Annotated in this window: 41 protein-coding genes and 6 tRNA genes (1 of these 47 running past the window's edge); 22 read left to right on the forward strand and 25 right to left on the reverse strand. The window is 58.6% G+C overall.

The features are described 5' to 3' along the window. The 9 genes from VFQ24_18810 to VFQ24_18850 form a co-directional block, all read right to left on the reverse strand. A partial coding sequence (locus VFQ24_18810) for a GTP-binding protein (GenBank protein HET9180414.1) occupies nucleotides 1-369 on the reverse strand: 369 nt, incomplete at its 3' end. Between the two features lie 12 nt (nucleotides 370-381). Further along, a complete protein-coding gene (locus VFQ24_18815; protein HET9180415.1) occupies nucleotides 382-1,254 on the reverse strand; it encodes a hypothetical protein in 873 nt (290 codons plus the stop codon). Between the two features lie 4 nt (nucleotides 1,255-1,258). Then, entirely contained in the window at nucleotides 1,259-1,648 is a 390-nt protein-coding gene (locus VFQ24_18820) for a hypothetical protein (protein ID HET9180416.1), read from the reverse strand. A gap of 26 nt (nucleotides 1,649-1,674) precedes the next feature. Further along, a tRNA-Thr gene (locus tag VFQ24_18825) sits at nucleotides 1,675-1,750 on the reverse strand. A gap of 80 nt (nucleotides 1,751-1,830) precedes the next feature. Further along, nucleotides 1,831-1,905 (reverse strand) — tRNA-Gly (locus VFQ24_18830). A 74-nt stretch (nucleotides 1,906-1,979) separates the two neighbouring features. Beyond that, nucleotides 1,980-2,068: transfer RNA gene (locus VFQ24_18835), tRNA-Tyr, on the reverse strand. Nucleotides 2,069-2,279: 211 nt separating this feature from the next. Continuing rightward, a tRNA-Thr gene (locus tag VFQ24_18840) sits at nucleotides 2,280-2,355 on the reverse strand. Between the two features lie 104 nt (nucleotides 2,356-2,459). After that, nucleotides 2,460-2,912 (reverse strand): vitamin K epoxide reductase family protein, encoded by a 453-nt coding sequence (locus VFQ24_18845; protein HET9180417.1) that lies wholly within the window; start codon nucleotides 2,910-2,912, stop codon nucleotides 2,460-2,462. Further along, nucleotides 2,909-3,565, reverse strand: a complete 657-nt coding sequence (locus tag VFQ24_18850; GenBank protein HET9180418.1) for a UbiX family flavin prenyltransferase — start codon at nucleotides 3,563-3,565, stop codon at nucleotides 2,909-2,911. Before VFQ24_18850 ends, VFQ24_18845 begins: the two co-directional genes overlap by 4 nt. Before the next feature lie 190 nt (nucleotides 3,566-3,755). Between VFQ24_18850 and larB the strand changes: the two genes are divergently transcribed. Next, nucleotides 3,756-4,502: a nickel pincer cofactor biosynthesis protein LarB gene (larB, locus tag VFQ24_18855; protein HET9180419.1), complete on the forward strand. Its 747-nt coding sequence runs from the start codon at nucleotides 3,756-3,758 to the stop codon at nucleotides 4,500-4,502. 267 nt (nucleotides 4,503-4,769) lie between these two features. On the opposite strand, the gene purB is transcribed toward larB, so the two are convergent. The 7 genes from purB to VFQ24_18890 form a co-directional block, all read right to left on the reverse strand. Continuing rightward, complete coding sequence (gene purB / locus VFQ24_18860; protein HET9180420.1) at nucleotides 4,770-6,065, reverse strand: adenylosuccinate lyase; 1,296 nt, start codon at nucleotides 6,063-6,065, stop codon at nucleotides 4,770-4,772. 67 nt (nucleotides 6,066-6,132) lie between these two features. Further along, nucleotides 6,133-6,531 carry a GxxExxY protein gene (locus VFQ24_18865; GenBank protein HET9180421.1) on the reverse strand — a complete coding sequence of 133 codons (399 nt, stop codon included), beginning with the start codon at nucleotides 6,529-6,531 and terminating at the stop codon, nucleotides 6,133-6,135. A gap of 73 nt (nucleotides 6,532-6,604) precedes the next feature. Beyond that, nucleotides 6,605-7,384 (reverse strand): MBL fold metallo-hydrolase, encoded by a 780-nt coding sequence (locus tag VFQ24_18870; GenBank protein ID HET9180422.1) that lies wholly within the window; start codon nucleotides 7,382-7,384, stop codon nucleotides 6,605-6,607. 115 nt (nucleotides 7,385-7,499) lie between these two features. After that, entirely contained in the window at nucleotides 7,500-7,982 is a 483-nt protein-coding gene (locus tag VFQ24_18875) for a hypothetical protein (GenBank protein ID HET9180423.1), read from the reverse strand. A gap of 2 nt (nucleotides 7,983-7,984) precedes the next feature. After that, a complete protein-coding gene (locus tag VFQ24_18880) occupies nucleotides 7,985-8,578 on the reverse strand; it encodes an RNA polymerase sigma factor (GenBank protein HET9180424.1) in 594 nt (197 codons plus the stop codon). A 13-nt stretch (nucleotides 8,579-8,591) separates the two neighbouring features. Next, complete coding sequence (locus VFQ24_18885; protein HET9180425.1) at nucleotides 8,592-9,065, reverse strand: hypothetical protein; 474 nt, start codon at nucleotides 9,063-9,065, stop codon at nucleotides 8,592-8,594. Between the two features lie 355 nt (nucleotides 9,066-9,420). After that, nucleotides 9,421-10,698, reverse strand: coding sequence for a pitrilysin family protein (locus tag VFQ24_18890; GenBank protein ID HET9180426.1), 1,278 nt, complete (start codon nucleotides 10,696-10,698; stop codon nucleotides 9,421-9,423). A 270-nt stretch (nucleotides 10,699-10,968) separates the two neighbouring features. Between VFQ24_18890 and VFQ24_18895 the strand changes: the two genes are divergently transcribed. The 3 genes from VFQ24_18895 to VFQ24_18905 all read left to right on the forward strand — a co-directional run bounded on the left by VFQ24_18895 (nucleotide 10,969) and on the right by VFQ24_18905 (nucleotide 16,429). Further along, a tRNA-Ile gene (locus VFQ24_18895) sits at nucleotides 10,969-11,045 on the forward strand. 762 nt (nucleotides 11,046-11,807) lie between these two features. Continuing rightward, nucleotides 11,808-14,057, forward strand: coding sequence for an alpha/beta fold hydrolase (locus VFQ24_18900; protein ID HET9180427.1), 2,250 nt, complete (start codon nucleotides 11,808-11,810; stop codon nucleotides 14,055-14,057). Nucleotides 14,058-14,335: 278 nt separating this feature from the next. Then, nucleotides 14,336-16,429, forward strand: a complete 2,094-nt coding sequence (locus VFQ24_18905; protein HET9180428.1) for an alpha-amylase family protein — start codon at nucleotides 14,336-14,338, stop codon at nucleotides 16,427-16,429. A 70-nt stretch (nucleotides 16,430-16,499) separates the two neighbouring features. On the opposite strand, the gene VFQ24_18910 is transcribed toward VFQ24_18905, so the two are convergent. The 3 genes from VFQ24_18910 to VFQ24_18920 all read right to left on the reverse strand — a co-directional run bounded on the left by VFQ24_18910 (nucleotide 16,500) and on the right by VFQ24_18920 (nucleotide 21,431). Then, nucleotides 16,500-18,002 (reverse strand): alpha-L-fucosidase, encoded by a 1,503-nt coding sequence (locus tag VFQ24_18910; protein HET9180429.1) that lies wholly within the window; start codon nucleotides 18,000-18,002, stop codon nucleotides 16,500-16,502. A gap of 86 nt (nucleotides 18,003-18,088) precedes the next feature. Then, nucleotides 18,089-20,341, reverse strand: coding sequence for a beta-N-acetylhexosaminidase (locus VFQ24_18915; GenBank protein HET9180430.1), 2,253 nt, complete (start codon nucleotides 20,339-20,341; stop codon nucleotides 18,089-18,091). 145 nt (nucleotides 20,342-20,486) lie between these two features. After that, nucleotides 20,487-21,431: a Gfo/Idh/MocA family oxidoreductase gene (locus VFQ24_18920; protein HET9180431.1), complete on the reverse strand. Its 945-nt coding sequence runs from the start codon at nucleotides 21,429-21,431 to the stop codon at nucleotides 20,487-20,489. A 183-nt stretch (nucleotides 21,432-21,614) separates the two neighbouring features. Between VFQ24_18920 and VFQ24_18925 the strand changes: the two genes are divergently transcribed. The 11 genes from VFQ24_18925 to VFQ24_18975 all read left to right on the forward strand — a co-directional run bounded on the left by VFQ24_18925 (nucleotide 21,615) and on the right by VFQ24_18975 (nucleotide 42,935). Further along, on the forward strand, nucleotides 21,615-21,956 hold the full coding sequence (locus tag VFQ24_18925; protein HET9180432.1) for a PadR family transcriptional regulator: 342 nt from the start codon (nucleotides 21,615-21,617) through the stop codon (nucleotides 21,954-21,956). A gap of 363 nt (nucleotides 21,957-22,319) precedes the next feature. After that, nucleotides 22,320-24,950 (forward strand): ABC transporter permease, encoded by a 2,631-nt coding sequence (locus VFQ24_18930; GenBank protein ID HET9180433.1) that lies wholly within the window; start codon nucleotides 22,320-22,322, stop codon nucleotides 24,948-24,950. Between the two features lie 161 nt (nucleotides 24,951-25,111). After that, complete coding sequence (locus VFQ24_18935; GenBank protein ID HET9180434.1) at nucleotides 25,112-27,847, forward strand: ABC transporter permease; 2,736 nt, start codon at nucleotides 25,112-25,114, stop codon at nucleotides 27,845-27,847. A 1,096-nt stretch (nucleotides 27,848-28,943) separates the two neighbouring features. Further along, entirely contained in the window at nucleotides 28,944-29,708 is a 765-nt protein-coding gene (locus tag VFQ24_18940; GenBank protein HET9180435.1) for a dienelactone hydrolase family protein, read from the forward strand. 55 nt (nucleotides 29,709-29,763) lie between these two features. After that, entirely contained in the window at nucleotides 29,764-30,726 is a 963-nt protein-coding gene (locus VFQ24_18945) for a peptidyl-alpha-hydroxyglycine alpha-amidating lyase family protein (GenBank protein ID HET9180436.1), read from the forward strand. A gap of 120 nt (nucleotides 30,727-30,846) precedes the next feature. Next, nucleotides 30,847-30,922: transfer RNA gene (locus tag VFQ24_18950), tRNA-Ala, on the forward strand. Between the two features lie 74 nt (nucleotides 30,923-30,996). Then, nucleotides 30,997-33,054, forward strand: a complete 2,058-nt coding sequence (locus VFQ24_18955; GenBank protein HET9180437.1) for a DUF4910 domain-containing protein — start codon at nucleotides 30,997-30,999, stop codon at nucleotides 33,052-33,054. A 219-nt stretch (nucleotides 33,055-33,273) separates the two neighbouring features. Further along, a complete protein-coding gene (locus VFQ24_18960; protein ID HET9180438.1) occupies nucleotides 33,274-36,501 on the forward strand; it encodes a beta-galactosidase trimerization domain-containing protein in 3,228 nt (1,075 codons plus the stop codon). A gap of 624 nt (nucleotides 36,502-37,125) precedes the next feature. Continuing rightward, entirely contained in the window at nucleotides 37,126-40,836 is a 3,711-nt protein-coding gene (locus VFQ24_18965; GenBank protein HET9180439.1) for a TonB-dependent receptor, read from the forward strand. A gap of 201 nt (nucleotides 40,837-41,037) precedes the next feature. After that, the gene (locus VFQ24_18970) at nucleotides 41,038-41,418 is read left to right on the forward strand and encodes a hypothetical protein (protein ID HET9180440.1); all 381 of its coding nucleotides are present in this window, start codon (nucleotides 41,038-41,040) and stop codon (nucleotides 41,416-41,418) included. Further along, a complete protein-coding gene (locus VFQ24_18975) occupies nucleotides 41,415-42,935 on the forward strand; it encodes an acyl-CoA synthetase (protein HET9180441.1) in 1,521 nt (506 codons plus the stop codon). The genes VFQ24_18970 and VFQ24_18975 overlap by 4 nt, the downstream gene beginning before the upstream one ends. Here VFQ24_18975 and VFQ24_18980 read toward each other — a convergent pair. The 4 genes from VFQ24_18980 to VFQ24_18995 form a co-directional block, all read right to left on the reverse strand. Next, nucleotides 42,902-44,404 (reverse strand): sodium:solute symporter family protein, encoded by a 1,503-nt coding sequence (locus tag VFQ24_18980; protein HET9180442.1) that lies wholly within the window; start codon nucleotides 44,402-44,404, stop codon nucleotides 42,902-42,904. The genes VFQ24_18975 and VFQ24_18980 overlap by 34 nt on opposite strands. Beyond that, on the reverse strand, nucleotides 44,401-44,634 hold the full coding sequence (locus VFQ24_18985; GenBank protein ID HET9180443.1) for a DUF3311 domain-containing protein: 234 nt from the start codon (nucleotides 44,632-44,634) through the stop codon (nucleotides 44,401-44,403). The genes VFQ24_18980 and VFQ24_18985 overlap by 4 nt, the downstream gene beginning before the upstream one ends. Before the next feature lie 340 nt (nucleotides 44,635-44,974). After that, the gene (locus tag VFQ24_18990) at nucleotides 44,975-45,397 is read right to left on the reverse strand and encodes a response regulator (protein HET9180444.1); all 423 of its coding nucleotides are present in this window, start codon (nucleotides 45,395-45,397) and stop codon (nucleotides 44,975-44,977) included. Next, on the reverse strand, nucleotides 45,394-45,885 hold the full coding sequence (locus tag VFQ24_18995) for a response regulator (GenBank protein HET9180445.1): 492 nt from the start codon (nucleotides 45,883-45,885) through the stop codon (nucleotides 45,394-45,396). Before VFQ24_18995 ends, VFQ24_18990 begins: the two co-directional genes overlap by 4 nt. Before the next feature lie 111 nt (nucleotides 45,886-45,996). On the opposite strand from VFQ24_18995, the gene VFQ24_19000 reads away from it, so the two are divergent. From VFQ24_19000 to VFQ24_19015, 4 genes are all read left to right on the forward strand, one after another. After that, entirely contained in the window at nucleotides 45,997-46,227 is a 231-nt protein-coding gene (locus VFQ24_19000; GenBank protein ID HET9180446.1) for a hypothetical protein, read from the forward strand. Between the two features lie 163 nt (nucleotides 46,228-46,390). Beyond that, nucleotides 46,391-47,851 carry a M48 family metallopeptidase gene (locus tag VFQ24_19005; GenBank protein HET9180447.1) on the forward strand — a complete coding sequence of 487 codons (1,461 nt, stop codon included), beginning with the start codon at nucleotides 46,391-46,393 and terminating at the stop codon, nucleotides 47,849-47,851. 52 nt (nucleotides 47,852-47,903) lie between these two features. After that, entirely contained in the window at nucleotides 47,904-52,241 is a 4,338-nt protein-coding gene (locus VFQ24_19010; GenBank protein HET9180448.1) for a DEAD/DEAH box helicase, read from the forward strand. A gap of 173 nt (nucleotides 52,242-52,414) precedes the next feature. Next, nucleotides 52,415-52,717: an HU family DNA-binding protein gene (locus VFQ24_19015; protein HET9180449.1), complete on the forward strand. Its 303-nt coding sequence runs from the start codon at nucleotides 52,415-52,417 to the stop codon at nucleotides 52,715-52,717. A 227-nt stretch (nucleotides 52,718-52,944) separates the two neighbouring features. Here VFQ24_19015 and VFQ24_19020 read toward each other — a convergent pair whose 3' ends face one another. Together VFQ24_19020 and VFQ24_19025 are read right to left on the reverse strand one after the other, a co-directional pair. Further along, entirely contained in the window at nucleotides 52,945-54,213 is a 1,269-nt protein-coding gene (locus VFQ24_19020; protein ID HET9180450.1) for a beta-agarase, read from the reverse strand. Nucleotides 54,214-54,272: 59 nt separating this feature from the next. Further along, a complete protein-coding gene (locus VFQ24_19025) occupies nucleotides 54,273-55,268 on the reverse strand; it encodes an ROK family protein (GenBank protein HET9180451.1) in 996 nt (331 codons plus the stop codon). Nucleotides 55,269-55,430: 162 nt separating this feature from the next. Here VFQ24_19025 and VFQ24_19030 point away from each other — a divergent pair, with 162 nt between their 5' ends. The 3 genes in view from VFQ24_19030 to VFQ24_19040 are tightly spaced (at most 12 nt apart) and all read left to right on the forward strand, a layout consistent with a single transcriptional unit that may run on beyond the window. Further along, entirely contained in the window at nucleotides 55,431-56,201 is a 771-nt protein-coding gene (locus VFQ24_19030) for an SIS domain-containing protein (GenBank protein HET9180452.1), read from the forward strand. Then, complete coding sequence (locus tag VFQ24_19035; GenBank protein ID HET9180453.1) at nucleotides 56,194-57,234, forward strand: Gfo/Idh/MocA family oxidoreductase; 1,041 nt, start codon at nucleotides 56,194-56,196, stop codon at nucleotides 57,232-57,234. Before VFQ24_19030 ends, VFQ24_19035 begins: the two co-directional genes overlap by 8 nt. A gap of 12 nt (nucleotides 57,235-57,246) precedes the next feature. Beyond that, nucleotides 57,247-57,671: the 5' portion of an SDR family oxidoreductase gene (locus tag VFQ24_19040; GenBank protein HET9180454.1), read on the forward strand. Its footprint extends 331 nt past the window's final position; the window shows 425 of its 756 coding nt (coding positions 1-425); its start codon is at nucleotides 57,247-57,249; its stop codon lies off the right edge, out of view.

A 57,671-nucleotide genomic window follows, 5' to 3' on the forward strand; every position in this document is an offset into this window, starting at 1 on the left:
CAACAGCACGTGCTCCCGCGTCTGCGGCATCGGCCCGTCGGTCGCCGCCACCACCAGGATCGCTCCGTCCATCTGCGCCGCCCCGGTGATCATGTTCTTGATGTAGTCGGCGTGCCCCGGGCAGTCCACGTGCGCGTAGTGACGGTTCGCCGTCTCATACTCCACGTGCGCAATCGCAATCGTGATCCCTCGCGCCTTCTCCTCCGGCGCGTTGTCAATCGTGTCAAACGCCCGAAACTGGATCTTCGGATTGTGCTTCGACAGCACCTTCGTGATCGCCGCCGTCAGCGTCGTCTTCCCGTGATCGATATGCCCGATCGTCCCAATGTTCATGTGCGGCTTCGATCGGTCAAATTTTTCCTTCGCCATATGTGTTTCGCCTCAGTTGAACACAGCCGGAAATTGAACCTTGAGTGGAGGGAACTCCTTCTCTGCTTTGGCAACCTGATCCAAGTAATACGACTCCAGTTCTCGCTTCTCCTGCTCGAGAAGCATGCTATAAAACTCGCTGTTGCTCGTCGGGAGCCATTCGCCCCGGCTATAAGGTCCGCCCGGACCGGGAAGGTCCTCCAGCACATCGAGAAACCTACGAATTTTCCGGGTTCCTTTCCCAAAATTCACCGTTTCCACGAATCGTATGACACTTTTTTCCCTAATCTCATGACCGCTGGGATTGAAAACGTTGTCAATCGAGGTCTTTAGCGCTTCATAGGGCCGCCAACGCAAATACAGGGCCGCACCCTCGTCGATTTCCTGTCGTGGTTCGCGGATTGGGTCCCAGTAACCTGCCCCCCCAATGGATAGTCGGTGTAGGAGAAATGCGCGGACCAATTCGGCCAGGGCTTGATCACTCGTAGCCAGCGGCCGCAGGACCCGCAGTGCCGACGTGGTCACTGCCACCCACACCTCCTGATGCCGTGCCCCTGACTTGAGGCTTCCCTTGAACAGCAACCCGACCATATCCGAAGGTGCGTCAGGCGGGCTTGGAATTTCGATTCTCTGAACCTCCTCCACCTGCCAAAGGGCACGTACGGTGGGCAGAAGCGAGATGCCTTCACTTTCCAGCCGGCCTTCAACATCTTCAACTATCTTTCGCGCTTCTTCCAGAACTGAGGTATCTCGCAGGACAATCTCCGCGAGGACGCCCTCCGGCGTGGCGAACAGCTCCAATTTCTCTACCTGACCCGAGACGCCCTCCTCTTTGAGCTTCTCTCGTAAAAGTTCGCCGATTCTGTCCTCAGTTGCCAGTGCCAAGCCACTACTCCTTGCCGAATTGCTCGGCTAACTCTCGATAAACATCTTGGCCCTGCCTCAGCGCCTCAGACGCCGCGTTCCGAAACCGCTCTGGGTCTCCGCTGTAATCTCGGGTTACCGCGTCGAACTTGTAATCGGCAGTGATTCTCCACTCTCGAAGACGTTCTACTGTTTGACTCAAATCGTCGTTGTTCACCCTCTTGCGCAAGTCTTTCAGAAACTCGTCGTGGTTTCCGTATCCTTTGCCCAGCAGTGCACAACCGAGGTGAAAAACCGAGTAATACGACCTCGACAAGGCATCTCGAAGCACCTGCTCCGACAAATAGTGGTCTGCACTTCGGCGGAGCGCCCCGGCAAGCTGCAACCGCCCGTCCTGGCCCGAATGGTCCGCCATGATCACTGTTTATCCTCTGAAACACATGGAGCCGATGAGCGGAATTGAACCGCTGACCCCGTCCTTACCAAGGACGTGCTCTACCAACTGAGCTACATCGGCACAAGAGGTTGTTCCGCCCTCCACTGGCGGCCATCATCAACGTCCGACAGGGCCTTGTAGGGGCTGTGCCTCTCCGAAAATGGAGCGGGAGACGGGGATCGAACCCGCGACCAACAGCTTGGAAGGCTGTGACTCTACCACTGAGTTACTCCCGCCTTGCAACGTGCGCGACCCACTCGGTGCGCATTCTCCAGACGCTGATCGATGCGTGCTCTTAACCTCGCGAACCTGGTGGACAGGGGAGGATTCGAACCCCCGTAGCTCGCAAGGAGCGGCAGGTTTACAGCCTGCTGCCATTGACCGCTCGGCCACCTGTCCGAAGTTTTTCCCGACTACCCCCGAACTCGGGGCTTCTCATTTGCAGCAGGTTTTTACCAGGCGCAACCCCGCCCCGGATTATTTCCGTCGAGGTCCAACTGTCGCCGCCGTCAGGGTGCAACACACTAAGTATAATCCTCGTTTTCCGGCTCCTGCGCAGCTTTCGCCGGTTAGCAAAGCCTGCCAGCGCTGCAACATAACAATGCCAGCATGGAGCTGGCGAAGGGATTCGAACCCCCGACCCTCTGATTACAAATCAGATGCTCTACCAGCTGAGCTACGCCAGCGGCCACAAACCTCCAATTATAGGGATTCGGTCTCAGAATTGCAATAGGCTAAAAAAGACAGTTTTCAAGTTTCCTTTGCGGTCCCTTGCGGACCTTTTCACATTCTACCGCGCCACTACCAGCAATGCAAGCAACGCCAGATTAATGCCATGGGCCGCGTAGCACCAAGGACAGTCCGTGTACAAAATCCGGCGCAGGGCGAAAATCAGGTAAAAGCCGAGGGCGACCGTGGTGGCTCCCGAAGCGATGAGGATATCCGTAAACCTGGTGGACAAGATAATCAGTCCCACGCGAGAGCCAGAGATTGCTGAATGCCAGGTCAGTGCCCACACGAGCAGCAAAACATAGTAGACGATTCCCAGCAGGGAATTGGGGACTCCGAAAACGCTGCCGTAGGTTGTTCGGACCACGGCTACGCAGCTTGGACCCTCGCGCACGTAAAACACCGCGGGCACCCAGCACGATTTCCGGACGCGCCCATAGTAGGCAAATGTGAAATAAAGGGCATCGGCGAGCCTGGCGAGTGACAAGACGATGACAGGCCCGCCAAGGATCAAAACGTTTCTTTCCCGTCGCCCCGGTTTCCGGACTGCTCGCCTTTCCAGCGGAACTGGTCCTTCTGCTCCAATCCCAGATGGACCAGCACGCGGCAGCAGAACTGGGTTACCAGGTCGTCAATCGTGCGGGGCCGGTGATAGAAAGCCGGCATGATGGGGAAAATTCCGGCTCCGGCTTCCTGTGCCCGCAGCATGTTGGTCAGGTGCACGCGGCTAAGAGGCGTATCGCGCACGGCCAGGATCAGCGGGCGTCGTTCCTTCAGGCAAACATCCGCGGCCCGCTCGATCAGCGTCGAACTGATGCCGTGAGCGATCTGGGCCAGGCAGCCCGTGCTGCAAGGAACGACGACCATGCCGTCCACGCGATAGGAGCCGCTGGCAATCGAAGCGCCGATGTCAGAGTCCAGCAGGTATTCGGTCTTTGGGGCCGGACCATCGGCAATCGCCGCGGGAAGAGAAGCGCTTTTAGAAACGTCCAGCTCCAGTTCTTCGCGCAAAACCTTGAGTCCCGCGCCCGAGATGACCAGGTGAATTCTGCCCACGCGCCCGTCGCATTCGAGCATCTGGAGCATGCGGCGCGCAAACACCGAGCCGCTGGCGCCGGTGACGCCTAGCACCACCGTTTTAAGGCCGGGAAGCGGCAAGGAACCCATAAGACGGATTCTCCGCCAGCCCTTTACGCAAAGTCAAGGAAAGCCGGAACACCTCATTCGTTTGTTATACTCATAGCATTCGGACTGGCGCGGAAGTCTCGTGGACACGACAACCTGTTTTTCTGACCGCATGCCGCCAGGCCAATTTGAACGCGCCCTCGTCAAAGGGAGGGCTGGAAACGGTGGGGGAATGTCACCAGAAGAAATCACAGCAATGCTCGAGCAGGTGCGGAGCGGGAAACTCAGCGTGGAGGCGGCCGTTGACCGTCTGCGCAACCTTCCGTTTGAAGATATCGGGTATGCCCGCATCGATCATCACCGCTCGCTCCGGCAGGGATTCCCGGAAGTCATCTTCGCCCGCGGCAAGTCGCCTGACCACGTTGTGGGAATCGTCCAGGGCATGTTGCGCAATCGCCATAATATCCTGATCACGCGTGGCAATGAGGAGTTGTATGAGCTGATTAAGCCGCTCGACCAGCGCACACAGTTTCATGCCCTTTCCGGCGCAATTTCCATCCAGCGTGACCGCAAAATCCGCGGCAAGGGCAAGATCCTGGTGGTGAGCGCGGGCACTTCCGACATTCCCGTGGCGGAAGAAGCCCAGGTGACGGCGGAGGTGATGGGCAACCGCGTCGAGGTTATTTACGATGTTGGCGTGGCGAACATCCATCGCATTCTGAGCGAGAGCAAGCAGCTTCGCAGCGCCCGAATCATTATTGTTGTCGCGGGCATGGAGGGCGCATTGCCCAGCGTGGTGGCCGGCATGGTCGGTGTGCCGGTGATTGCCGTCCCCACCAGCATCGGTTACGGTGCCAGCTTTCGCGGCGTCGCGGCGCTGCTCGGCATGCTGAATAGTTGCGCGTCCAACATTGCCACCGTCAACATCGATAACGGCTTCGGCGCGGGTTACCTGGCAAGCGTGATTAACCGGCTGTAGTCCTTCTTCTTCGGGCGGTAATGGTTGCTTTCAACTCTTGCAGTTTAGTCCCGCGGGAGTATTCTGAGACCGGGTGCGGGTAGTACCCGGACCGAAGAGCGGGGCATCGGGCGATGAAAGTCCCGCCGCGCGGTACGTGCTTCGGCACATTAAAAGTCGCTTCCCCTTTGGGACACCCGCACCCTCGTCCACGAATGAAAATCTCGATCCTCAAACAATAGACCAACTGAACCTGGGCGGCCTGCGGCGCAGGCTGTGGGGCCGACCTTACCTTCCAAATACCTGCCTGAAAATCTGGTCTACGTGTCTGAGGTAACGATTAGCGTTGAACACCGCTGCGATTTCTTTGGCTGACAGGCGGTTGCTGATGTCGGGATCGCGCTGGACGAGCGATTTGAAATCCTCACCTGTTTTCCACACCTGCATGGCATTACGCTGCACCCAGAGGTAAGCTTCCTCTCTCGATACGCCCTTTTCGGTGAGGTCCAGCAGCAACTGGCCGGAAAAGATCAGGCCCTTGAGCAGATCGAGGTTTTCCTGCATGCGCTCGGGATAGACGAACATTTTCTCGACCAGGTTTGCGGTCTTGTTGAGCATGTAATCGACCAGGATGGTCGAGTCGGGAAGGATAACTCGCTCAACGGATGAATGGGAAATGTCGCGCTCGTGCCACAGCGCCACGTTTTCAAGCGCCGCCTGGGCGTTGGCTCGCACCACGCGCGCCAGGCCGCAGATTTGCTCGGCGGTCACCGGGTTTCGCTTGTGCGGCATGGCGGATGAGCCCTTCTGTTTGGCGGAGAAAAATTCCTCCGCCTCCCGGACTTCGGTGCGCTGCAAGCCGCGAACTTCAAGCGCAATCTTTTCGAGCGAGGCGGCGATGACGGCCAGCGTTGAAACGTAGAAGGCATGCCGGTCACGCTGGATCACCTGCGATTCGGCGGGCGAAGGCTTGAGGCCGAGCTTTGCCAGTATCTTCTTTTCAATTGCCGGACTCAGGTGCGAATAGATGCCCACCGCTCCGGAAGTCTTTCCCACGCGCATCTCGTCGGCAGCATAGGCCAGCCGTTCTCGGTTCCGCTGGCATTCGGAGTACCAGACGGCGATCTTCACTCCAAAGGTGATGGGTTCGGCGTGGATGCCGTGTGTTCGTCCCACCATGGGCGTATGCTTGAACTCGAAGGCACGTTTTTTTAGTACGGCAGCCAGCCGGTCAATGTCTTCGAGAAGCAGCCGTGAAGCGTCTTTGATCAGCAGGCCCTGGGCCGTATCGACTACGTCGTTCGACGTAAGCCCGAAGTGGAGATAGCGGGCTTCCCGGCCCACGTGCTCGGCCACGTTGGTGGTGAAGGCAATGACGTCGTGCTTCACTTCCTTCTCGATTTCCAGCACGCGCTCGACGTCCACGCGGCCTTTGCGGCGGATGGCGCGCGCGGCGCTTTTGGGAATCAGGCCGGCTTCCGCTTCGGCTTCCGCCGTGGCGATTTCCACCTCTAACCATTTTTGGAATTTGTTCTCGTCGCTCCAGATGGCGCCCATTTCCGGGCGGGTATATCGAGGAATCATTTTCTCTCCACGGAGTTAATCCACAGATTACACAGATGACACAGATTCAATCCGCAGATTTCGCAGATTACGCAGATTTCAATGACTTAGAAAAAATAAATCGGCGAAACTCCAATGATTTTGCGCCGAAATTTAATAATAAGGCCACCTCGCGGGCAGTTGCCTTCAAATAGCTAATCACCTGAGCTTCTTCAATCCCCGTGAGTTTTTGCAACGCCTTCACCTCGACAACCACTGAGCCGAAACACACGAAGTCCGCGCGATAATCCGCTGCCAGCCGGCTGCCTTTGTAGAAAACGGAAATATGGACTTCGCGCTGGAAGGGAATGCTCCGTTCGAGCAGTTCATGGTGAAATGCCTCCTGATAAACCGCCTCCAAAAATCCGCAGCCAAGCTGGCGATGGACTTCCATTGCGGCCCCAATCAGGGCATGCGTCCGAGGGTCTCTTTTATCTTCAACCGGCATAAATAGCCAGTCAGTTTACATGAAGTTTTTCCATTTGGTCTTTTTAATCTGTGCAGTCTGCGTAATCTGCGGACTAGAATTGGAAAATTCTGGAGGGTTCAGTCTGGCTGGCCAGGTGCAGTTCGGCGGGGCGGCCTTTGCCGCGTTTATCGAAGGCTTGATTGGCGGAATGCATAGCCAGGCCAGGGTGATTATTTTTATCGCTCAGGTGGGCCAGCACCAAAACCTCCGCTGTGCCGTCGTAGTCGTCGGCGAGGAATCCCGCCGTAGCGTTGTTTGAAAGGTGGCCGTGCCTGCTCATCACGCGCTGCTTGACGAACCACGGGTACGGTCCCGTCTTCAGCATGTCAAGATCGTGGTTCGATTCAAACACCAGGCAGTGGCAGCCGAGCGCATGCTGCTTGACGAGCTGCGGAATGTAACCCAGGTCAGTAATCACTCCGACCTTGACGCCTTCCGCCGTAAATGTAAAGGCAACAGGATCGACGGCATCGTGCGGGATGGAAAAGGGAGCGATCTCGAAATCGCCGATGGTGAATTTTTCGCCGGGGGAAATGGTTTCAAATGCCCTGAGGCGCGGGTCCCATTGGATGATTTCCCGCGTTGGGCCGGTGATGTAAATGGGGACTTTAAGGGCCAGCGCCAGCGACTTCAGGCCGTTAATGTGGTCGATGTGTTCATGGGAAACAAGCAGGGCGTCAAAGCCGTCGGTTCGCTCCCCGGCTGCGGCCAGGCGGCGGAAGGTTTCTTTCCTGCTGAAGCCCGCGTCCACCAGCAGGCGTGTGCGCTCCGTCGCCACCAACGTGGAATTGCCCTTGCTTCCGCTACCCAACACGCAGATTCGGACGCTCAACCAGCCTCTCCGCAACCTTCAGATCAAAGCAGGCGCCGGGCGCCGGCTTCAGCAAAGCATTGGTGGAATTATAAAGCAGCTTGGCTGGAGCGGATATCGAAATAGCGGTGCGGCCTTATTTTTCTGTCCACAGAGCGTAAAGAGCGCCAGCCATCAACAGCAGGCAGACAACGGCGCTCGAGACGATCAGGGAGGAAAGAGAAAATGAGTACACGATGGTGTCCGAGAAAACCGTGCGATGTACCATTTGTCCCGCCAGCCAGGGGAGCGCGGCGACCAGCAAGGCAATGAGCGCACCGCCGCCTATGGCCGTCGCAAACCTTTCCGCAATCATGATGGGGCGCAGGGCCTCGTTGGCAGCAGCCCGATGGGCGGCCAGCCGAGCGCGCCACCAGACGCGGCCGGCATCGGGCAACGACGCAGCGGCACAGAGGTATTGGCTGTCGATCTGGAAAAGTTTGTAGACAGAGACAATTTCGGCGCAGGAGGGGCAACCGGCGAGGTGACGGCGCAGTGGTTCCTGCATGGACTCAGGAGCCACCCCCTGGCCCAGGGCTTCGAGAATTCGGGCTTCGTTTTCGCAAACTTGGTGTTTCATAATCACGCCTTCCTGGGTTCCAGTGCCGCGCCGCCAATCAGGTCCATGAGCTTTTTTCGGGCTCGAAACAGCAGCGGGCGCACACTGGCTTCTTTCATTCCGGAAGCTTTTGCGATTTCTCTGTGGCTGGCGCCTTCAGCATAGGCCAGCCAGAGTAACTGGCGTTCCCTGGGTTTGAGCCTTGCAAGCGCGCGGCCCAAATCCGAACGCAGCGGAACATTTGCCACGTCGTGATCCTGCGAGGGCACGTCGGCGGTTTCGATGGTGGTCTCTCCGTGCCTTTGGATCGCCCGCCAGTGGTCTCGGAGCAGGTTCGTGGCGATCCGAAACAGGTAATTCTTTCGGTGCGCGTCTTCCTGCGGCGGGTCCGTGAGAGAAAGAAAGCGGCAATAACATTCCTGGAGAAGATCGTCAGCAAGCGCCGAATCGCCCGAAACTCGCGCGAGGTACGCCCACAGCGGGCGTGCCGTGCGCTCGTAGACTGTCCGGAAGCTTTCCTCGTCCATCGCGAGGGACTTATCCTCCGCTTCGGCCCTTGCGGCTTCGCCCCTGGCCAGAGCTACAGCCCGTGTCAGCATGTTATTGCCTCGGTCCACGGTATTCTCCGGGTCAGGCGACGAATTTTTGGACCGAACGCTCGCGGTCAAACAGCCCGAAGTTCTTTGACAGGCGATAGGACAGTCCGGACGAGATCAGGAACCCGATTCCCAGTGCCAGGCCGAGAGCACCCAGGATTTTGAACCCTTCTGCCACATCAGAAAAGTTGACTCCGATGATCAAGAACGCAATGCCGACGCACACCAGAATCGCTCCCGCCTGGATCGAAGCCAGGATTCGATTGTAAGGGTTGCGGTTCGGCTGTTCAATCCCGATTGAAGCCACCAGCTTCTTGCCGGAGTCGGTTTCTAGAAATGTCAAAAACTCCTGGCTGGAGCCGATTTTCTCGATCAGCTTCGAGTGGACTTCGGCCTGTATCCGTGCAACTTTCATCCTGCGAAAAGTGCTGAAGACCAGCCAGAAAACGACGACAATCCCCGGAAATATCGTCAGAATTGCGAGGATCGGAATCAGTTCATGGGGCATTTGCTCCTCCTCTATCTGGGGACCGCTGGCACAGGCTGGCGGCACGTTCGCCGCGGGCATCGCAGCCTGACCGCCGGTCACTGCCCGGGCTGTCCCCGGGCTTCATCCCTTGCTACTCTTGATACGCAAATGGCCAGATGATTGTTAACAGAAAGTTGCGGCAGGATCGGGAGCGAGGGGAGAAAAGTCCGGCTCCAGACCTCAGGAGCAAAGACAGAGATCCTCCGACCTCACGCGAAGGCGCAAAGTCGCAAGGGGTCATGGCAGATAAAAAATGGGTTTTCAATCGGCTCTTGGTTGCGCCTTAGCGCCTTTGCGAGAGCTTGATTTCGTCATGGCGGGGAAATAGAACGCCTCAGCACTCGAGCTGGTCACGGCTGAGATTGAAACCCCGGCGCGGTCCCAGCACGGTGACGGCAATCCGTTCAGTCTGGAAGAGTTCACGCGCCACCTCGACAACGTCCTCGCGAGTCACCGTGTCGATACGGGCAGACACCTCGTCCAAGGTGATGCACTGCCCGTAATACAATTCCTGGCGGGCGATATTGGCCATGCGGCTGGTGGTGGATTCAAGGCCCAGCAACAGGCTTCCCTTCAGGTAATCCTTGGCCCGTTGCAATTCGTCCGCGGGGATCGAGTTGTTCTTGAGGTTTTTGAATTCCGCGATGATAAGGTTGACCACTTTGCGGGCATTGCCCGGCGCGGTGCCGGCATAGATGCTCAGGATTCCGGCGTCCCGGTAGGCGCTCAGTCCTGAAAAGACGGCGTAAACCAGGCCATACTTCTCCCGGATGTTCTGGAACAGCCGCGAACTCATTCCGCCGCCGAGAATAGTGTTGAGGACATAGCTGGCGAACCGCTTTTCGTGGGCGTAAGGATATGCAGGCGTGCCCAGGCAGATGTGGGTTTGCTCAAGCTCCTTTTTGCGGCGATAAAGCGCGTGAGGGTGGGCCACGGGGATTGGGCCCGCCGCCGTGACGTTCCCCTGGGATAGTCGGCCAAATTGTTCTTCTGCGAGGCCTACCGCCTGGCCGTGGGTCAGGTGTCCGGCTGCGGTTATGAGCATGTTGCCGGGCACGTAATGCCGCCGGAAAAAGTCACGCAGCCGCCGCTGGTTGAATCCGCCAACCGTTGCCCGGGTACCCAGGATGGGACGTCCCAGGGAGTGGTGCGGCCAATAGCTCTTGCTGAAAATTTCATGGACCAGGTCGTCTGGCGTATCTTCCACCATTTTGATCTCTTCCTGGATCACCCTCGACTCCTTGGCAATATCGCTCGATCGAAGCAGAGGATTTTTCACCAGGTCTGCCACGATGTCGAATGCCCTGGGCAGGTGTTCATCAACCACTTTGATGGAAAAGCACGTAAACTCCTTGGTCGTAAAAGCGTCAAGATGGCCCCCAATGGCGTCAGCAGCGCGGGCGATCTCCTCGCCGGAGCGATTCAGAGTCCCCTTAAAGACCATGTGTTCAAGGAAGTGGACGATGCCGTTCTGATCTTCACGCTCATGCCGCGATCCGGTCCGCAGCCAGACCCCCATGGATACTGACCGCACGGCCGGCATGGTCTCGGTAACCACCTGTAGGCCATTGGCGAGCGTGCTCTTCTCAACGTTCGGATTCTTGGTTTTCATGTTCAGGTCCCGTCGTGTTCCTGGATTGCCGGCGCTGAAGACGGTCCGCCCTGCTTTTAATTTAACCACACGATGCCGAAAAACGCGACTTGCAGTTTCTGAAGCTCTGTGGTCTTAGATGCGCCTCGGAGGAAATTGGATGACATAATATTTCATGGCCCTCGGAACCGATCTTCCGCTTGCCAGAAAGCGGAAGCATTGCCTATACTGGTAAAACCCATTGCAGAGGACGAGTTCCGGCATGGTCTGGATCCCGCCACGCAACAGCAAGGGCCTGTAGCTCAGGTGGCTAGAGCGCACCCCTGATAAGGGTGAGGTCGGTAGTTCAACTCTACCCAGGCCCACCAGTGCAAACGGTGATGCCGTTCCAAATGTACATTCTTCGTAGCCTGTCGACCGGCCAATTTTATGTGGGCCACACCGAGAATCTGCGAAAGCGCCTCCAGGAACACAACAACGGTCGAAATCCATCGACCCGCGGTCGCGGTCCCTGGGAGTTATTCCATGCCGAAGAATTTTCAAGCCGTTCCGGCGCAGCCAGCCGCGAGCGTGAATTGAAACGCATGAAGAGCCGTACGACGATCCAGCAGTTGGCTAGAGCGTCCCGACAAGGTCGGGAAGGTCGGTAGTTCAACTCTACCCAGGCCCACCAATCAATTCAGCGATTTAAAGCACCACCGATTTTGGGCTCTCTTGTTGGCGCACGTCTTGGTGCATAGCAGCTTCGACCGTGACAGGTTGCACGCTACCATCCAGAGCGGCCCCCCTTGGCTTCCATTCGGATGTGTGAGTAGTGTTCTACATTTTCCCGCTGACGCGGCCGGAGGATGGCTGAGTGTTAATGCGGCCATCTTCACAGGCCGGAAACACCTCCTCCGCAGGCTTCGATTCAGGAAACCGGCCTGCCCACCTCACTGAAGCCGCATACCCGGGAATCCTACCAACTCACCTGCCTGGGAGTGTGTCGGTCTAATGTATCATTCGTACCGAGGCTGGAACTTTGGAACTCTTGCGTCCTCAGTTTGGGCGCCGGTCCGAGTCCAGCCTGCCGCAGCTACAGGCTTGATTTCGTTGCAGCGCGGGATAAGCAGCTAAGGAGAGCGCATACCGTGAATAGAAGAGAATTCGTCACTCGAGCGGGGGCAGGATCACTCGGACTGACAACCTTTCCCACGCATAGAGCGAGTGTGCCCGCCAAGACAGCGGCACTCGGTGGTCTGGCGGCGCCAGACATGCTCGTATCATATCTGTCAAAAGGGTTGAATAATTTCTGCGCGCAATGGGACCGGAACCGCCAGGAGATTAAAACGCTCGAAGCGCTTCGTGCGCGCAACCGGTTTGTCCGGCAGAAGTTCATCGAAATGATCGGCGGGCTTCCGGAGAAAAGCCCGCTCACTCCCATCAGGATAAGAGTTCTGAAGCGTGACGGCTACAACATCGAAGTACTGATGTTCCAGAGTCGCCTGGACTTCTGGGTTACAGCCAGCCTCTATGTTCCCTCCGGCAGGTCCGGACCCTTCCCTGGCATCATCTCACCGTGCGGGCATTACGGGATCGCACGAATGATTCCAACTTACCAGACGGCGTATTTGAGCCTTGTCAAGAATGGCTTCGTCGTGCTCGCCTACGATCCGATCGGGCAGGGCGAGCGCCGGTACTATTGGAACCCGGAGACCGGCCGCAGCGATCCGGGGTTGGGCGATCCCGTATACGAGCACTCGATGGCCGGCCAACTTCTGCTGCTGATGGGCGAAAGCTTGACGCAATACCACATCTGGGATGGCATGCGCGCCATCGATTATCTGCTCACGCGCCAGGAGGTTGACCCCGCGCGGATCGGCTGTGCGGGCCATTCGGGTGGCGGGACTTTAACCAAGTTCATCAGCGCGCTGGACGGGCGAGTCAAGTGCGCTGTGATTCACGAAGGCGGGACGGCAAATCGCTGGCCGGTAAACGTGCCCCTGTTCAGCCCGCTGGGACCTGCAGATGCTGAACAAAATATTTTTCCTGCGGCCATCTACGGGATCGACCATGTGGACGAGCAGATTGCCATTGCGCCCCGGCCGTTGCTCGCCAGCATCGAACACCGTTCAAAGGGCTTTGACGATGCCGCAGCGTCCATTAAGTCCGCCTACCGGCTGTTGGGCGTAGCCGAAAAGTTTTCTACGGTGTCTGCCGACAGCCCCCATGCCTGGACTTACAAATTAAGGCTTGCGACGGCGGACTGGTTCAGCCGATGGTTCTATGGTCGTCCTGGTCCCGACCGTGAGCCTGCGCTTGTGCCGGAAAAGCCGGAGGACCTGTACTGCACGCCAAACGGATCGATTCGTTACTCGCAACATGGTAAGACGGTCTGGTCGCTCATATTTGAAAAACAGGCCGCGCTGCCGCCTGACAGGCCGGCGCCCAGGAACAATCAAGAGGTCACATCTCACTGCGACCAAATGCGCGACCAGATCCGAAGGTTATTGCGCTACCAGAGAAATGATTATCCGCTCAACCCACGCAAGGTCGCCACGGTGCCGGAAAAAGGCTACAAAATCGACAAGTTGGAGTTCCTCTCGGAGCCGGAGATTTACCTGCCTGCCTGGGTCTACCTGCCCGAAGAAAGGCGACCGGCCGCGCCGATGATCCTTTATTTCAATGAGGAAGGCATGGCTGCCGACGGAATGGAATTTGCCGGAGAAGAATGCTCCGGAATGGAACCGGGAGTCCTCGCACAGATGGCCAGCGGCGGCCATGTGGTGATCGCGGTGGATGTGCGCGGGATTGGAGAGACTCGTCCGCTCCATGAGAGCAGCCACGGAGGCGAGTACGCTCACCTTTTCAACGCCGAAACGGCGCTGGCGTACATGGCCTGGTACATGAACAGTTCACTGCTTGGATCGCGTGTGCAGGATATCCAGCGCGCAGTGGATTATGCCTTATCTCGCCCGGAAGCTGATGCCTCTGGTGTCTGGGTCATTGGCAAGGATATGGGGGCGCTCTGGGCGCTCTACGCGGCGGCCCTTGACCCACGCATCAAATCGGTGGTTTGCCACGCGGGATTGCTTTCGTACCGCTCACTAACTACCACGGACCGCTATCTGCACGGGGCTGATGTTTTCATTCTTGATGTTCTCCACCATTTCGACCTGCCGCAGGTCGCCGCGGCTGTGGCAGATAGACGTTTGACCCTGCTCTCTTCAGTGGACGCCATGCGGCGACCCATTGACCTTGCGGCCGCCGCGGAGGCTTATCGCTGGACGAAGGACGCCTACATCGCAGCAGGCGCAAGTGACCGGTTCGAGGTCTCGACAGTCCGTCCAGATCAATCGCTGTCAGCCCAATATCTCCGGCTGCTGGGACAGAACAAATAAGCGAAGAGAAAGTGCGCTCAACAAGGGCGCCGGTCAGAAGGGGAAGCTGGCCATTTTGACCTGCGGTCGAGCGTTGTGAAGGATAATTGGGCGCCTGCAAGGAGTTCGCTCGTTTGGCTTCAAGCAACGGGACCACATCGTCCAGTCTATTTAGTCCTCAGTGAAGGGAAGATGAGTCTGAGGGGCGTGGCCAGTGCCATTGAGGACGCAAAACCAGCCCCTGCCCCTGTGCTATACTCCCCGACGTTTATAACTCCGTTTCATGCCTGGAGGAAGTGATGGACCGCAGAGATTTTATGGGCAGTGTCATGGCTGGAATGGTTGCGTCGCAGGTCGGGAACATCGGGGCAAGCGGTTTTCCCGCCAACGCGGATCCACTGAAAGGAGCGCGCTGGGTCCGAAACGGATTTATCACGGCAGGCGGGCTCCATGAGCCCTACATTTATGTTCTCCGGCGCGGGGGCGAAGAGCTCGATGCCAGGAAAATCCACGATTGGAACCAGAGTGAGGCCCTGATCCGCCAGCTCAAAGACCAGGGCGTCGAGGTCTTCCATACCCACTTCTACAAGGGGTTTGGAATGGCTGCCGAAATGCCGGAGATGCTGGAGACCAAGCGGACCGCCGAAATTGCCCATCGCTATGGGATGAAGATTGACACCTATCTCCAGTGGAACACCATGATGTACGAGACATTTTTCGCCGAGGAGCCGCGCGCCAAGGACTGGATTCAGCGGGACGCCAGCGGTTTGCCCATCCTGCTGACTTATGGCTACCAGCAATCTTTCCGCTATCGCCCGTGCTTTTCAAACCAGGAATACCTCGCGTATCTCAAGAAGCTGGTTCGCTTTGCGGTCGAGGAGGTTAAGACGGACTACATCCATTTTGATAATTTCGATCTCAACCCCGAACCCGATTCCTGTCACAGTCCGAGTTGCGTCAACGGATTCCGAACTTACTTGAGGTCCAAGTATTCGCCGGAAAAACTTCGGCAGCGATTTGGATTCGAGAATGTTGACCATATTAATCCGCCGCAGTGGAACCGGAATAATCCGCCGGAGAGGATGGCGATCGTCTTCGATCCGGCCATCCAGGAGTGGGTTGATTTCCGCTGCCAGGTGATGGCAGACGCTCTGAGGCAGATGGCCGAGTACGCAAAGTCGCTCAATCCTGAAGTGGCTATCGAAATCAATCCTCACGGCATTACAGGCGGAAACCGCGCATGGATGAATGGCATCGATCACTGCCGGCTGCTTACTTCGACGGACGCCTATGTGACGGAAGAGGAAAATTTCGCTGAATACTTTCCCGAGGATGGGCGGCTTGTTTCCAAGATCCGGAGTTACAAGCTGGCGCGGGCTTATGACAACGTTCTGGTGACCGTATCTCCCAGCGAAGTGGCCACAGCGGAAAAGCTGGCCTTCAACCAGACGATTGGCAGGGCAGGCATCGCTCCGCTTTCGGTTTGGATGCTCGATTACATCGCATTCTACAGGAAGCACCGCGACCTGTTCGTTGGAGCGCTCGATCTGGCCACCGTTGGCGTTTTGCGGTCCTATCCCTCCATTACTTATCACAACGCCAGAGCGCAATTGAGCGCCATCCTGGTTGAGCAGGCCCTAATCCAATCGCGCGTCCCGTTCCATCTGATTTTTGACGAGCCTTTGCCCGATCTCTCAAACCTGAAAGTCCTGGTTCTTCCGGATTCGGAATGTCTGTCGGATGAGCAGATCGCAAAAATTCGAAGCTGCGTTGAGAACGGAGGTGGATTGATTGCCACCGGCCAGGCGGGCCTTTACGACGAATGGCGCCGGCTGCGGGTCGAGCCGGGATTGAAAGGTTTGGCGGACGGGCAACAGCCTGCAAGCTCCTACGAAGAACATGTACGAGCAGTGAAGATCTCCTCTGGATTGCCGGTCAGGAAATTGGTGGGGAAGGGTCGGGTAGTGTACTTCCCGGGAATCCCTTTTGACGGACCGCTTCCGAAGACGGAGCCGTACTTCACCATTGACAACAAGTTCTGGAAGCGCCCGGCGAATTCGGAAGAACTTATCGGTGAGATTCGATGGGCGGCCAACTCTGAAATGCCCGTCGAGATCTCAGGGCCGGAATTCCTGGTGGCGAATCTCGTCTGGCAGCCGGACCAGCACCGCGCCATGGTGCATCTGGTGAACTATAACGCCAAAACGGCCTCCTCAATTTCCGGCATCGACATCGTCTGCCGCCTGCCCGGGGGAGAAACCGCGAAAAGCGTAAAACTTTACGAAATCGAACACAGCGCGGCAGTCGATCTTCCCTTCAAAACTCAACCGCACGCCGCATCCTTCAGCCTTCCCGAAATGAAAACCTATGCCCTGATTGTTGTGGGTTGGTAACCTGAGGCCGGCGAGCCTTCGCCTTGTGTAGAGGTACGCTTCTCAGAGGCCCGGTAGAGCGTGGCGAAGCTCACTCAGATGCTTTCCGGATCTTGAAGGCGAAAGCCTGTTTGCACGGTTTGTTGGCAGCCACTTCCGGCGGGATTTCAATTGCCAGCGAGTTGCCTTGCTGCTGCCAATCCAATGGTTTTTCTACGCCAAGCATCACGACAGGGCTTTGGGGAACTGCGCGAACTGGTTCCACCACGAAGCGGTTTCCAGGCCACTTCAGGCTTATGACATAAAGATGCCGGCCGTCTTTGCTTCGAGTAAATCGGACGTTCTCGCCTTGCTTATAAACTTTCCATGGGCGGGTCGCGTAAATCGCTTCACCGTTGACGTTGAGCCAATCGCCAACGTAGCTCAAACGCTCTATGGTTTCCTGCGGCCAGCTCCCATCGGGCATGGGACCGTAGCCGACCTGGAAATTTCCACCCTTGGCGACAATATCGATCAGGCTTTCCAGCACCCATTCTTTGGGCTTATAAACATCGTTCGGCAGATAAGAAAAAGCCTGCCCGCCGGGGTAGATCACCATCCAGTTTCCCTTGGAAAAATCGGCAGGAATTTCCCGCTCCGGCGTGTAGTAGTCTCCATAGGGCCCGATGCCGCGTTGCCGCATCAGGATATTCGGTTGCAGCTTCCGGACCATCATGGCGAGTTCGGCGATCTCCTGGGACGCCGCCTCGGGCCATGCGATATCCAGCGATAAGAGGTCAATCGGCCCATACCAGGTCATCAACTCCTGAAGTTGTTTTCGTTCCTGATTGATAAACGTTCGCCAGCGCTTGGGATCGGATTGTGGGGTGAAATTGGGGTCGTAATACATGCTGTAAGGGTCCCAGGCAAATGCCGGATCGTGCCAGTCGACGTGCGAATAGTACAAGCCCACGCCCACTCCTCGTTTTCGCGCCGCTTTGATCAGGGTCCCCACAATATCCTTTTTGTAGGGCGAATCCATCACGCTGTAGTGGATCAGGCAATCCTGAAAGTTCGGTTCATGTCTGGGAGTAAAGGAAAGGCCATGGGGCGCGCGCCTGATGGACTTCACCACTGTCTCGGTGGGCCACATGCAAAACCCCTCGTGGTGTTTTGTGGTGATGGTGAAGAACCTTGCTCCGCCGCGCTGGAACAGGTCCATCCAGGAGTCCGGGTCGAAATCGGTGGGATTGAAAAACTCGTAGAGCGTATTGTAGACATCCTGGAACTCGCGGGAGGAATGTGGCAAGCACCAGGAGGCGTCGCTGCCAATGAGGCAGTAGAGGCCCCAGTGAACGCGGATGCCGAATTTCTGGTCCTGCCACGCCTCCAGAGCCTCTGCGGGGGCATGCCGGTAAGCGGGATTGACGGTTTTGGGAAATCCGCGTTGCAGATCGCGCCAATCGAACACCGGCCCGCTGGTTGGCCGGTCGCTGGTCTGTGACTCCGGCGCGGCATCGGGCTTCTGGTACGGGCTGAAGGCCATTCCTCCGCCAAGTCCGAGCAAGACCTCCGATGCTGCAACCGATTTGCCCAGAAATTGTCGGCGCCGCATTTTCCCTCCTTTTTTACGACTGATAATGCCAGCAGGAATTTTGAGCTAACGCACAACTTGTCGGATTGCTTTCGAGGCCCGCCAGCTCAAGCCCGGGAACTTCTGGTTGCTCTCTGTTTTCCCGCAGGCCGCTTCCTGACCACGCTCACGGCCAGCAGCATGATGGCATTGCCGGCAGTGGGTAGGTCGCGAAAGTCTTTGAATCCGGAAATTCCCTCCAGCCGGATTTCCTCGACGCGCTTGCCAAAACGCGGGTTGATCCATTCGTACGCAAAAAACGAGATGCGCTCGCCGGCAGTCTTGCCGGAATCGACAAGTTCGGCCTGCCAGGCCACATTTCTCGGGTCATGCTTTTTACCCCAGCCGGCCTCCAGAATATTCACACCGTAGCGAATGGGAGCGGTTTCCACCCATCCGTCCTCGTACACGAATTGATAAAAGCCGAGCAGGTCCGCGGTGTCAGCTTCGTCCCAGGTTTCGAAAAACGCCATGGAATTCTGCGCGGGCAGGGAACAGGCATGGAGAAAAACAATGCTGCTTACGTCGTCACCCAGGGGAATTGTTGCTGCACCCGGCTCGGTTTTCTTATCGCCGGTGGCAACCACGATGGTGTTCCTGCCGCCATTTTGGGCCGGGTCGGCCAGATTAAATTCCATGCTGCTTGCGCGGATGATGCCGCTTCGCAAGGAGGTAAAGTCAATGCCCGGAGGATTGTTTTTTCCAGCCGGCGCATTTAGATGCCCGCTGATGTCGATGGCCTCCACTGGATCGTCAGCGCTCGGCCAGAGCTCCATGGAGACTCGTCGCCGAAAGACAGGCAGCACTTTCTGGACCGTCTCTGAAATTTCTTTAGGGTCAAGCTGATGAGGCGACCACGTGAGATTGGCGCAGCCGAGAATGTCATACATCATGTCCTTGCCAAAATTGAACTCGGTGGTTTCCGCCCAACTGGAAGGAGCTCCGCCCAGCACGCCTTGCCGCCGGCTTCGCCGTTCGTAATCCTGAATCTCCGGAGTCATATTTCCGTACACCTGATGGAAACCGAAGTCATCCAATTCGGTATCATTCTCCTCGCCGGAGCCTTCTTCGCGGTTGTTCCAGAACCAGTTGAAGATCAAAATATCTTTTGGAATCAGGTCGTGCACCTGCTGGGGGGAAAGCGCTCCGGGCGTCTGGTAATGATATCCCTCGGGGCTGCGGGCATCCTGGAGGACCTTCCCGCGGACTCGCTCGATCAGATGGTCGCCCCACATGGCGACCTCAACATCGTGCTCTTTCAGGTACGAATAAATCTTATTCACGTCCTGGGCGAAGAGGACGGTTGGGTCTTTTCCCTTGCAACGCGGGCAGATTCCCCAGGGCATCCGCCATTCGTCGTGGCCGATGTGTACCAGGCGCGGCTGCATCGCCTCCAGGTATTCATCCATTACATCAAATGCCAGCTTGTAAGTTGCTGGTGCGCTTGGGCAGTAGGTGTCGGGCCACTCGGCCTCCTGGATCTCTGCCAGCTCGCGGTGACGGGTCAGCAGGTAGTAGGAGTGGGTCAGCGTGGAGATTTCCGGAATGATGTCCACGTAATGTTGCCGCGCGTATTGCACAAGTTCCGCGACCTCGTCCTTTTCCAGCACGCCGCCGTCTGTGAAAACCATGTTGCCGGAATCCTGGAACTGCTCGTGCGGTCCGGTCGAGCGCCCGCGGCGCGTGTATTTCATGTCCTTGGTAAAGTCGATCCAGCCGGCATTCAGTTCCGGATGACGATCGAATTGCATTCCCGCATCCATCTCAACAATCAGCTTGTTGAGCTTCGAGGGAGCCATCACTTCACGAACGAACCGCTTGAAATACGGAATGTCGCGCCGGCCGGGCAGGAAAATGTAGATTCCGCGGAACGGCTTATGCGGCCAGTCAATAATCTGCTGCGCCGGGACGGAAAGTCCGCCGTCAGCCCTTTCGAGAATCTGGCGGAGCGTTTGCACTCCGTAAAAGGCGCCCGGCCTGTCGTTCCCCAGGACCGCCACGGACTGCTCCGTCGCATCCAGCACGTAGCCTTCGGGCTGAGCACTCCCGCTCGGGCCTTGGATTCCCCGAGTCTCACGATATTGCCGCACCAGCGGATTCGACGCGTCACCCAGCAGAAAGAATCGCTCGGCCTTCGGAATTGCAGTCGCGCGACGAACTCTCAGAGGCAACCCGTAATGATTGGCCATCTCCGCCGAAAGGAACGACGCAAGAAACAGGTCGGAGCTCGAGGCAAGCTCCGGCACGAGGATTACGGTGGACCCATCCACCTTCAGGCGTCCGTCCTGCCGGGTCACTTCGCGCGGGACAGGGAAAATCATCAAGGGCCTCCTGTGCAATCAAACTTTCCTCAGCGATGCAGCGACGATGGGCCGGCGTGTCAAGCGGCGGACCTTGCGCAGCAAAACCCAGGTCCTCAATCGCCCGGCGGGCGGGGTAGACAGTTGCTGGGTTGCCGCAATGCCGTCAATTGGACCGCAGGTTGTCCTTCACGGCCTGCTCCGTCACCCAGTCGGTCCACAAGGCCGTCCGGCCGCTTGAGAGCAGCGGCTTGCCGTCCAGCACCGCCTCCACAAAATTTTCCACGCAAGGGAAGTGGATGTTTTTATGGTTGGGAACCTCTTCGCGGCCCTGCGGAGAAACCAGCGTGGGGCTGTTAAGCGGGCTCAGTTCCAGTTCGCCACGAGTGCCGATAATGCGGAACTCGTCGCGCTCCACGTGCAAGTGCCAGCGCACGTCAACAATGGCGCGGACGTTGTTCAGGTATTCGATCAGCACGGTTGCACAATCCTCCACCGGCGTTTTGTTCACCGCGTTCGACAGTTGCGCCCGCACGCGCGCCGGCTGGCCAAAGATGAAGTTGAGCACATCGATCCGGTGCGAGGCGATGTCATAGAGCGGGCCGCCGCCCGCCTTGTCGGGATCAACCAGCCAGGCGCGGAATTCGTCTTCCGGCTTGAACCACGAGTGGCAGGAGGCGTAGGCCAGCACCGGCTGTCCGATCGCACCCTCGCGCATCAGGGTCATGGCGCGATGCACCTTGGGATACGTCCGCCGGTAGTAGGCAATGCCCAGCGTGCGGCCTGCCGCCTCTGCCGTTTCCACCATCATTTCGGCCTCGGGATAATTCATGGCCATGGGCTTTTCGCAAAGCACGTGGCAGCCCTCGCGCAGTGAAATCATCGTCTGCGGAGCGTGCATGAAAACCGGCGAGGCCACGTAGACCGCGTTGGGCTTCGTCTTCGCCAGCGCCTCCTTCAGGTCGGTGAATCCCGGCACGCCATAAGGCCCGGCTTTCGCCGGATCGCGGGTCACGATCCCGGCCAGCTTGCTCTGCTCCTCTTCCTCAATTGCCGGAAGCACACGCTTGGTGGTGATGTCTCCAACTCCAATCACTAGCCATTTCAGCATGCCGCCTATTCTACGCCAATTTCTGGGTAGAATCGTAACCAACACAACTCTGCGGCTCGATTTTCATCCTTCCAATCGCCCAACCACCAATCACCCAATCGCAAATGATTGCTTTTCATGTTGACAATCTACATGTAAGGGCGTATTGTGGCTCCTGTTGATCTTCTAAAGGAGTATTTGCGCATGAGCCGGGAAAAAGCCGAAGTCCTGCAGGGCACGCTGGACCTGATGGTCCTGAAAACTCTGGAGACCATGGGGCCGATGCACGGGTTCGGCATCGCGCGCCGCATCGAGCAGGTGTCGGAAAACCTTCTGCAACTGAACCAGGGCACGCTTTACCCGGCGCTGCTGCGCCTCGATCAGAAGGGTTGGATTGCGTCCAGGGAGGGCGTTTCGGAAAACAATCGCCGCGCCCGGTTCTATTCGCTGACCCGCGCCGGCCGCCGCCAGCTTAAAAGGGAAGCCGAAAATTGGGAACGGATGACCGCCGTCATCGCGCGCCTGCTGGCCGGAAGCGATGCATGAATTGGTAGCGGCGAGTTTACCTTAGGCTTGTCCAAATTAGGTTTTCAAACCTCGCTAATTTGGACAGCCTCTAGCCAGTGTGCGTATTTTGGCCGGGCCTGGGGTGCCACGATAGGGCCGAAATCCGCTGGTCCAACAGGGTTTTGGACGCTTTCCGACTTCAGCGTGGCACCTCGCGCTAATTTGGACAGCCGGTGGCCAGAGCAGGAACCTGATCTTGGGGTGGCAACCGTGCCGATTGAAATCAAAGGGCTTAACCCGTCCAAATGGCCTTTTCCCAGCTAATTTGGACAGCCGTGAGTTTACCTCGCCACGTCGGTGTTTGGCGGCGTAAAGCCGCCGCTACAGGTTTTGGGGGTTGACATGACCGGGTTACGAATGCTGCTTTTAAAATTCATCGGCCTGTTCCGCAAGGCACGGCTCGAACAACGGCTTGATGAAGATGTGCGCGCCCACCTCGACATGCTCACCGAAGAAAACCTGCGCAAAGGCATGACACCGGAGGAAGCCCGCTACGCAGCTCAGAGGCAATTCGGAAATGTCGCCAGCATGAAGGAAGAATGCCGCGACAAGTGGGGCATGCGCTTCGTCAGCGAACTCGCCCAGGACCTCCGCTACGGCCTCCGCCAGCTCCGCCGCAACCCGTGCTTTACGGCAGTCGCTGTTCTCACGCTTGCTTTAGGCATAGGGGCGAACACGGCAGTTTTCACGGTGGTCAACGGAGTGTTGTTACGACCGATGCCTTTTCCGGAGGCGGACAGGCTCTTCCTGATCTCGCTGACGCCGAGGGGCGGACCCTTTGAATGGCAACCCGGCGTCGCGGACCGCGATTATCTTGAATTTCTTGGCCAAAACCGAGCTTTCGAGCAGATCGCTTCTTTTAGCAACAGCGGAACCACGGCTAGTCTGACGGGGGCGGGCGATCCAGTCCAGATTCCGGTAGCGTATGTAACGACGAGTTTTTTTGCCACGCTTCGCACAAATCCTAGCATCGGTCGCAGGTTTCTGGCAGGCGAGGGGGAACCGGGAAACGACGGTGTCGCGGTATTAAGCAACGAACTCTGGAAAGAGCGGTTCGGCTCAGACTCTGAAATTCTGGGAAAAACCATTCGCCTTGATGGCGTCAACCGCACGGTGGTCGGCGTCATGCCTGCCGGATTTTCATTTCCCGGCGCGAAGGTGTGGATGCCGCTGGCCATTCGAATCAACCAGCATAATTCGTTCACTCGGCCGGTGGTGGGGCGGCTGAAGCCAGGCGTTACCCCTCAACAAGCGCAAGCCGAACTCGAAACATTCGCCAAGCGTCTACCTTTCGATCCAGGTCAAAGACGCGGCTTGCCGCAGATCATTCCATTAAAGGATTTGTTGGTCGCAAACATTCGACCGTCGTTGCTGGTGTTCGCCGGTGCGGTCGCATTCGTGCTACTGATCGCGTGCGCAAATGTGGCCAACCTCTTCTTAGCACGAGCAACCGGCCGCGGGCAGGAACTGGCTGTGCGTAGCACGCTGGGCGCAAGCCACTGGCGGCTCTCGCGCCAGTTGCTCGCGGAAAGCACTCTGGTTTCGCTGATAGGGGGCGCGGCTGGAATGTTGCTCGCTTTCTGGAGTGTCCGGGCTCTTATTGCGCTGGCGCCTGCCGGAAAAGTTCCCCGCATGGAGATGATTCAAATCAATGGATGGGTCCTGGCGTTTACGTTTGTCCTCTCGGCTCTCACTGGCGTGGTGGTGGGCTTTGTGCCCGCCTTCCAGTCCACTCGTCACGGGGCAGGCGAATCTCTGAAACAAACTGGGCGTGGCGTGAGTGCCGGGCACAAGGGAATACGAAGCGCGCTGACGATTTCCGAGATGGCCCTTGCAGTGATCCTGCTGACGGGCGCGGGCTTGATGCTGAAGAGCTTTTTGAGGCTACGGGCTGTGAATCCGGGCTTTTCGCCCGATAGCGTGATGACCATGACCGTTGACCTGCCGGATTCCATCTATGGCACTGCAAGTCAGATGCAACTTTTTCATACGCGAACGCTCGCGGAGCTTTCCCGGCTGCCAGGAGTACTTGCGACAGGTATGGTGAACTGGATACCACTGGGCGAAGGTTTGGTAATCGGAACATTCCAAGTGGAAGGAGGAACGCGGCCCCCGGGCTTCATGGTGGACAAACCGTGCGTGAGCCCTGGTTATTTCAGGGTCATGGGAATACCGCTGCTGCGCGGGCGCGAGTTTACGGAAGAGGACACGGCGACTGCTCCGGGCGTCGTGATTGTGAGCGAATCTGTCGCACGCACGTTGTGGCCTGGCAAAGATCCCATTGGGAAACGCATTTCGATGGAAGATGAACCTGGGCCTAAAGATTGGCTCACTGTGGTTGGGATTGTGGGTGACATTAAGCAGCAAGGACTGGCAAAAAAATCGGAACCCGCCATATATCAGCCTTATTCTCAAGCCGCAAATCCGTTCTTTCTGAGCCACATGACTTTTGTGGTGAGGACCGCCTTGCCTCCGGAGAGCGTCGCGGGAAGCCTGCGTGCAGTTCTGCGCAATGTGGACAAGAACCAGCCTGTGTCGATCGCCTCCATGAACAGCGTGATTGCCGTAACGACAGCCGAGCCGCGATTCCAGACAAGGTTGCTGACCACATTCGCGCTGATGGCATTGGTTCTCACCATTGTGGGCATTTACGGCGTTCTGGCGTACTCCGTTGCGCAGCGCACGCACGAGATTGGCATTCGCGTGGCGCTCGGTGCGCAGAAAAGAGATGTTCTTGGAATGGTCATCGGGCAGGGGCTGAAGCTGGCTCTCATTGGCGTTGCAATTGGCGTTGCCGGGGCGTTGGCGCTGACACGATTTCTCGCGAGCCTGCTCTACGGCGTCAAGCCCACCGACCCGCTCACCTTCGTTGCCGTCTCGCTCACCCTCATCGCCGTGGCGCTCGTGGCCTGCTACATCCCCGCCCGCCGAGCGGCGAAAGTCGATCCGATGGTGGCACTGCGATATGAATAGGGCAGTGGTCAGTGATGAGTGGCTATTGACCAAATAAGAGTGGGAACGAGGGGCACGCTGTAGCGGCGCGTTGACCGCGCCAAGTCCGGGACCCCCGGCGTAAAGCCGCACAACCAGTGGCACGGGCGTCTCGCCCGTGATTCTTCATGGGCAGGACGCCCATGCCACCAAAGGAACATGATATGGCTCTGCTGCGAACCTTAGTTTTGAAATTCGCCGGAATTTTCCGCAAGGCGCGCCTCGAAGAGCAATTGGATGAAGACATCCATTCGCATCTCGACATGCTCACCGAAGAAAACCTGCGCAAAGGCATGACACCGGAAGCCGCCCGCTACGCCGCGCAGAGGCAATTCGGAAATGTCGCCAGTATGAAGGAACAATGCCGCGAGCGCTGGACCATCCGCATCATCGAGGAAGTTGTCCAGGACCTCTGCTACGGCCTCCGCCAACTCCGCCGCAATCCCGGATTCACGCTTGTCGCCATTCTCACCCTCGCCCTTGGCATCGGCGCCAACACAGCGATTTTCAGTTTAATTAATGCCGTGCTGCTTCGGACTTTGCCCGTATCGAGACCCGACGAACTGCTGCAGTTGAATGTCCAGGATCCCCGTGGACCTAATTGGCTTGGCGCGAGTTTTACGAATCCGCTGTGGGAGCAGACACGCGACCGGCAGAACGTCTTCTCAGGCCTCTTCGCGTGGAGCGTGAACAGGTTCGACCTGGCAGGCGGAGGCGCCGTTCACATGGTGAATGGAGTCTGGGTGAGTGGCGGGTTTTTCAGTTCGCTGGGGCTTCATCCTGCCGCCGGACGTCTGATCACCGCTTCCGATGACCGGCGCGGCTGTCCGGCTGTGGGCGTGCGGGGCTATGGTTTCTGGCAGGACCATTTCGGCGGGCAGGACAGCGCCATCGGCAGCAACCTTTCGCTCTACGGCCATCCCGTCGAGGTGATTGGCGTTGCGCCTTCCGGCTTCTACGGCATGGACGTGGGCGAAAAATTTGACGTGGCCCTGCCCATCTGTGCCGCGGCAATCTTCGACAGGGATCGCGGAAAGCAATCCCGGCTGGACCAGCGAGACTGGTGGTGGCTGATGGTTGCCGGACGCATCAAGCCGGGCATCAATCGGAACCAGGTGGCCGCACAGTTGCGTGTGATTTCTCCACAGATTTTCGACGCCGCCACGCCGCAGGACTGGTCACCCAGCATGCAGAAAAACTTCAAGAAGAAAACGCTCACGGCAATCCGCGCTGCTACCGGTACCTCTGCGTTGCGCCGGAATTTCGAACGGCCACTCGACATTCTGATGGCCGTGGTCGGCCTGGTGCTATTGATTGCCTGCGCCAACATTGCCAGCCTCATGCTGGCCCGCGCGGCTGCGCGTCACAAGGAGATCGCAGTGCGGCGCGCTCTGGGCGCCACTCGGCGGCGGTTGATTTGCCAGTTGCTGACGGAGTGCTTTATGCTCTCTTCGGCAGGCGCGCTCTTGGGACTGCTGTTCGCCCGCTGGGGCAGCGCTTTGCTTGTGCGCTACCTCTCGACAACCCATAATCAAGTGTTCCTGGATCTTTCTCTCGACTGGCGCGTGCTTGGATTCACAGCAGCCATAGCCTTGCTGACCGGCATCCTGTTCGGGGTTTTGCCGGCATTCCGTTCCACGCGCATATCACTGACCACGGCAATGAAGGGTGGCGACGCCGTGGAGATCGAAAATCCCCTGCGCTTTCGGGCCCGCAAGTGGATTGTGGCGTGCCAGGTGGCGATGTCGCTGGTCCTGCTGGTGGCGTCAGGGCTGCTGCTTCGGAGCTTCGCCAAGCTCGCCACGCTGGATATCGGCTTCGATCGCAACAACGTCCTGCTGGTGGACGCCAATCTTTCGGTAGCGAAAGTGCCACCAGAACAACAGCAAGCGACTTACCAGGCGATTGAGCGCCGGCTGGGCGCCTTGCCGGGTGTGATCTCCATTGGCAGGTCCGCGCTCACTCCTATCAGCGGCTTTGAATGGAACGGCGCCATCGGCACGGAGTGGTCGAAAGGTCTGACCGGAGAGAACGCTGTGGCTTACTTCAACTCAGTCTCGCCGGGCTTCTTCCAGACGCTGCGAATGCAGAGGGTGGCCGGCCGCAACTTCAATGATGGCGACAAAAAGGGCGCGCCCGAGGTGGCGATCATCAACCAGACCCTTGCGCAGCGGTTCTTTCCCCACCTGGATCCCCTCGGGAAGACGTTCCGGGTCGAGCAGGATTCCGGACAGCCCGGTCCTCCCATTGAAGTAGTCGGCGTGGTTCGGGATTCCAAGTATGAATCGTTGCGTGAGGAGACTCCCGCCACGGCCTTTTTCCCAATCGCCCAGCAACTGCAAGGCGCCGGGCAGTTCGAACTGCGTACCGCAATACCACCCTCGGCGATTGTTCCGAGTGTTGAGGCTGCTGTGGCAGAAGTAAACGGTGAGGTTCCTCTCCAGTTCAATTCTCTGGCTGAGCAGGTAAACGATTCATTGGTTCCGGAACGAATGCTGGCGCTGTTGTCGGGCTTCTTTGGCGCACTGGCTTTGTTGCTGGCGATGATCGGCCTCTACGGCACGTTCAGCTATCTGGTCAGGCAGCGGCAGGTCGAATTCGGCATTCGGATGGCATTGGGCGCACAGCCGGGATCGATATTGAGGCTCGTGATGCGCGATGTGATTGCTGTGTTGGCGGCCGGGCTCCTCGCTGGTGCAGGGTTTTCGCTGGCCTCGACGAGCCTGCTCCAGAAAATGCTTTTTGGGCTGGGAGCACGCGACATTGTAACGATGATCGGAGCAGCCGGCATACTCTCTCTCGCCGCCCTTCTGGCCTGCTACATCCCCGCCCGGCGAGCCGCCAAGGTTGATCCCATGGTGGCCCTCAGATATGAGTAGCGGCGCGTTCACCGCGCCATCCCCGATTGGTGATTGAGCGATTGGGTGATTGCGCGATTGAAATGAATTATGAATTCTGAATGAAGTATGAAAGCAGGTGGGCATCTCAATTACGAATTGCGAGTTTCGAAGGCTTTGTGGTTCTGAGTTCAGGATTCTGAGTTACGTGTCTGAGATCTGAAATTTGGAACCTGGAATTTGGGATTTGAATCAAGTGGGAGGGGCAGCTTTACGCCGCCACGGATGGCGGGATAAACCCGCGCTACAAGTTTTCGCCAGGATTAACTGCGGAACCTGTCTGCGACCTGCCGCTCCTGACTTCTGGCTCCTGCCTCCAGCCTTTCCCGCCGATTTTGCTTGACTTTTGTCGGCTAGCGTGATAGTCTCAATAATGCTTCCTGGTAAGGCGCGGGGCCGGGCGCAAGTCTTGCAGAGAGGCAGGCAAAACCTGCCAGGTTAAACAGCCAAATTGGCGGTGCAGGATCAGGGAATGAAGCACAGTGTTTGCAGCGCACGGTCTATGGTTGGCCCGGCGGTTTTCTCAGTGGCCGGTAGACGAATGCGTGCCGGCAACGAGCGAATTTTCGCAGTCCCCAAAAAGGCACTTTTCGCGCTGGTTTTGAGGCAAATGGGACAAAAAAACACGTTTTTTTAAAAACGAACCGGAGAGGTTGTTGAAAACAAAGGAAAATTGCTAAAAAACGAACCGGAAACGAACCTAAAACGAAGCGGAGAAGTTGTTGAAAACACGTAGCTGTGGAAAAAACAAACCGGAACGAACCTGAAAACGAAGCTGGCCATGTTGTTGATAATACGTGAGAGCCGAAAAACGTACCCGGTTCCAATGGGCATTTCTCACTTTGCCGCCGCGAGTTGCCCCGCCCGGGGCTAGACGATCAACCGGGCTTCATCAGTTTCGCTGATTTCAACTGAATCGGAACCGCGTCTGACTCCCGCCCCAAGCGATGGAAACCGCTTGCACAATCGAGGCTCGCGGGTTTGCGGGCTCGCCTTGCGCATGGCATAATGCACCGCAACAAACTGGGGAAACCACGTATGACGTCATTATGGCGTTGCCGTCGCTGCGAGATTGTCTGTGAGCCGGAGCTTGGTCACCGAAATGATTGAGGAAGAGGTTGAAATTCGGACGCACGATGGAACGACCGATGCCGTCCTCTACCGGCATGAAGATGGCGCCCGGTGGCGGGGCGTGATTCATTTGACCGACATTGGCGGCGTCCGCCCGGCGCACCGAGCAATGGCGGGGCGGCTTGCTGGAGAAGGATACACGGTGCTGATGCCGAACCTCTTTTACCGCACGGGGCGCCCACCGCTGATCGATTTCGATTGGCGCGTTGACGCTGAGCGGGCAAAGAAGCGATTCGCGGAGCTGGCGGAGCCTTTGACGCCGGAAGCGATGGAGCGTGATGCCGGCGACTACCTGGACTTTCTGGCGGCACACAGTTCGCCGAGCAATGCTCCGATGGGCGTGGTGGGTTACTGCTTCAGCGGGGCCATGGCCTTGCGCATGGCTGCCGCCCGGCCGGACAAAATCGCCGTTGCTGCGTCATTCCATGGTGGCCGATTATGCACCGACACTGATGCGAGTCCGCACCTGGCGCTGTCTCGCGTCAAGGCGCGGCTCTATTTCGGGCACGCCATCGAGGACCGCACGATGCCGGCCGAGGCCATTGCAAAGTTGGACCGCACTTTGCAAGAGTGGGGCGGCAATTATGAAAGCGAGGTTTACGACGGCGCCCATCACGGTTGGACAGTTCCCGACACCCCCGTTTACAACCAGCCGCAGGCTGAGCGCGCTTACAGCAAATTGACGGAACTGCTGGCGAGCACATTGAAGTAGATCAGCCGATTCTGATACTCCCGCGCATCTGGCGGAGTTCTTTCTGGAGGTCAGCTTGAAACAAGGATTCATTTTAGGGCTTCTGCTTCTGGTCTGCGCGCCGCTCGCAGCCCAGCAGGCCGTTCCGAAAATCCCATATCAATCCGACCCGAACTTCCTGAAGCTGCCGCAGGGGATGTATCTGGGCGAGGCGGCGGGAGTGGCTCTGAATTCGAAGGGCGACATTTTCGTCTACAATCGCGGCGAAAAAACGCGCCTGCTGGAGTTTGATTCGAACGGTAATTACCTGCGCACCATTGGCGACGGTCTTTACGGATTTGTTTTTGCGCATAGCGTCAAGATCGACAGGGATGACAACATCTGGTGCGTGGACGAAGGTTCGAGCACGGTGATGGAATTCGACCCCACGGGCCGGCACGTGAAGATGGTGTTGGGACGGCGGCCGGAGCCTTCGAGCCACCTGCTGCCCGGCCAGCCTGAGCCCGCGGCGTCCGACTGGCTCTTTAACCGGCCCACCGATGTGGCCTTTGATTCCAAAGGCGAGATTTTTGTGACGGACGGCTACGTCAATTCGCGCGTGATGAAATACGACAAGTACGGCAACAAGTTGAAGGAGTGGGGAACGCGCGGCACGGCGCCGGGGCAGTTCCACACGCCGCACACGATTGCGGTGGACGCGAATGACCGCCTTTACGTTGGCGACCGCGAGAACAACCGCATCCAGGTTTTTGATACCGACGGTAAGTTCATCGCCCAGTGGACGAACGTCGGCGCGCCGTGGGCGCTGTGCATCACCAGGGCGCCCCATCAGGTGATCTACAGTTCGGATTCGAGACCCGGCCACATTTACAAGCTGGATTTGAACGGCAAAATCCTGGGCGAATTCGGCACGGCAGGGAAGCAGCCGGGCCAGTTCGGTTGGATACACCAGATGGCGTGTCCGTCGCAGAACGTTCTTTTCGTGGGAGAGTTGCTCAACTGGCGGGTACAGAAGCTGGTGCTCCAACCTGAAAAATAGGAAGAAAGTGAACGGGGACCTCCGCTGCCGCGCCACGTCATCGAGGCGGGTGCAGGCCCTTCGCGGTCCACTTGACGGTTCTTGGATTACCGGGCAGTATCAATGAAGACTTCATGCATCGGGCCTGTAGCTCAGTTGGGAGAGCACCTGGTTTGCAACCAGGGGGTCGGGAGTTCGAACCTCCCCAGGTCCACCAGCCTTAGGATTTCGCCCGTGGGCTAGAGTGGTTGCTTTGCGATCCGGAGCAAAATCTACTGGAGGTCCTTTTCAATGCGGTCAAGCCTTTCCCGGGTCCTGATTCTTATCCTTCTGAGCGCGCCGCTTGCATTCTCCGCGCCGCCGGCTAGTCCCGCCGCGGAATTGCACGCATTGATTCAGGACGTTCGCGCTGAAATTCTTCCCGAGCAGGCCATGGAGTACATGCGAAACGTCTATTCCACCGACCGCTGGTTCAACTTCGCCAAATTTCAGGAGACCGCGGACTACCTCAAAGTGCAGATGCAGGATATTGGACTCCAGCAGGTCGAGATCGGAACGCCTCCGGCAGACGGTGTAACACAGTTCGGATTCTGGACCATGCCTCTGGCGTGGGACGTAAAAGAGGCAAAGCTGGAGATCGTGGACCCCCAGGTTCCCGCTGATCTCCGCGTATTGTGCGACTACCGCAAGGTCCCCACCTCGCTTGGCGAATGGAGCGGCCCGACGCCGCCGGAGGGTATCACGGCCGAGGTCGTAGAAGTAAAAGACTGGCCCGCGGAGAAGATCGCCGAGATGGACTTGCGCGGCAAGCTGGCCCTGACCGACGAGAACCCTGCCGGAATCAAATGGGCGCTGGCAAAGGCGCACGCGCTCGGCGCCATCAACACGGGGACAGAAAATCCCAGCCTGAGGGACGGCCGCCAGTGGATGAATGCCTGGGGCGACAACGGATGGGCTTTCATCAAAGGCAGCACGCCGCTTCTCTGCTTCTCAATAACGCCTCGGGAGGCGGACCTTCTTCGCGGGCTCATGGCGAGGAACGGCAAGGTGCGCGTCAAGGCTGTGGTGGAGAGCCGCTATTACAAGGGAGTCTATCCGTACACGACCGGCGTGATTCCCGGGACCGGACCTGAAGAAGTGCTGGCGCTTGGGCACACGGCCGAACAAGGAGCGGAAGACAACGCCACCGGCGTGGCCGCCCTGATGGAGGCCATGGCAACGCTGAATCGCCTGATTGCGTCCGGAAAACTGCCCCGCCCCCGGCGCACAATCCGGATTCTGGCTATGCCGGAGATGTACGGGTCGATGCCCTACATCGCGACCCACCAGGACCGGATCAAACGCACCATTGCCGCGTGGTGTCTGGACACGCCCGCCGGCCAATACGACATGCAGGGTACTGAATACACTTTCTATATGGACCCGGAAGTCGCCAGCTCTTACACCGATGCTTTTATTCTGAAGGTGGCGGAAGAATATTTTTCCGCAATCCATCGGCTCTGGCATGAACATGCCTACATGACGGGCACTGACAGCTATCTCGGCGATCCCACCATTGGAGTTCCCACCGTCTGGGCCTACAGCGGGAGCGGCGTCGAGACCCACCACAACAGTGAAGATACTCCAGGCCGCGTGGATACCAGGTCACTTCGGGATATCTCGACCGTTTCCGCAGCCTATCTCTATTACCTGGCGAACGCTGGGACTCCCCAGGCCATTTGGCTGGCGGGAGTGAGCCAGACCCACGGCTACCAGCAGGTCCTGGATGCTGTTTCCCCTTTCCTCGATCGAATTGCTGACGCCGGCAGCCCGGGTGATCTGGGCCGGCTTCTTCAACAGGCGCTCGATGAAATCGACTACAGCGTGGGACGCCAAACCCAGGCGGTCAACTCCGTGCTGAGGCTGGTTCCGTCGGAAGAGCAGCAGCAGCAGTTGCAGACATCTCTGGCGCCCTTGTCCAAAGAACTCGTTGAGTTTGGAAATCGTCAGGCCGAGCGCGTTCGCGCCGCCGCTGCAGCAAGGGCCCGCCTGCTGGGCGTTGAGAATTCCATCCAGCCCATCCCCGAGGCGGACCCCGAAGCTGCGGTTGCATCCCAGATCGTCGTTAAGCGCAAGAGTTTTGGGACCATCCCTCTCGACCAAATTCCGCCCGATCAGCGCCAGGGGTATCCCTCCGGCGCCTGGGCCGGCGTTCCCATTTCCGCCCTCTACTGGTGCGACGGGCACCGGAGCCTCGAGCAAGTCATCCACCTGACAAAAATGGAACTGGGTCCCACCCGCTTCGATTTTGTGGGGTATTTTCGCTTCCTGCGCGATCACGGCTTTGTGGAATTCGTCAAAGGCAATTAGCCGCAGGTGTTTTCGGAACCTGGTACCAACCCGCCTGCCGCGGCCACTCTTTTCTTTCAGGCTCGGATCTGAGAAATTCCGCGAGGGAGCGCCGGGCGGCGCGGCGCTTTCGCAAAGTTTTGACGGTTACAGGGCTGATTCATTGACAGTCGAATCGGTCTTAAGTATCCTGTCGGGAATTTCGCGACGCCATTTTGCTGATTTGTTGGAGGAGATCCAATGGGAAAAAGCCTCTCGCCGTCACGCCGCAGTTTTCTTCGTACGGCATTTGGTACCGCGTTTGCCGGAGGTGCTCTGGCCGTCCCTTTTGCCGAAGCCTCAACAATCAAAGCCAGCCCTCAGACGATTGAGGCTACCGTGGTTGCGCGAGTAACACTGGACCATGATGTTTACGACGATGCCGGCGTGGCGAATGGCTCGATCTCTTTCCGCCTACCGCCGGCGGGCGACACAGAAATCGAATGGATTGACAGCTTCGGCCGCGTGGCATCGCGATCGAGCTTTGCTCCGCCGTCTTCCATTGACAGTCCTCATCTCTTCTCATTCCGGCTCGAGTCAGGACTCACTTACTGCAACTGGGTCCGGCTGAAGGTGAACGGCGTTCCGCAGGTGGAAGGCGCAAAGTTCCTCCTCGCACCGCCGGCTCGCGCCTGGGACGACTATCACGTAGTCAGTTGGGCCCACTATCCTGACGGGTTTTATGATCTGCTGCGGCAATCGGGAGTTGATGCCACCATCGCCTATCGCGACGGCGATTTTTCAAACATTCTTGACAACAACTTCAACTTTTACGTTGAGCAAATGGCATGGGAGGTCTTCGCCATCTACCACAAGGACCAGCCGCTGTGGAAGGGACTGATTGCCAAAGTTCAACAAGACCGCGAAAATCTGAAGCTCTGGGTGCGGCAACCCTGTCTGAACGATCCCAAAACCGATGAATACATCCATGAGCATTTGCGACGTTACGTGCGGCAGCACCGCGCGTTTCATCCGCTGTATTACAACATCGCCGATGAGTTGGGCCAGGGCGACCAGATTAAGCCCAACGATTTTTGCCACTCTGAACACTGCACCATCAAGTTTGCCGAGTATCTTCGCAACCTGTACGGCACCCCGGGCCGCGTGGAAGGGGAATGGCAGGCGGGCCAGGAGATGACGCACTGGGATGATGAAAGCCTGCGCTCCGGCGCCGAGTGGGAAGAGCGCGATCTGATGATCTCCTACACCACCACCGATCGCGCTTTTGACTCGATTGCTCTCGCGGTCTTCCACGCCAGGTATGGCGGCGTCTCGAAATTCAACAAAGAGTGGGGGACCAGCTTTCCGGAACCCCAGAGCGTGGGGATGAGTGCACACGATGAATGGGAGCCGGTTATCGGTCTGGCGCGCGATACGCGCTCCATTGTCAATCTGACTGAGGAAGCTTTATCAGACAGGTTGGGGCCGCTCCCCAAAGCGAACGACCGCTGGGGCATGCGCGCCGGATGGAAGGCCGTTCAGAAGCCCACCAATTTCCAAACCTGGTCCCAGGTTCTGGACTTCCTGAAACGCTTCTACACGGAATTGGGCGAAGTCAGCTCCGCTGACGGATGGAACGTCTCCCCCTGGTGCGACTTCCGCAATTTTATGGATGCCACGTTTGCCGACGCCGTTCTTCGTGCCGCCCAGGTGTGCAAAGCGGAGGACCCTAATGCCCTCTGCGCCACCGAAGGAGGACAGTGCCCGTTTCCCTTCGGCTGGTACAACTATGAGCAGGTGCTGAGGGCCGTGGATGTGATCGAGCCGTACAACATCGGCAACAACGTCGAAGTGATCCGTTCGCTCAAGCCCGAGACAATCATGGTCTCAACCCACGGCTATGAGTACACGCCCGGCAAGCCGCTCACCGCGGAAGATCGCCTGCAGCAGAAGCGCGCCGTGCGTCCTATTTGGTGGGGCGTTTTCCACGCGCACCGGGGCAGCCTGATCTGGGACGCTAACCTCAAAAATTACCGGTTCGTAGACGAAAAGACGCGCGATTTAACGCCGGCGGCTGAAACATTTTCAGAACTTTTCAACGAGCTCCACCAGGGCATTCCAAAGCTGGTGATGAATTCGCGCCGCATGCACGATGGCATTGCACTCCACTATTCTCAGCCTTCCATGCAGGTGCATTGGCTGCTCAGTAATTTGAGGTACGCCCGCGAGTGGGTGGCGCACAGCGGAGGAGACCGCGGTAGCCACATTACGGCTGTGCGGAACGCTTGGACCAAGCTGATTGAAGACCTGGGGCTCCAGTACAATTTTGTGTCCGGCCCGCAAATCGAAGCCGGAAGGCTCACCAGCGGCGAGTACCGTGCTTTTATCATGCCGCAATCTCTTGCCGTCAGCGCGCAGGAGGCGGAGCAGATTCGCCAGTTTGTCGGCGATGGCGGCCTGGTGATTGCGGATTACCGGAACACCACTATGAACGAGCACGGGCGTGACCTGGGCCACGGCCAGCTCGATGACGTTTTCGGCATCAGCAGGACGCCATCGCCGGCCCCCGCCGGCCAGGCGCAAGCGGCGCGTGGCATGGCCAATGAAGGATCGGTACAGCTCCAGGGAAAAGAACTCAAATTACTGACGCCGGGCGACAGCGGCATCAAGGCAACCACCGGAAAAGCATTGGCCCAAAGCGGCAGCACGCCGCTGGTGATTGTCAACTCGTTCGGGAAGGGAAAGGCGGCCTTCCTGAATCTGGAGATCGCCGGGTATGCCTACCAGCGCCTGCAGGCCAGTCTTGACTCCAGCCTTCCCGACCTTATGGAAGGGGTGCTTGCTCTGGCGAACATCGCTCCGCGCCTGCGTGTGCTGGGCGCCGATGGCAAGCGCCTGCCCGGCACAGAAGTGGTGGCCTATTGGAATGGCGGATGCGAGCACGTTGCGGTCTTTCGCAACCCGCAGTTCGACGACGGCGGATGGGGCAGCTTTCCTACTTTGGAAGCGCGCGAGTGGGCCGGCAGCATCGACAATTCGCTGCTGGAGAAGGAAGCCAGGGTCCGGCTTGTCTGGGGCGAGGAAAGGCAGACCTACGACATCAGGCAGCGGAAGGATATGGGGAACGCCAAAAGCCTGGAGGCCACGCTCGGTCCCTGGAGCCCGCTGATCTTTACACGCTCTGCGCAGCCGCTGCCCGAATTTCGGCTCGATGTCCCGGCTGAAATCAAAGTGGGCGGAACGCTGAATATTGTTGTGCAGGATGCCACGCCGCTTCCTGAGGGGACCGTTCGCGTTGTCGCGATCGAAATTGAGGACCCGTCTGGCAAGACTTACGATCTCTACTCACGCAATCTTTTGGTCCGCTCGACGCCGTTTCGCGAAAGCATACCCCTGGCCTTCAATGATCCTACAGGCCAGTGGAAGGTCCGGGCGCTCGACGTTACAACAGGAAAGGCGGTCGAAACGCCATTCACTGTGGCCGCATGAGCGAGAACTACCGAAGGTTGCATAATCAAGTGACACGTTGTTTTTGTAGCGCCGCCGTCTCGGCGGCATTTATCGAGGCCGGTCCCGCTTGGCGGGACCGGGGCTACGCGAAAACGTCACTATATTTTGCAATCCTCAATAATGGGGCATTGGCAAGGCCTTGGGCCAAAGACATGAAGCAGCCTCTCATGTTTTGAAGCTGGAAGGTTATTAGTTCTGTGGCCCTTGTGGGTTGAGATGGGCCATAAACCGGCTAAATTGCCGGGGGAAACCGGACCAGGCAAACCTGTTGTGGAGACTATGACGAAGGCATTTTCAAGAGAATTTGCTTGACAACTGGAAAGTTTTCCGGTACCTCTTGCTTCAGCGCAGGTTTTATCTTTGTGGTAGTTGCGGGCAAGGGTTGCATTTCGCGTCGGGTTCTTGAACTCTTTTTTCCTAAGGGTGCGACAACGGGCACAGGTAACCGGCCCAATCCTATCGTGGAAAAGAAAGCTAAATGCCAACGCCGTTTGGCCACGCAGCAGTCGCGGTCTGGCACGGAGTCTGTGTGGCTGCGTCCTGAGGTCTCTGCATCGCCAGGAGACGCAAAGCTAACGAAATCCAATTTTCGTGGGGGAGATCATGGAAAACAGTCTTAGAACCCGCCTTTTCAACTTTCTCCTGTTGCTCGCGGTGGTAATGGCGCTCGGTTCCCAGCGAGGATGGGCGCAGGCAGGTCTCGCGACGCTCAGCGGGACGACCACGGACCAGTCAGGCAGTGTCATTCCAGGCGTGGACGTCACCGCCACCAATACCACCACCGGCGTCACGCACCGCTCCCAGAGCAATTCAAGCGGTGTCTACTATATCGGCGCGCTGCCGCCCGGCCCGTACAAAATGACTGCCGAGAAGACCGGCTTTAAGCAGTGGACGCGCGAGTTGCAGCTTGAGGTTTCCCAGAATGCCTCTATCGATTTTCAGATGGAAGTCGGCAGCACCACGACCATAGTCGAAGTGACCGGCGCTCCGCCGGTGCTAAACACAACCGGCACGCAAGTAGGGGACGTCAAGGATTACCAGCGCATCAATCAGCTCCCTCTCAACGGCAGGTCGGTTGCGAATCTGTTCGACTTGACTCCAGGAGTCGAGGGCGGAGGCAATGCCCGCGTCAACGGCATGAAGGTTGGCTCGATGGGCATCCAACTTGACGGCATCACGGAGCGCGACCGTTTCGGCGGTGGCATGGTGCGCGAGCAGCCCGACATTCAGGACGTTCAGGAGTTTTCAATTGATACCAGCGGCAGCGACGCCAAATATGATAGCCCATCCACGGTGATCCTGAAGACCCGAGGAGGCACCAATCAATTGCACGGTGAGGCGTTTGAAACTCACCGCAACAACACGGGTGGGCTGCTGGCGCGTGTCCGCCAGCAGGCTGGCGACGAGCCGTTTCCGAAAGACATCCGCAATGAATTTGGCGGCAACGCAGGCGGTCCTGTCATCATCCCGAAAGTTTACAACGGGAAGGACAAGACCTTCTGGTTCTTCTCTTACGAAGGCCTCCGGGAAGTAGGTCGTGCCGACGAGTACGGGGGCATCACTCCTACGGCGGCGATGTGGAACGGCGACCTCAGCAATGTCAAGGATCCCGACAGCGGCCAGCAGGTAATTGTCTATGATCCAACCACGACCGATGCAAACGGCGTCAGGCAGCCGTTCGCGGGGAACATCATTCCGCCAAGCAGTATCAGCGACTTTGCGAAAAAGATGCAGGCATTGACTGCCCTTCCGACAAATGGCAACAACCCGTTTGTTGCAAACAACCTGACCAGCGTTTACCCCACCTTCAACACCCAGAACAAGCTGACCATCAAGGGGGACGAGAATTTCAGCGAAAAGGACCGGCTCTCGGTCAGATGGTCGCGGCAGAAGTCGTTTTTCAGCCAGGCCGGGGGCCATTACGGTAATCCCCGCAACTGTGACAATTGTGGCGGCACTGCGCGTCAGGACTCCAGCGTGACCAACGTCAATGTGGATTATACGCGCACCCTTTCAAACACTATGCTCAACCAGTTGATCCTGGGCGCCCTGCGAACGCCCACCAGTTCCGGAACGCTGGGTGACAATACCAACTGGGCCGACCAGCTCGGCCTGCCCAACCCCTTTGGGGTGACGGGTTGGCCCACAATCTATGCTGACAACTTTCCCTGGGACGCCGACAACCGGAAGGATGAGCATCAGACCACCTACATCGTTCAAGACAACTTCACCTGGGTCAAGGGGAGGCACACCATTGAGTTCGGCGGGACTTACTTCAAAGACCAGAACAACGTTCGGGAGCTTCAGCAGGCCATGGGATCGCACAACTTTGGCGGCGAATGGACCTGCCTGTTTAATGGGTCCGATGGCTGCGCGCCAGACACGGGCAACGGATTTGCCGCGATGCTGCTCGGCCTTCCCGACTATCTTTCCAACCAGTACAACCGCGGCTACTTCTACTTCAGGCAGAATGCCTATTCCTTATATGTCAACGACAAGTGGAGAATGGGCCCGCGCCTGACTCTCAGCCTTGGCGTACGGTGGGACAAGTGGACGCCATACACAGAGAAGCAAAACCGCCTGGTTACGGCGCCTCTCGATTCAATCCTCAGCACCTTCCAGGTGGTTACGCCGGACAGCCATGAAATCACTTCCTTGCCGGGAATACCTCCGGCTGTCCTGCAGTCATGGGCCGACAGGGGATTGGCCTACGGCACAGCCAGCTCCTACAAGTATCCCAGCAGCCTCTTCAGTGCGGACAACAACAATTTTGGCCCGAGAGTGGGCGCGGCCTTCAAGGTGAACGATAAGACGGTGGTCCGAGGCTCGTACGGCGTCTTCTTCTGGCCCACGCCGCTCGCCCAGATCTTGCAAACCTCAAGGACCAACCCCCCGCTGAACCTGAGGTTTCAGAACCAGTTCCAAGGGCCGGGTGTTTTTGGCGAGGGGAACGATGGGAACTTCATGTTCATAACCAATCCCGGGCCCGCTGGCAGCGGCCCCGACTACCTGCCCAACGCCAGCGTGGACACCGTCGGGGTGGTGCCCATCCCAGCTTCCGCGCAGAGTATTTTCCCCTATGATGGGACCAACTGGCGCGACGACAGGATGCAGAACTGGAATGTCACGCTGGAGCGCGAGCTTCCCCTTCGCACAACCCTGAGGCTCAGCTATATCGGAAACCACGGCAGCGATATGGAACAGCGGGTCGCGATCAATAACCGCACGCCTGTGCTCACCTATGTCGATGCTACCGGGCAGGCGCCGGCCGCCAACCCCCTCTTTGATAACTGTGGCTGCAATGACTTCCTGCGTCCGAACCCGAACTGGGATGTCGGCAATGGGTATATGGCGCATACAGGCATTTCGAACGCCAACTCATTCCAGGCCCAGCTTGAACACAAGTACCATAACGGCACGGTCTTCCAGTGGTACTACGTTTATGCTCACGGACTGAGCACCACGGATGCCGGAGGATCCACCAGCGGCAACTCGTCATTTAATTCCGGAGGTGGAGGCGGCATGGTTCCTGAGGACCGCATCATTCTCGGCCAGCCGTCGCTTACGCCGGACCAGCTCCGAAAGCTTGTTTATTTCAACATGACCACCATTCCCGTCCAGCACTATGGCTGGAATGGCCTGGTTGACCTTCCCTTCGGCCAAGGCAAGAAATTCCTGAGCGGCGCCGGCGGAGCTCTGAACCAGCTTGTGGGCGGCTGGCAGGTTGCCTTTCTCGGCGACTGGACTTCCGGCTTTTGGCAGAGCGTCAACACGGCTTATCTGACCAACGGCAATCCCCGGCTCAGTCCTGACCAGCGCCTCACCATGAACTACGGAGGCGACCAGCAGCAGCTTTGGTTCGCCGGCAATCTGGACCTTTCCCAGGCCTCCGATGTCCAGGGCGGCATGCAGGCGCTTCAAAATCTAGTTAATCCCAATATAGCCCAGCGCGTCGTCCGTCCTTTCGGCCCGAACTGCAAGGGCAACTATGACAGCAAGGGCAACATCGGCATTCAAAACACGGTGCTGGACCAGAGCGGTGACGTCGGGTGCTACAACGTTGCGACCGGAGACTTCTATCACCCCAGCGCAAGGGGAAGCATTCTCGGTCCAAGTGCCTTCACCATGGATGCTTCCATGTTCAAGAATTTCAGCATTGGAGAACACATGAAGATCCGCTTCACGGCGGACTTCTTCAACGTGCTCAATCACCCGACCAACAACACCCCGAACGCTTCAACGGGCTTGATCGATCTGTCAACTCAGGCGAACGATCCCCGGCTGATTCAATTCTCTTTGCACGTGCTGTTCTAGATTTCCAGCGGAACCCTCGAGGGCCTCGGACGGGCATCACCAGTTCGAGGCCCTCGAACCACTCCTCCATTCATCGCACAAAGTTGAAGTCGGACCGATGGATAAAAGCCGCCATCGTTCTGGCTCGCTATGGTGATGATTGCGTGCGCGACCCTTACCTGTTTCGGCGCGCCACAACGCCTTCCGCCAGCCGAGAGTGAAATGCTTAAGCAGGAAATCCAGTTGCTCTCGGAGAGTAAATACGAGCAGGCCATCGGCGCGGTCAATCCCCCGAAGCAGGAGTCTCCGCTTGATCCGCGGCCTTATTCCTATTCAGGCATGCCGTTGACGCAGGCGGGTGGACTCCTGCCCGCGGCGCTGGAATTAAAGGAAGCCGTGCGCCTTAAACCGGGTGATCCCGTTTACCGTATATTTCTGGCCAACATCTATTCCCGCCTGAAGCAGAAAACCCATGCTCTGGCGATGATTCGCGGCCAGGACGCTTACGATGCAGGCAAAAGTGAAGAGGCGCGAGCCTTTGCAAAACATTGCGGCTTCGCCACATGGGACAATTCTAGAGAGAGGATGCAGCCTTGCACATGATCAGCCGAACGAGCCGGGTCCCTCTGATTGTTCGGGCGCTCCAGCACGGTGGCCGCACGGCCGTTGTCGATACCCAGAGGTCCTTCCCGTACAACGAACTGCTGGACGCTTCATCGCGTGTTGCAACGGCGCTGCTCGCTGGACGCCCGAACCTTCAGGAAGAGCGTGTGGCTTTCTTAATCAGGCCAGGATTTCCCTGGGTGGCGGCGCAGTGGGGAATCTGGCGGGCTGGCGGCATCGCAGTTCCCCTGCCGGCCGACTCGACGAGGCCTGAACTGGATTACATTCTCGACGATACCGAAGCATCGGCATTGCTGTTCGATGCTGAAGCGGAGCCGCTGATCGCGCCGCTTGCGGCAGCGCGTAACGTGCGCGCGTTGCCATTTGAGCAGCTTCTCGCCTGCCCATCACGAGAGCTACCCGATGTCCGCAGCGACCAGAGGGCCATGATTCTCTACACCAGCGGCACGACGAACCGGCCAAAGGGCGTGGTGACCACCCACGCCAACATTGCAGCACAAATTGTGAGCCTGGCAGAGGCATGGGAGTGGTCGGCGGATGATCGGATTCTCCTGTGTTTGCCGCTTCACCACCTGCACGGAATCATCAACGTGGTTTCTTGCGCGCTGTGGTCGGGCGCCACCTGCGAGATGCTGGCGCGCTTCGACGCGAATGCCGTCTGGGAGCGCATGGGCGGTATGACCCTGTTCATGGCTGTGCCGACGATTTATGTGAAACTCATCGCGGCATGGGAGGCGGCGTCGCCGGAACGCCGCGCCGCTCTCAGCCAGGCGTGCGGCAAGTTACGTTTGATGGTGTCCGGCTCGGCCGCGCTTCCGGTTGGCACGCTCGAGCGCTGGAAGGAAATCAGCGGCCACACGCTCCTCGAGCGCTACGGCATGACGGAGATTGGAATGGCCCTGTCAAATCCGCTCCGCGGCAAACGCGTGCCGGGCAGCGTCGGCGCTCCGCTGCCTGGCGTCGAGGTACGGCTGGCGGACGAGCGCGGCAGGACGGTGGCGTCCGGAACGCCAGGCGAGATCGAAGTCCGTGGTCGGAGCGTATTCGCAGAATACTGGGGCAAGCCGGAGGCGACGCGCGATGTTTTCCGAGATGGCTGGTTTCGCACGGGCGATGCCGCAGTTGTCGAAAATGGGGTTTACCGAATCCTTGGGCGTACGAGTATTGACATTCTCAAGACCGGGGGACACAAAGTGTCGGCGCTGGAAATTGAGGAGACTCTGCGCGGGCATCCTGCCGTCGCCGAATGCGCTGTTGTCGGGCTTCCCGATGCCGAGTGGGGAGAGCGCGTCGGTGCAGCTCTGGTGCTGAAGGCCGGCCATTCGCTCGATCTGCCGTCGCTTCGCGCCTGGGGGAAAGCGTTTCTCGCGCCGCACAAACTGCCTTCGCGGCTGCTCGTCCTGGATGCGCTGCCACGTAATGCGATGGGAAAAGTGATTAAGCCCGCAGTGGCGGCGACGTTTCAGAGGGCGGGCGGAGATGGCTCCGCCGTATAGGACGCTTTGTATTGGCATGCTGGCGTTTCTAGCAGTCCCTGCCGCCGGCTCTCAGTCCTGCTCATGCGACTTATGGCGACCACCAGAATAAAGTTGAGCACGAGAGCTACGAATCCAGCATTCAAGCCCATGAAAGGGTCTCTGCCGCTCAAGGTAAGGAACGTGACCGTTGCAATTCCGGCCACGAGCCCGGAAAAAACCCCCGCCCGGCTGGCGCGGCTCCAGTAGAGCCCCAGTACAACTCCCGGGAAGAACTGCGTCACTCCCGCGTAGCCGAGCAACAGCAGCGCCACAATCGTGCGCGCGCCCGAGAGCGCGAAAAGAAGCGCGGCCGCCATCAACACCACCGACGCTGCTTTAGCCAGTTTCGCGACATCGTCATCGCTCATCGATGGCGCCAGAATGGGCCGGACGAAATTCTTCGTGAAGAGTGCGGAGGCGGTCAGAATCAGGATGGCGCAAGGCACCATAGCCGTCAGCGCGCCCGCGCCGCCCACCACTCCCAAAAACCACGGCGGGAAGGTTCTTTGCACCACGGCCAGCAGCGAAAGATCGCCATCCGGCAGCCCGGGTACCACCAGGAGGGCGGCGAAACCTGCGAAGAAGATAAGAGGCAGCAGCAGCGTGTAGAGTGGCATCACCACCGCGTTCCGCCGTAGAGTGTCGGAACTCCGGGCGGTGAAGCTGGCGCCGAAATTGTGCGGCCACATGTAGACTCCGAAGGATGTGAGCAGGACAGTGGAAATGAACCACGCATGTCCCATATTGTGGGTTTGACCTGGCATGGTTAAATGCGCTGGATGGGTGCGGACAATCGCTCTGAACATGGGGCCGAATCCGCCGAACCAGTGGTAGGGAATGGCGATGCCGATCACCAGGGCGGCGCCGAGCAGCAGAATGTCTTTCAGCACGCTTACCAGCGCCACGGCTCGAACGCCGCTGGTAAAGACGAAGCCGGCCACCAGCGCGCCCCCAATCACCATGGCCGCCCGGGGACTGATCTGGCCGAAGCTGGCCACTTCCACGATGATGCCCATCCCCTTAAGCTGCAATTGCAGATAGGGGACGATGAACACCACTCCCACGATGGCAACCAGCGCGGCCAGGGCCTTGCTCCCGTATCGCCTCTCGAAGAAGTCGGACTGCGTCTGCAAGCCTTGCGCGCGAGCGATCTCCCAGAGTTGCGGAAGGATATAGAATGACACCACATACCCGAGCGTAAGGTAGTCAAGAATATAAAGCGTTGGACCGCCGCGCGAATAGGCCCAGCCGCTGGCGCCGAGGAATGAAAAGGTGGTGTAGACCTCTCCTGCCATCAACAGCCACACCAGCACGACTCCAAAACCGCGGCCCGCCACTGTCCACTGCTCGAGGTCCATCCTCCGGCTCGCGCCGGCCCGGAAACCAACGAACGAGCCTAAACCAACGATGGCAAGAATGATCAGGAGGGCGGTTGAGGAAGGGCTCATGGCGCTTCACTCTGGCGTCCGCCCGGATGGCGGGAATCGGCCCGCTTTTCAAAACGATAAGCGCCCCACAGGCAAAGCGGCGTCAGCAGGATCCATAGCATTAACCAGAAGATGTTGAAGGGAAAGCCCGCCACAAAGGGACGGATGCGGTCCCAAAGGGGGACCGTAAAGCACATCCCCGCGAACGGAACCAGGCCCAACATCAGGGCTGGCCATGTAGGCTTTCTCACGTTTTCTGCTCCTGATTCAGGCGCGCCAGCCAGGCAGTCGCCCGGCAACCGCGCACGCCGAAGTTCTCATCCTGCCACGGCGCACCCGCTTGGGCGCGGCCCGGGGAGCGAGACACTGAGCTGGAACCCGGTTGCCGGTCAATGGTAACCGCTTGCGCGGCGCCTCCGCAAGGAATTCGGGCGCGGAGCCGCCGGCGCAAGGAGACAGTGCGTCATTCCAGATGATACCCGGCAAATCACTCGAGGTATCCGCTGGTATCTCTAGCGGCACGCTTTGGCGGAGCAAATACGTATGACGGCTTTGTCTGAAATATATCCGGCCTTCGTTATGTTGGTGTGATCAATGGACTGACCGCGGGGCAGGCGCATCGCTTGGAAGAAGCGCCTGCACCATCTTATCCAGCAGGGCGGGATGCTCGAGGTAATCGGTAGCTCCCAGGTCAGTGGCTTCAGGGCGGAGATTCTGATGCGGCTTTCGGCCCATCACAACCACCGGGGCGTGGCATTGTGTCTCGCGGGCGTAACGAATAATCTCACGGCTGGCCTGGATGCCTTCGCCTAGATCGACGACCATATAGACAATGATCGCCAGCCGCAGGACGCCCTTGGCCGCCTGCGGTGTGGTGGCGGTGACGGGCGAGAAGCCCAGGCTGAGAAACATCGTCCGGTAGTAATCCAGAAACAATCGGTCGCTGCTGAAAATCAGCACCACGCAACCGCGGTAGTCTGCCACTTGGGTTTCCATTGATGCCGTGGGATTCATTGTTGCCTCCAGTCTGCATGTTGCGGGTTGGGAAAAGGGAAGGGCCCTTGGCAACCGGTCCCGGGATGAAGGGCAGGGGTGATGGCCTTTAAGGCTTCTGCTCTTCTGCGACGGCGGGCGTTTTCCGCAGCCGTCCGCCCCACCTGTGAGATGAGGTCCGTTTCAAACGGCGGAAGGATAAAGTCAAACGCTCCCTGCTCGATGGCTGATCGATAGGCCCTGGTGTCCGCGTGCTTTCCCACCACGATGACGTTGATCGGAACGGACATTTCACGGACCCGGTCAACGATTTGGACCCAGGCCCCGTCCGTGAGCGAAACCGCTGTGAAAACCACCTCGGGATGGGTCTGTTCAAGCAGGCGCAGGGCCGATTTGCAACTCCCGGCCATCCAGACTTCCATGCCCCGGCTCTTCAGGTGCGCTCGCAATTCGTCAAAGCAGGCGCTTCCGTCAGAAGCCAACAGGGCGAAGACCTTCTTTTGCGCCATTCTGTCCCCCTGCAAGGAGTTTGCAGAAACTCCAGGTCCCACAACCGCGGTGGGTTGTCCCCGTTTTCACGCGTCCAAGGAAGGTTCTACTTTATTGGAACCGGATGGGCGATGCAATTCGCTCTATTACGTATTTTTGTTCTACGTGGAATTACTTATGCCCCGGTTGCCACGCCGGCTGGCCGCACATTGAAGGCGCTGAAGCTCGGTAGCGATAAAGGGCTTACTCCAATCACCGTTTCTTTGTGCCTTCTCCAGCATTATGAATATCAGCAACGCCGAAGTGAGTATTATCTTGAACCGCTTTTGGGCAATAACCTGGCGAGGATGGAATTTTGCTGACTGCCCTTAATTAACCCCGCGAATTTGTTTCGGCCCCAAAACCCAGCGGTTGACAGGCTGGCCTGCCGAACCCCTCCCAATTCGTGCAGCATCCAATGGTAAGCTTCTCTTAGGCCGAAAGTGACTCTGCGGGGAAGGAGTTCCCTGCGGCACAGGAGGAAAAATGAAACGCTCTTTGTGTTTGCGCAGTGTACAACTGCGAGTCCTGGCGGTGGTGCTGTTGGTGGTCCTGGCGGCGCCGTGTCCGCTGCTGGATGCAGTGACAGGCGCGCCGGAGTTGCCCAATCCCGGGGAGGTCTCCATCAGCAAGCAGGAACAGGAGAAGCTGGGATTGAAGGTGGCAGGCGAGGTATACCAGCAAATGCCCATCCTGCCCGACTCTGATCCGGTCACGCAGTATGTGCAGCAGCTTGGCGGGCGATTACAGGCGGTGATCCCGAAGCAGTACGACTGGCCTTACCAGTTCCACGTGGTCCAGCAGAAAGAGATCAATGCCTTCGCACTTCCCGGCGGACCCATTTTCGTGAACCTGGGCACCATAGATTCAGCCGCCAATGAGGCACAACTCGCGGGCGTTCTGGGCCACGAGATGGCCCACGTTTACATGCAGCATTCGATCAAGCAAATGCAAAAGAACCAGGTGCCCAACGCAATTGCCGGGCTGGGCCAGATTCTCGGTCAGATGATTGGTGGTCTCGGCGGGGCGATCGCTTCAATCGGAGGTCAGCTTGGCGGCGGCATCCTGAGCATGAAGTATTCGCGTTCCGACGAAGCCCAGGCCGACGCGGTGGGGGCCATCATCATGTACAAGGCCGGCTATGATCCGCGTCAGATGGCGGTATTCTTCCAGACCCTCGAAAAACAGGGCGGCGCCGGCGGACCGCAATTCCTCAGTGACCATCCTAATCCCGGCAACCGATACGAAGCGGTCAGCAACGAAGTGCAGAAATGGCCGCCCGAGAGCTTCCGCACAAACACGGCGCAATTCACCGAGATTAAGCAGCAGGCGCAGCGCAAGAGGGCCTACACCGCCCAGGAAATCGCGCAGATGGCCAAGAATGGCCAGATTCACAACACCGGTATGCCCGCGGACATGCCAGGACCCGGCAGCATGGGAAACGTCAGTCTATCCGACGTAATGCCCCGTGGCCGTTTTCAGCCGTTGAATACGCAGGCGTTCTCAATTGAGCATCCGAGCAACTGGCAGACCAATCAGGACCAGCAGGGCGGCGGAGTGACCATCGCCCCGGAAGCCGGCGTGAGCCAGAGCGGAATTGCCTACGGGACCATGATCAGCGCCTTTAAGCCGCAGAATGCCGGAAACCTGGGTGAGGCCGTACAGGAACTGGTCTCGAGCCTGGCGCAGCAAAATCCCGGACTGCGCGTCACCGGCAGCCGCAACATCACGGTCAATGGTGTACGGGCCAAATCGGTGGACTTGAAGGGGCAGTCGCCGATCGGGTCCGATGGACGGCCTCTCCAGGAGCACGATTGGCTGGTGGCGCTGCCGTACCAGCAAAACCGGGTGATCTATCTCGTATTCATCGCGCCGGAGCGCGACTTCTCCAGGCTGCGGCCCACATTCGAGCAGATGCTGCGAAGCTTCCGCCTGGACCAGGGCTAGGCACTGAGCGGTGCGCTTACCCTCGCGGGTCCATGCGGGTTAAAATCTCCCTATGACCTCAAAGGCACTTGCCTGGGCGCACCCTCTGGTCCGCGATTGGTTTGTGGAGCGGTTTGGCGCTCCGAGCGAACCGCAGGAACAGGGCTGGCCGCACATCATTGCGGGAAGAGACGTCCTGATCTCCTCTCCGACAGGTTCCGGCAAAACGCTTGCGGCGTTTCTTGCGTGTATTGACCGCCTGGTGCGACAGGGGACCGATGGCGGGCTCCCGGACCACGTAGCGGTCCTTTACGTCTCGCCACTGAAGGCCCTCGGAAACGACATTCACAAAAACCTCGAAATTCCCTTGCGCGGGATCACGGACCTGGCCGCGCGGCGAGGAGTAGCGCTTGCCGAGATTCGCGCGGCTGTGCGCTCCGGTGACACGCTGGCGCCGGAACGGCGGGCCATGCTGAAGAACCCGCCGCAAATTCTCGTGACCACACCCGAATCGCTTTACATCCTGCTGACGGCTGAGAAAAGCCGGGCGATTCTGCGGCAGGTAGAGACGGTCATTGTGGATGAGATCCATGCCGTGGCGGACGATAAGCGCGGGGCGCACCTGGCCCTGTCGCTCGAAAGGCTTGATGCGCTGGTGCGCGCAGCCAATCCTGGCCGGCCCGCGCCGATTCGAATCGGACTGTCTGCCACGCAGAAGCCCATCGAGGAGGTCGCGCGATTTCTGGCGGGGGCGGAACGTCCTATGCCTGAGATTGTTGATGTGGGCCATCGGCGTGCCATGGACCTCGCGGTGGATGTCCCGGCCGGGGAACTGGGGCCGATCGCCACGGAAGAAATGTGGGGAGACGTATATCACCGTATTTCTGAACTCGCTTTTCAGCACCGCTCGACCCTGGTCTTTGTTAATACGCGCCGGCTGGTGGAGCGCCTGGCGCATCATCTGGCCGAGCGGCTTGGAGAGGAAGCCGTCGCGGCCCACCACGGCAGCCTGTCCCGCAAAATTCGGCTCGAGGCGGAGAGGCGGCTGAAGTCCGGCGAAGCCCGTGTGATGGTGGCCACAGCCTCGTTGGAACTAGGCATTGATATCGGGATGGTTGACCTGGTATGCCAGATTAGCTCGCCCCGTTCCATAGGCGTTGCCCTGCAGCGAATCGGGCGCGCCGGACATTGGCGGGGCGCAGTGCCGAAAGGCCGCCTTTTCGCGATGACCAGGGATGATCTGGTCGAGTGTGCTGCTTTGGTGAGGGCCATCCGCCAGGGTGACCTCGACCGGCTCGAAATTCCCGTGGCCCCGCTCGACATCCTGGCGCAACAGATCGTCGCCATGTGCGCATGTGAAGAATGGAAAGAGGACGAACTGTTTCTGCTCGTGCGGCGCGCTTACCCTTATGCCAGGCTTTCACGGCGGGACTTTGACGAGATGATCGCCATGCTGTCCGAGGGAATCTCTGCCCGGCGCGGACGCCACGCAGCGCTGCTGTTTCGCGACCGCATCAATGGCCGGGTGCGTGGCCGCAGGGGAAGCCGTCTGGCGGCAATCACCGGTGGCGGAGCAATTCCTGACAGCGCGCTGTTCTCCGTGGTGTCCATGCCGGAAGGCACGGTGGTGGGTACAGTGGACGAAGACTTTGCCGTGGAGAGTATGGCGGGCGATATCATGCTGCTGGGAAACACTTCATGGTGCATTCGCCGCGTGGAGGCTGCGCGCAGCCGTCTGCTGGTGGAAGACGCGCACGGCGCCGCTCCCAACGTTCCTTTCTGGAGAGGCGAAGCTCCGTCACGCACAGCCGAACTCTCAGCTCAAGTGGCCGGCTTGCGCGAGGCCGTTGCTGGCATGGCTGCTAACCCGGCCGGTGCGGGCGGTTCGCAGGGCGGGGCTATTGACTGGCTGAAGCGCGAATGCGGCTTGGATGAATTGGGGGCCGGGCAGTTGATTGCGTATCTCCGTGCCGGACAATCGGTGCTGGGCGTGGTTCCCAGCCAGCGAGTCGTGGTTGCCGAGCGCTTTTTTGACGAAGCAGGAGGGATGCAACTCATCCTCCACGCGCCCTTCGGCGGACGGATCAACAAGGCCTGGGGACTGGTGCTCCGCAAGCGCTTTTGCCGGTCGTTCAATTTTGAGCTGCAGGCGGCAGCCACCGACAATGGGTTGAACATCTCTCTGGGCGAGCAGCACAGTTTTCCACTTGCTGATGTATTCCGTTTTCTCGACGTTCAATCGGTTGAGGCGGTCCTTCAACAGGCCGTGCTGGCATCGCCGATCTTCAACAACCGGTGGCGCTGGAATGCCAGCCGCTCACTGGCGCTTCAGCGGTTCCGCCAGGGCCATAAAGTTCCCATCTACATCCAGCGAATGCAGGCGGACGATCTGCTTGCCGCTGTGTTCCCCGAGGCGGCGGCTTGCCAGGAGAATATTGTCGGCGACATCCACATTCCTGATCATCCCCTGGTGCGCGAGGTAATGAAGGACGCTCTCACGGAAGCGATGGATATCGACGGCCTGAAACGCCTCCTCGGGGATATTTCCAGCGGCGCTATCGAGTGCCGCGCAATAGATACCCCTGCGCCCTCCGCGTTCTCGCACGAGATTTTGAATGCCAATCCGTACGCATTCCTTGACGACGCTCCCCTTGAAGAGCGCCGCGCCAGGGCCGTTGAACTTCGCCGGGTTTTGCCGGAATCGATAGCGCGTGAAGTGGGCCGGCTGGATTCTGCCGCAATTGAGCAAGTATGCCGCGAGGCCTGGCCTGATGTGCGTGACGCGGATGAACTGGCCGATGCGCTCCAGACGTTGGTTGCGTTGCCGGAGAATTTTGTGGCGCCGGAAGGCGGACCGGTGGCAGAAGCCTGGGGCGCATACTTCGCTGAGCTCAAAACGACCGGCCGCGCGATGCGCGCAACTTGCCAGGGCGCTCATCATTGGGTTGCGGCAGAAAAATCAATGACGTTTCAGTCGATCTTTCCTGGGTCGCAGTTTGATGGCGCGGCTTGTGGCATTGAAGATCCAGCTCCTTCAGGTGAAGACGCACTCTGGGAATTGGCGCGAGGCTGGATGGGCCATCTGGGGCCCGTCAGCGCAAATGGCCTGGCACAAATGCTGGGCTTGCCACCGCAGGAGATTGAGCAGGCGCTGCTGCGGCTGGAGGCTAGTGGAAGCATCCTGCGCGGCCAGTTTACCGCCTGTGGAGTCGAGGAGTGGTGTGACCGCCGGCTGCTGGCGCGAATCCATCGTCTGACACTCGGGACACTGCGCTCGCAGATCGCGCCGGTGACTCCATCGCAGTTTATGCGGTGGCTCCTTCGCTGGCAACACCTGGCGCCGGGAACGCAAGCGCACGGCGAGCGGGGGCTGCTGGAAGTCCTCCGTCAGTTGCAGGGTTTTGAAGTCCCGGCCAGTTCCTGGGAGACGCAGATTTTGGCCCCGCGCGTTGCCGGTTACGACCCTCAGTTGCTTGACCGCCTCTGCCTGACGGGCGCTGTGGGTTGGGGAAGGATGTCGCCGCATCCGGCCATTCTGGCGCATGCGGAAGTCAGTGAAGGCAGGGAAGCGGACTATCATCGCGTGGTTCCTTCCAGCGTGGCGCCGATCGCGTTTTTCCTTCGTGACGAGGCTGACTGGGTAGGATTGGACGGCCCGCAACAAGGCAGGGGGAAGGAGGCGCTGAGCCCTGCCGGACGGCGCGTGCTCGAATTCCTTGAGCAACGCGGGGCATCATTTTTCGCGGATATCGTTCGCGGGAGTGGCCGGCTGAAATCGGAGGTGGAAACCGCGCTCTGGGAACTCGTGGCCGCGGGTCGCGTGACGGCAGATGGTTTCGATAACCTGCGGGCCCTGATCGATCCGAAGCGGCGCTCTGGACAGGGACGCGGGCGCGCCACCCGGCCGCGCCACAGCACCGGCCGCTGGTCCCTGCTGCCCGATCAAGCGCCTGACCGGCTGCGGGCGCTGGAATCCGTCTGCAAGGCGCTTCTGGAACGCTACGGCGTGGTTTTCCGCGACCTGACGGCCCGCGAGAGTTTTCCGCTGAAGTGGCGCGAATTGCTGCAGGTCTTTCGCCGCATGGAGGACCGTGGAGAAGTACGTGGTGGGCGCTTCGTGGACGGCTTCCTTGGCGAACAATTCGGTCTGCCCATAGCCGTGGAGTCGCTCCGCGCGATGCGCAAAACCCTTCCTTCAGGTGAAATCGTATTCCTTTCCGCATCCGACCCACTCAATCTGGTCGGCATTGTCGTCCCGGGAGAACGTGTTCCAGCTCTTTCGAAGCAGCAGATCATTTTGAGGGATGGCGCATTTGGCGGGACCACAAAAAAGAACGCCACGGATGGTATTCACCTGAATCCGGCTCCCCAAAAACAAACGGCATTGCGCGCCACCGGGAAATACTGGTAATCTATCTGCGCCAACCGGGAACGCGAATGCAGGAGGGTCCCGAGATTGGCGGTCACAAGCCTGCCTTGACCGTGAGTGTCATACGTTTTTGTGAACTTGACAGAGAAGCGCGATCTATATAAATTCGGCAAAATTCGGACTCAATGTGAGTTGAGGACCAACCAGCAGAGGAGATAACGAAGATGATGACGAAATCGCAGATTGTGGCTCACCTGGCGGATAAGAATGGGTTGCAAAAAAGGCAGGCGGCCGCACTTTTAGAAGAACTGGCGGCACTGGCAGAAAAAGAGACCAGGAACACCGGACAGTTTGTAGTTCCCGGCTTTGGAAAAGCCGTGAAGGCCCACCGTAAGGCCCGGAAAGGCCGCAATCCTCAGACGGGCGCGGAAATCAAGATTCCGGCCCGGACCGTTGTAAAATTCCGCCTTGCCAAGGCATTTAAAGATGCCGTTGTTCCTGCTAAAAAGAAGAAATAACTGAGAGCCGGTTGTCCCTGGAATCTGGCCGATTCCGCGATACCCGTCCGCCCAGTGGCTTAGCCTGGGCGTTGTCCGTTTATTGGAGAGGCCGACCAAAGATCCTTGTCGAGCGGGGAGAATGGCCGAGATCCTTCAGGGCGGTTCGGCCGCCATAGCTGTCAGGTCTTGTTGACCCGAAAAGGCAGACAAGCGTGTGCTTGGCGGCATGATCTCAGGAATTGAAGCTACCTCAGGCGTTGGTGGACCGCGACCGCTTCGCGGTTGGCTCGCGTCACCGCCTTTACAAATTGCGTGTAGGGCTGGTCGTGGATGTTGACGAGCCCATAGTTCGAGTTTTCGCCGTCGAAGCGGCCCTCATGGGGTTCATCACACCATTCGAACCAGTGATAACCAACAGCTTCAGGCAGACTTTCCAGCCATTTCACGTAGTTCGTGTAAGCGCGGGAGCGCGCTGCCTGGTTTGGCACCTTGGGTCCGGCGCCCTGCGTATTGGGGAGGCCGGAGTCCTCGGCTCGGAAGGCGAATTCCGCCACCAGGACGGGGCGACGCGTCAACCTGTAGATGTGCCTGACAGTCGGGCGTGGATCGAACCGGTAAACGTCCACTGACACCACGTCGGTATGGTCCGAAGCGCGCAGCACCGGATCAGGCGGGGTCCCTGCAAACTTGGCGCCGAGATAAAGATGGTTGGGGTCGGCTTCGTGGATTGCGCCGGCGCAGACCTGAAAGTACCGCCGGGCGACCATGCCCAGGAATTCCGAGTTGTCGGCCTCGAACGCCTTTGTTCCAGCTTCAGCAGGAACATCTGCAAAACTTTTTGCGTGGACACCCCATGCCTGATTGAGCTTCTGGATCTGGCCGGAATACCTTTGCTTCAGGAAGTCAATTGCGTGTTGCCTGCCAGGAGCGTCTGACGGCAAATTCAGATACATTGCCAGCATGTTCTGCTTACCGCGCCAATCGGGCCCCCAGCGCAGTTCGTTGTCGCTGAAGTAGCCGATCAATTCAGGGTCCTGCGCTCGTGGTCCGCACTCTTCCTTCGCAATCTTCTGTGCCGTGGCTTCGAAGCGCGGGCTATACACGTCCACGGGAACTCCTTTGAGCCAGTCGGCGCCGGAGCTGGTGGCGATGTCGAGAATCACCGCGTATGGCATCGTGCGGCCCCACAGGGCGGGATCCGACCACGATCCAATGCTGTTGAACGCCCAAAGACTTAAACGCTTCGTCTCAGCCTGGATCCAGGCATTCTTGTCGGGATAAATCGTCGAAATATTTTCGAAGTAGGGATGTTGTGTGGTCCCGTGGATGACATCGCCGCGGTAGGATATGTTGTTGACCCCGATGGAAAGCGCGAGACTGCCCGAGGGGGCGACAAACCACCATACGCCCGAGCGTTGTTCGACGCGAAAGTAGCCTTCCGCGGGGCGAAGTGGCGCTGGCGCGAAGAAGAGGCAACTCAATAGTAAAGTCAGTATCACCAGTTTCCTCTCCATCCTGCTCAACCTCCTCCCAAAACGAATGGCTCCAAAATTGGAGCCATGCCGAAACCCTTTTAGCTGGCTGCAACGCCGTCTGCCTCTATGGCTGCTTCGATCGCCAGCGCGGCGGCGCCCACAACACCGGAGGGTTCCGCGATTTGTGCTTTGACAACCGGTACCTTCCGGCAAAGCAGATAGCGGGTACGCCAATCGATTTCCTTCTGAATCGGACCCAACAGAAAATCACCAGCCTGGGTGATTTGTCCGCCCAGTATGACGACTTCGGGATCGAGCACGTGAATCAAGCCCGCGATGGCGCTTCCGAGAATAAAGGTGGCCCTCTCGACTGCAATTCGAGCAACTTCATCGCCCTTTTGGGCAAATTCAAAGATGTCATTGCAAGACGGAGGCCGCGAACCCGTCTCAAGAAGTTGCGTTTTGACCCCGCGATGCATGGCTGCAAAGACCTCCGCCTCGATGGCGCGCGCGGAAAAGAAAGTTTCCAGGCATCCGCGGTTCCCACAGATGCAGAGGCCGCCGTTAGGATCAACAGTGAGGTGCCCAAGGTGACCGGCCACTCCGCCGGCCCCGCGAATAATCTTGCCGTCCGCCAGGATTGCACCCCCAACGCCGGTGCCAAGCGTCAGCATGATGGCATTTCGCCGGCCCCGAGCTGCTCCCCAGATGTGTTCTCCCACAAACGCTACGCGAGCATCATTATCGGCGGCGACCGGGCACCCAGCCGGAACAAAAGGCGAGATCATTTCGCTCAAGCAGCGGCCTTCCAGATAATTCAGCTCGCCCGGCAGCGCTATCACTCTCGTCGAGTGCGGATCAATAATGCCTTTGCATCCGATGCCCACACCCTGAATCTTTACCTCACCAATGCGGAGGCTCCCCGCGAGCTCCTTCATTGCTCCCTCAAAATCTCCCATTGTCCTGGGTGTAGGCGCCCGGTGGGATGTTATGATACTGCCTTTGCCGTTGACCAGGGCAGCTTTGATTTCGGTTCCGCCGATATCCAGGCCAAGAACAATCAAGTTGGAGGAACTTTTCTGGTCCGTCTCCATGGTGGTACTGTCATAGTCGAATGGCGGCGGGTTGTCAACAGTGTATTACCCTGATTGCGGGGACACAGCCACTCGGGGTGCAATGCAGGTATTCAAGCTGGGCACGGCGTTAAGGGTTGACCTGGTTCAAGTTAATTTGATATACGCGATGTGCAGGGTCATATGAGTGCTGCGGAACAATACTTCGAAAGGACCTTCCAGCTCCTCAAGGAGCTTCGAGAAAAGGAGCTGCCCGCCATCCAGCAGGCCGCCGAAATCTGCGCCTCGTCCATTGCTCAGGGAGGGTTGGTTTTCCTGTTTGGCAACGGCCACTCGCGCATGATGTGCGAAGAAATGACGCCGCGCCAGGGAGGTTTTCCGGGTTTTGTCGCACTGGTTGAACAGTCTCTTTCAAACCACGCCGCGATAGTGGGCGTCAACGGTCTGCGGGCCCCGCTTTTTCTGGAGAAATACGAAGGGTACGCCGAACAAATCCTCCGCGGATTTCGCTTCGGTCCGCACGATGCCTTTATCATCATCTCAACCAGCGGCATCCGTCCCGTCGTGGTGGAGATGGCTGCGGGCGCCAAGAGGCGTGGATTGCCCGTCATCGCCATTGTTTCCCGCGCCCATTCGGACCAGTCGCTTCCTGCCCATTCGTCGGGCAAAAAGCTCATCGATTTTGCAGATGTCGTCATTGATAATCATTGCCCACCGGGTGATTGCGTGGTGGAGTTGCCCGGTCTCGAGTGGCGCACCGGACCCGCTTCAACGGTGACGGGGGCGGCCATCATGAATATGCTGCGTTGCGAGGTGGCCGAGCGTCTGCTGGCCCGCGGAATCAAGCCGGAGCTGCTGCCCAGTCACCAGTTCGTTGGAAACACCAGCGCCGAGGAGCAGTTGGAGCGGTTTTACGAAGCCTATCGAAGGAGCCTTCGCCACCTCTATGAATAATGTCCGGATCGCCATGCTCGGCTCGGGCTTCGTCGCGGAGTTTTATTTGCAAGGGCTGGCCAATGTCAACGGGCAGCGCGTCGTGGCGAATTTTTCGCGGAGCCGCGCCCGGGCAAAAGAGTTCGCCCGGCGATGGGCGGTCCCTGAGCCCACTACCAACCTCGATTCGCTGATTGCCCGGCCCGACATTGACCTTTATGTGATTGCGCTGCCGAACGAAGCCCACCTGCCAGTTTCGCTTGCTCTGTCACGCGCCGCCAGGAACCAGGTTTGCACCAAGCCCCTGGGCCGGAACCGCCGCGAGGCTAAGGCAATGCTAGACGCGGCAAAACAATCGGGCGCAATGCACGGCTATGCGGAAACGGAAGTCTTTGCTCCTTGTGTTGTGCGCGCCTGGGAGACCATCCAGCAGGGCGGAATTGGCCGGGTGCTGTGGGTCCGTTCCAGGGAATCGCACGGCGGTCCGCACAGCCCTCATTTCTGGGACATTGAAAAGACGGGCGGCGGCGCCATGAATGATCTCGGCTGCCATTGCATTGCGGCTGCGCGATACTTCTTTGGCAAGGACGATCCGATTGTTGAAGTGATGGCCTGGGGCTCCCGGCTGGTCCATCACAAAAAGACCGAGGGCGAAGACAACGCTCTGCTGGTGCTCAAATTCAAGAGCGGCGGTATTGGCCACTGCGAATTGTCCTGGACCACCAAAGGCGGTCTGGACCTGCGCAACGAGGTCCACGGTTCCGAAGGCTCGATTTTTACTGACGTCACTCGCGGCACTCCGATCACGAGTTTTTCCACCCGGTCGGCCGGCTATGTTGTCGAGAAGGCGGAGATTGATTTTGGCTGGACCCGGCCGCTGCCTGAGGAGGCTTTCGCCTACGGATATCAATCCGAGATGAAGCACTTTGTCGAGTGCGCCGCAAAGCGGGCGATACCCCGCGAAACTTACCATGACGGATACATTGTCAATTGTGTTCTTGAGGCGGGTTACCAGTCGATGCGCTCTTCGCGATGGGTGCGAGTCAAGTCCTGACCGCCGGTGTGTATGGACCACGTTCTGCTGATTACCGGTTCAAGCGGAATTGCCGAGGCCACCGCGTTGCTGGCGGGGCGGGGAAATTACAAGGTCTTCATCGCCGGCAGGGATGAATCACAATGCCGCGAGTTGAGCGCCAGGATCGCTGGCTCCGGCTATTTCGCCGGCGATTTGCGGGAAGCTTCAGCGGCGGAAGGCGCCATTTCCGGTTGCATGAAACATTTTGGTCGCGTCGATGCGGTTTTCAATGTGGCAGGAGTAAGCGGGCGGCAGTTTGGAGACGGGCCTGTCCACGAATGCTCGGTGGAAGGCTGGGACAAGACACTGGAGGCGAATGCCAGGCCAACTTTCCTGATGTGCCGCGCGGCGGTGCGCCACTGGCTCGCAATGGGCCGTCGCGGAACGATTCTGAACATGGCCAGCGTGCTGGCATT

This window comes from Terriglobia bacterium (assembly GCA_035712365.1).
Taxonomy (GTDB): Bacteria; Acidobacteriota; Terriglobia; order UBA7540; family UBA7540; genus SCRD01.

Excerpts from the sequence above, each read along its gene's own strand:
- larB (HET9180419.1), top strand. The coding sequence starts at position 3,756 with ATGTCACCAGAAGAAATCACAGCAATGCTCGAGCAGGTGCGGAGCGGG.
- VFQ24_18930 (HET9180433.1), top strand. The coding sequence starts at position 22,320 with ATGACCGGGTTACGAATGCTGCTTTTAAAATTCATCGGCCTGTTCCGC.
- VFQ24_18865 (HET9180421.1), bottom strand. The coding sequence starts at position 6,531 with ATGCCGGTTGAAGATAAAAGAGACCCTCGGACGCATGCCCTGATTGGG.
- VFQ24_19010 (HET9180448.1), top strand. The coding sequence starts at position 47,904 with ATGACCTCAAAGGCACTTGCCTGGGCGCACCCTCTGGTCCGCGATTGG.
- VFQ24_18980 (HET9180442.1), bottom strand. The coding sequence starts at position 44,404 with ATGAGCCCTTCCTCAACCGCCCTCCTGATCATTCTTGCCATCGTTGGT.
- VFQ24_18905 (HET9180428.1), top strand. The coding sequence starts at position 14,336 with ATGGACCGCAGAGATTTTATGGGCAGTGTCATGGCTGGAATGGTTGCG.
- VFQ24_18820 (HET9180416.1), bottom strand. The coding sequence starts at position 1,648 with ATGGCGGACCATTCGGGCCAGGACGGGCGGTTGCAGCTTGCCGGGGCG.
- VFQ24_19025 (HET9180451.1), bottom strand. The coding sequence starts at position 55,268 with ATGGAGACGGACCAGAAAAGTTCCTCCAACTTGATTGTTCTTGGCCTG.
- VFQ24_19030 (HET9180452.1), top strand. The coding sequence starts at position 55,431 with ATGAGTGCTGCGGAACAATACTTCGAAAGGACCTTCCAGCTCCTCAAG.
- VFQ24_19005 (HET9180447.1), top strand. The coding sequence starts at position 46,391 with ATGAAACGCTCTTTGTGTTTGCGCAGTGTACAACTGCGAGTCCTGGCG.
- VFQ24_18960 (HET9180438.1), top strand. The coding sequence starts at position 33,274 with ATGGGAAAAAGCCTCTCGCCGTCACGCCGCAGTTTTCTTCGTACGGCA.
- VFQ24_18995 (HET9180445.1), bottom strand. The coding sequence starts at position 45,885 with ATGGCGCAAAAGAAGGTCTTCGCCCTGTTGGCTTCTGACGGAAGCGCC.
- VFQ24_18875 (HET9180423.1), bottom strand. The coding sequence starts at position 7,982 with ATGAAACACCAAGTTTGCGAAAACGAAGCCCGAATTCTCGAAGCCCTG.
- VFQ24_18850 (HET9180418.1), bottom strand. The coding sequence starts at position 3,565 with ATGGGTTCCTTGCCGCTTCCCGGCCTTAAAACGGTGGTGCTAGGCGTC.
- VFQ24_18920 (HET9180431.1), bottom strand. The coding sequence starts at position 21,431 with ATGCTGAAATGGCTAGTGATTGGAGTTGGAGACATCACCACCAAGCGT.
- VFQ24_18955 (HET9180437.1), top strand. The coding sequence starts at position 30,997 with ATGCGGTCAAGCCTTTCCCGGGTCCTGATTCTTATCCTTCTGAGCGCG.
- VFQ24_18990 (HET9180444.1), bottom strand. The coding sequence starts at position 45,397 with ATGAATCCCACGGCATCAATGGAAACCCAAGTGGCAGACTACCGCGGT.
- VFQ24_19035 (HET9180453.1), top strand. The coding sequence starts at position 56,194 with ATGAATAATGTCCGGATCGCCATGCTCGGCTCGGGCTTCGTCGCGGAG.
- VFQ24_18885 (HET9180425.1), bottom strand. The coding sequence starts at position 9,065 with ATGCCCCATGAACTGATTCCGATCCTCGCAATTCTGACGATATTTCCG.
- VFQ24_18925 (HET9180432.1), top strand. The coding sequence starts at position 21,615 with ATGAGCCGGGAAAAAGCCGAAGTCCTGCAGGGCACGCTGGACCTGATG.
- VFQ24_18910 (HET9180429.1), bottom strand. The coding sequence starts at position 18,002 with ATGCGGCGCCGACAATTTCTGGGCAAATCGGTTGCAGCATCGGAGGTC.
- purB (HET9180420.1), bottom strand. The coding sequence starts at position 6,065 with ATGATTCCTCGATATACCCGCCCGGAAATGGGCGCCATCTGGAGCGAC.
- VFQ24_18970 (HET9180440.1), top strand. The coding sequence starts at position 41,038 with ATGCTTAAGCAGGAAATCCAGTTGCTCTCGGAGAGTAAATACGAGCAG.
- VFQ24_19000 (HET9180446.1), top strand. The coding sequence starts at position 45,997 with ATGCAATTCGCTCTATTACGTATTTTTGTTCTACGTGGAATTACTTAT.
- VFQ24_18975 (HET9180441.1), top strand. The coding sequence starts at position 41,415 with ATGATCAGCCGAACGAGCCGGGTCCCTCTGATTGTTCGGGCGCTCCAG.
- VFQ24_18965 (HET9180439.1), top strand. The coding sequence starts at position 37,126 with ATGGAAAACAGTCTTAGAACCCGCCTTTTCAACTTTCTCCTGTTGCTC.
- VFQ24_19020 (HET9180450.1), bottom strand. The coding sequence starts at position 54,213 with ATGGAGAGGAAACTGGTGATACTGACTTTACTATTGAGTTGCCTCTTC.
- VFQ24_18935 (HET9180434.1), top strand. The coding sequence starts at position 25,112 with ATGCCACCAAAGGAACATGATATGGCTCTGCTGCGAACCTTAGTTTTG.
- VFQ24_18915 (HET9180430.1), bottom strand. The coding sequence starts at position 20,341 with ATGATTTTCCCTGTCCCGCGCGAAGTGACCCGGCAGGACGGACGCCTG.
- VFQ24_18890 (HET9180426.1), bottom strand. The coding sequence starts at position 10,698 with ATGAAAACCAAGAATCCGAACGTTGAGAAGAGCACGCTCGCCAATGGC.